This window comes from Streptococcus cristatus (assembly GCF_001578775.1).
Lineage (GTDB): Bacteria > Bacillota > Bacilli > Lactobacillales > Streptococcaceae > Streptococcus > Streptococcus cristatus_A.
The window spans coordinates 268653-320890 of the sequence record NZ_KQ969062.1 but is presented as its reverse complement, the minus strand read 5'-3'; the positions used below and the strand labels follow the sequence as shown (position 1 = coordinate 320890).

Sequence of the window (52238 nt, the reverse complement as noted above, 5' to 3'; positions counted from 1 at the left end):
ATTTTTGTCAATCAATCCTACTTCTTCTAGAATCTACTCTGTATCCTCCTCAGGTACAGCCAGCTTACCAAAACTCTTTCAATAGTGGACATATACCCCCATTCAGGTCTTTTCAATTGTTCGTAAGAAAAGAAGAGTTTTAAGCAAAGGAGAATCCTTATCGGTCATTGACGACCCACGTATAGACGACAGCCAGCACCTCACAAAGCTCCTTACCTTCTAAGAAGAACCTCAAGATGCTCACTGATAAAAACTATAGGCAGGACAATATAATGATCTGAATGTCCGGTTTTATACCGATGATGCTCCAGCACGTTAGGCTTTATCCAAGGAAGGCCAATGGCACTTTTATTCTGCCACATATTGGCGTGTTGATTTTCTGTCAAGCCTAAAATTGCTACAATCAATCAGCTATTGTCATAGTATGATCGATATACGGAGTTCTTATCTTTCCATTCTATTCTAACTCTCACTATTGTTGATACAAGATAGAAAGAGATCCCTTCTCATGTCAATCGATCTCAGTAGTCAAATACTTTTGAAAGTTATCTCTTTCGTTGCCTTCTATATGAATAATATGGCTCTATTCTTCCTCTGGATAAATCAAGCCCCAGTCTTTTCGTAGCTGCGTCATGAGTGCCATCACATCTCGACTATAGTTCAGGTAGAGCTGATCTTCTTGCCCAGAAATGGCCGCTTCCATATCTAAAACTTCATATTGAAGTGCTTTTGCAGTTTCTCCAACCTCGATGATCTCCTGTGACCCATCTTCTGCATAGGTAATCATGGCTTTCTGACCACGAGGATACTCATAAATCTCGATATAGCCCTTGTCAAAAGCAATCATGCCTCGCTTTGGCTGTTTGGCATGTAAGCTGAGAGTGACGGTCGCCATTTCTCCCTCTTCATTTGTCAAGAGAATACCTGCCTGCTCATCTACTCCTGTTGGAGCCAGCTTAACTTGTGACAGTATTTGAGTGGGCTGGGAAGTCATAAACCAGCGGACAAAGGAAAGTGCATATACACCGATATCCAGCAAGGCACCTCCAGCCAAGCTTCGATTGAAGAAACGATTGCTCATGTCATAGTCCTTATAGGAACCAAAATTCATCTGAATAACCTTTAGAGATCCCAGTTTGCCACTTGTCACTATCTCATTGAGCTTACGATAGAGAGGCATATGAAAAATGGTCATAGCTTCTGCCAATAGAACCTGATGCTCCTCCGCCAGTTTAACAGCCTCCTCTAACTCTTCACTATTGAGGGTAATGGACTTCTCACAAAGCACATGTTTACCCGCAGCCAGTGCTTGGCGTAGGTACTGAATGTGAGTATTGTGCGGAGTCGAAATGTAGATAATGTCTACTTCGGGATCCTCAAAAACATCATCGATTCTCTCATAGACCTTTTCAATGCCGTATTTTTCAGCAAATGCCACCCCCTTATCATAGGTTCGATTAGCAACCGAATAGAGCTTTCCTCCTAAGGCTTCCAAGGCCTGCGCCAGTTCATTAGCAATCACGCCAGTTCCTAGACTCGCCCATTTATACTTGATTGTTGTTGCCATTTTTTGCTCCTTTTTCCTAGTCTCTCCAGTATAACACAAGTTTTCTGTATGTCTTTCAATTTTCTATACTTGTCCTAAATCTAACTCAGCCGCCTTTGGTTGCTCTTTTTCTTGAATCTTGTCAAGTCTTTAGTTCCTGTTAGACTTTATATCCATCTGCTAAGAAATTCTCTATTAAAAATGGTGACTCACACAACCGATTTCTCCTGCTACAAATACCTTCATTTGATTTTCCCTTTCTAAACGATTTCCAGACTATTTTTCCTTAAACCATTCCATCCCCGGTGAATCAAGAATAATCTTCGTCAACTGTTGTGGAGTTTCCTGTGCACCATTGACAATCCAGTCCACGATAAGCCCTGTCAAGCCAGATACATACATAGTGACAGCATAACGTTCAGGCATATGATAGGCATCCACAATTATAGTACGCGACCGAGGCGTTGACTCAATCATACCTAAAAGAAAAGTACGGATATTGTCCGAAAAATGAAACATCGGATTCTGGGCAATCTCAGAAAAAAAAGAAATATTTTCCCTGAAGTAGAGTAAAACCTCTTCAAGTCTTTCCTGTTGGTTGAAGGTCTCTTTTCTCAAAATCGTGCGAACAATTCTTAAAGTTTCTTCCCTTAATTGCTCTAAAAAATCTTGTTTGTCTAAATAATGAAGATAGAAAGTCGAACGATTCACTCCCGCCTTTTTTGTTAATTGGCTGATAGAAATATCCTCTACACTTTTGGTTGCTAGGAGCTGAATAAAAGCTTCTTTTATATCTACTTTGGTTGTGGTTTGTCTTTGTTGCATAGCTACTCCTTATTTCAACATCTTGTTGTCGTTTTTTATTATAAGCCATTCTCTAAATATGTCAATAGGCTCCTGACTTGATTCAACAAAAAGGAAAAAATGGCGTTTTTTGAAATTCTTCCATTATTTCAACAGATTGTTGTTTTTTGTTGTAGCATCCACTTAACAATTTGTCTATAATAGACTCCGTTATCAAAAAACAACAGGTTGTCGATTAATACTCAATGAAAATCAAAGAGCAAACTAGGAAACTAGCCGCAGGCTGCTCAAAACACTGTTTTGAGGTTGTAGATAAGACTGACGAAGTCAGTCACATATATACGGCAAGGCGACGTTGACGTGGTTTGAAGAGATTTTCGAAGAGTATAAGAACAATCATAAGGAGAAAAAATCATGGCTTATATCGAAATGAAAAATTCATATAAACGCTACAAAACAGGAGATATCGAAATCATCGCCAATAACAATATCAACTTTGAAATTGAAAAAGGCGAACTGGTCATTATACTTGGTTCCTCTGGGGCAGGGAAATCAACTGTCCTGAACATCCTAGGTGGGATGGATACCAATGACGAAGGACAGGTCATCATTGATGGCAAAGATATTTCTAACTATAATAGCAAGGAATTAACAACTTACCGTCGTGATGATGTTGGTTTCGTCTTTCAATTCTATAATTTGGTTTCCAACCTCACTGCCAAGGAAAACGTGGAATTGGCTTCTGAAATCGTCAAAGATGCCAAGGATGCTGAACAAACCTTGATCGATGTCGGTCTTGGAGAACGGATTAACAACTTCCCAGCTCAGCTATCTGGAGGGGAGCAACAACGGGTTGCCATAGCGCGTGCTGTTGCTAAAAATCCTAAAATCCTTCTCTGTGATGAGCCTACTGGAGCCTTGGACTACAATACAGGAAAACAAGTCCTTAAAATTCTCCAAGATATGGCACGTGAACAAGGAGCAACGGTTATCATTGTTACCCACAACGGCGCACTAGCTCCAATTGCTGACCGTGTCATCCGTATGCACGACGCCCAAGTCAAAAGTATTGATCTCAACCCAACTCCTCAGAGAATCGAAGATTTGGAATACTAGAAAGAGGATATTGAATGAGTGAAAAAACCTATTGGAAAGATGTTAAGAAAGCCTTCTCCGAATCCAAAGGACGAACCGTTTCCATCGCCTCTCTTATGGCGCTAGGTTCCTTTGCCCTAGTCGGTCTCAAAGTCACCACCCCAAACATGCAGGAGACTGGTCAGCACTTTTTCGCCGAACATAAAACTGCTGATCTGGCTGTCATCAGTAACTACGGACTTGATTCATCAGACCAAGACCTACTCGCAAGTCTCCAAGATAAAGCGACTGTTGAATATGGATACTTTAAAGATGTGGTTATCAAAGACAGTCCCACTGCTTTCCGACTTTTCTCAAAACCAAAAGAATTGTCCACATATGATATTGCAGAAGGTCGACTTCCTGAGAAAAGTGATGAAATCGCCATCTCTGCTGCATATCAAGGACGGTACAAGATAGGGGATACCATTAACTTCACCGAAAAGGAAAATGCCAACGGCCAAACAGTCCTCAAGCGCAACCAATTTACCATCACAGGATTTGTCAACTCCTCCGAAATTCTCTCTCGTGTCAATATGGGACGTTCAACAGCTGGTTCCGGTGAATTGCAAGGCTATGCTGTCGTGACTGAGGACACATTTGACTCCTATGTCTATATGATTGCACGGATTGCTTACAAAAACTTGCGCGACCTCAATCCTTACAGCCAGACTTACACAGACAAGCTCTACGCAGCAAAAGAAGATGTTAAAAAACTCATAGTAAACGAGCCTGAAAAACGCTTGGCAGAGATCAAACGAACTGCTCAGGACAAGATTGATGATGGAAATAAGCAACTCCAAGATGCTGTCCAAGTGCTGACAGATGGGCAAAATCAGCTCCAAGAAGCTCAGAAAAAAATCACCGAGGGACAACAACAGCTGCAAGACGGACAAGAGCAACTGGCTGATGGTCAAGCTCAACTTGATCGTGCTCAAAGTCAACTAACCGATGGACAAGCCAAACTAGAAGATAGCCAATCACAATTGTCAATAGCACAAGGGCAACTGCAAGACGGACAAGCTCAGATTTTAGAAAAAGAAGCTCAACTCCAAGAAACAGCTAAACAACTGCAAACTGCCAAAGACCAACTAGAACAAGGGCAAACTCAATTCCAACAAGCCGGTGCAGAGATTGCTAGCAAAGAAACTGAACTTCAGGCAAGTAAAACACAATTAGATACTGTTGCTAGCGAACTAGATAGTACAAAAGATAAACTAGATAGCACGGCTACAACATTAGAAACACAAGCAAGCGAACTAGCTACTCTTCGTGCCCTTCTTTCTACTATTCAAGACGAAGAGCAACGAAAATCACAAGAAAAGGAACTCTCACAAAAAGAGACAGTTCTTAGTCAAGCCCAATCACAATACCAAGAAAAACTCCATCAATATACCGTTGGGAAAACAAGCTATCAGCAAAAATTAGAAGAATACAATCAAGCTAGCCAACAACTGGAAGTCGCTAAGGCAACTCTAGCTCAGAAGCAAGCTGAGCTCCGTGAAAAATCGGTCCAATACCAAGCTGGACTTTCACAATATGAAAATGGAACTGCAGCACTAGATACTGCCAAAAAAACCTTGGCTGAAAAAGAAGAACTTTATCAAAATGGTACTGCTAACTATCAAGAAGGTCTCGCTATATACCAGGAAAAATTAGCTGACTTCCAGGCTGGCCAAGTCCGTCTAACAGACGCTCGTACAACCTTAGCTCAAAAGGAAACTGAGTTAGCTGAAGCCCAAAAAATCTTTGCTCAAAAGGAAAAAGAGTACCAAGAAGCCAAGGAAAAAGCAGAGCCAGAAATCGAAAGTAAACGCAAAGAACTGAAAGATGCCCAAGAGCGTGTGGATCTCCTCTCAGCACCCACTTATCAAGTATTTACCCGTCGAGAAGTTCCAGGATCTGAAGGATACATTTCATACGAAAACAATGCATCCGTTATCCAAAACGTCAGCAATATCTTTCCTGTTGTTCTCTACTTCATCGCTGCCTTGGTGACCTTTGTAACCATGGGACGCTTCGTTGAAGAAGAACGCATCAAAGCAGGAACCTTCAAAGCACTGGGCTACCAAGACAAAGACATCATCCGTAAATTTGTCATCTATGGACTCGTGACGAGTATGGTAGGTACGCTAATCGGAATCATCGCAGGGCACACCCTCCTGCCAAATATCATCTACAATACCTACAAGTCAAAAATTGTACTAACACCGATGGAATTGTACTTCTACCCTGTCAAATCCTTCCTTGCTATCCTGCTTGGTCTCCTTTCTGCTGTATTGCCTGCTTACCTCGTGGCTAAGAAAGAGTTGGGAGAAAAACCCGCCCAACTCCTCCTTCCAAAACCACCGACTGCTGGCTCTAAAATCTTCCTTGAGCGCATAAGGCCTCTTTGGAAACGCATGAGTTTTACGCAGAAAGTCACTGCACGAAATATCTTCCGTTACAAACAACGAATGTTGATGACTATCTTTGGAGTCTGTGGCTCTATCGCTCTCCTCTTTGCAGGACTTGGTATTCGAAGCTCGATTGCAGACCTGAACAATCGTCAGTTCACAGACATTATCCGCTATGATATGATTGTCGCCCACAATACCAATACAACTCCAAAAGAGAGCGAGGAACTCGATAAACTTCTCAAGGATTCAAATGTCAGAGAGAGCCTCCAAGTACACTACGAAACGCTCCACAAAACAGCTGGTCGCAACAAGGATAATCAAGAAATCACAGCCCTAGTTATCCAAAATAAAGACCAAGCCAACTTTGGTGACTACATTCAACTAAAAGACCGCAAGACTGGTCAGGAACTGTCACTTGATCAAGACGGTATCATCCTCTCAGAAAAAATTGCTAATCTTACTGGTGTCAAGGTCGGTGATACCCTTACTGTTCAAGACAAGGATGGCAAGGACATTCAGTTGACCGTTTCAGGAATTGCTGAAATGTATATGAGCCATTTCATCTTTATGAATGAAGAAATTTATGAAAAAGCTTTTGGAAAAGTTGCCACTGACAATGCTCATCTAATCACATTGACCGACCACTCTAATCAGGCTGTTGCGGATATGGCAACTGAGTTTATGGATCTTGAAAGTGTTCAAGGGGTTGTTCAAAACACGACCCTTAAATCTCAAGTTGAAACCATTGTTAATTCCCTTAATCGGGTTATGGGAATCTTGATTGCTGTATCTGTTTTACTGGCCATTGTCGTTCTCTTTAACTTGACCAATATCAACGTTGCCGAACGTATCCGTGAACTCTCTACTATTAAGGTTCTTGGCTTTTACAATAAAGAGGTCACTCTTTACATCTATCGTGAAACCATCTACCTCTCCATTGTCGGTATTCTTGTCGGATTTGGTCTCGGATTTGCTTTCCATCATTACATGGCAAGTATAATCCCTCCAGATACTGTAATGTTCAACCCAGCAGTCAGCTGGAGCATCTATGCTGTTCCAGCAGCGATTGTGGTTGCAATCCTCACTACTCTAGGCTTTATTGTGAACCGTTGGCTCAAGAAGGTCAACATGCTTGAAGCCTTGAAATCTGTTGAATAAGAATCAAAGAACCGATCTCATCAGAGGTCGGTTCTTTGATTCTCAATGATGATGTCCAGACAGGAATTTGATATTTTTGAGATTTCGCTTATGTTGCGCATGATTGCTTTGACTGCTATCCACTTCAATAGTGATATTCTGCACACCTCTTTCTTCTAAACATTGACGCACCACTTCTTTGGTCTCCATCATCTGTTCCCAGTCCTTGATACAAATGTGAACAATAGCATTGTTCTCTAGACCATCCATGGACCAGATACTGAGTTGATTGACACTGACTACATTCTCCACAGACAGCAACTCTTGCTCTATCTTTTCCAACTCCACTCCTTCTGGCACAGCATCTAGGAAAATCTTGAGAGCGCTCCAAAAGCGAGGAATGGCTTTTGAAAGAATAAAGATAGAAATAACAAGAGATAAAAGCGGATCGGGGATATACCAATCTGTAAATCGGAGGATAATCGCCATTAGAATGACAGCTACCCACCCTAGAGTATCTTCCAGAAAATGCGTAACTTTTCAAAGTAAGTTCCGTTTGGATGTATACTATAAAAGTAGACAGAACTTTGTGTGGTAGAATCTATTTTAAAAGACACTAAAATCATACTAACATCAGTTCATTGAATAAATCTCTGATTAAGTCTTCCATTCCTTTGGCCACACGAAACCGATTAATGGTTCGATAACTCACCTCCAGTTGGCCAGTCAGATACTACATAGTCAGATTTTCTATCATTAATTTCACGATTTTGCGACCAGAGAAGACTCCTTGAGTATAAACGAACAAGAGAACAGCTAAACATTTTTGGGTGATAAGAAGGACAACCAAAGGTGTGGTAGAAGTCAGCGAAACAATCTTCTTCCAGTTCATTTACCACTTATTCAATGGTGAAAACAATGTGGTTTGATTTGTGTCATAGTGGATATGCATGATATAGCCTTTCTTATACTTTCTTGACAACTATATTTTATCAAGACTATCTCTCCAATGCAAAAAGCAACGGCATCAAAACCGTTGCCTTTTAACTTCAGTCAGGAAGGCTTTTGTCTCAAACTCACTTTATATCAATTAATTGCCGAATACTTTGAAGCGGTTTTCTGTTTGGATTTCTTTGTCAGCAGCTGGTGCCTTGATTGCTCCAAATGGGGCTTGAGCACGGAGTTTCCAGTTGGCTGGGATTTCATATTTTTCAGCCAATTGTGCATCTACTAAGGGATTATAGTGTTGCACGTTGAGACCAATATTTTGCTCAGCTAGAGCCACCCAGGTCGCATAAAGGGCAATTCCGTGACCTTGCTCTGACCAAAGTGGGAAATTCTCAGCGTAAAGTGGAAATTGCTCTTGAAGACCTTTGACAACGTCTTGATCTTCATAGAAAAGAATCGTTCCTTTGGCTTGAGCAAAACCTGCTAAGCGTTCCTTTGTTCCTTCAAAAGCTTCAGCTGGAGTCACTTTTTCAAGTTCTGAGTAGGCAATCTCATTCCAGAAAGCATCTGATTCTTCATCCAGCAAAATCACAACTCGTGATGTTTGCGAGTTGAAAGCTGATGGTGTTTGGAGAATTGCTCCTTGGATAGTATCAATCAATTCTTGGTTTGTAAGTTCTACATCTTTGCCCAAAGCATAGATGGAGCGGCGTTTTGCTTGTAAATCTGAAAAGTTTGTCATTATTTTTTCCTCTTTCTGTTTAAAAAGTTGCTTCATGATGTAATTGTTTATATTACACCATCCATTATACATCATTTCTGAGAAATGTCAATAATTAGTACTTATTTTTTAAAGTTCTTTTAGGAATTATACGCCTGTTTACACAACCACAAAGTTTAGTTGTAAATTTTATAAAAATTTTGTTTTGAAACTCTATATATTGTGATTGGTGTAAACTGTTATATAGTTCCTATTATTTTTATATCCCTAAATCTGCTCACATTACAAGGTCTTCCGTATCTGAAAAATAAGCCAACAGGATAATTCCTTCTTGTAGTAGCTGATAATAGGCATATACAGTTAGCGATAGCTATCCTTCCTTCTTTTCTTGTATGCTCAACACTTAAGAACTTAGTTGGATAAATTTACTTTATCCGTTTTTATATAAAACAAACAAAAAAACATTCAGAAGTTGACTGGAAATTGTTATAAAACAACTTACTGCTTGAAAAGACAGTGAGTTGTTTCCCATCTTCTTATGCACTCTTACTTGATGAAAAATCTCTCAATATAGTCCTCTTTCTTGAATTCATATAGGATAAATGATAAAATCAGCAAGATTAAAATTTTAAGGAGTAAAAAATTGTCTTATTTAAAACGTATTAGCAATGCGACCAATCTAAAATATCTTGCCATTGCGCTGATGTTTCTAGATCATATTCACGAGATGTTTATCGAGATGGGCGCCCCGATCTGGCTTACTATGTTAGGGCGACTCGTATTTCCAATCTTTCTCTTTTTAGCAGCAGACAGTTTTCATTATACACATGATCGAAAAGCCTATATGAAACGCCTGCTATTCATGAGTTGGTTCATGACGACTGGTAACATGATTGTCGGATCCCTATTTAAAAATGGCGATGTTGGCTTGATGAATAATGCCTTTTCAACCTTTTTCATGACCGGAATCTATATTTGTTCTTGGGACTTGTTTGTCAAAGGGCTACATGAAAAATCTATGAGAGAAATTCTAAAAGCCGTTGGGCTCTTTGTCTTGCCCATACTCTTGATGATTCCGACTCTCCTATTATCTTCACTTCTAACAAATCCAACTTTCCCACCAGTCATCATTCGATTGATTGCTTGGGTTACTCTGCTTATCCCTAATGTTTTATTGATAGAAGGTGGATTTTTACTCGTTGTTTTGGGACTGCTTTTCTACATTTTCCGACAAAATCGAATTCTACAAATCGTAAGTTTAGCTGTTATATCTCTAGCTTTCTATCTGATGAATCCTGCAGATATTCAGTGGATGATGGTTTTTTCTGCCATTCCTATCTACCTTTATAATGGGGAAAAAGGACAAGGGCATAAGAACTTCTTCTATATTTTCTACCCATTACATATCTATGCTCTCTATATTCTCGCAAGCTTACTTCGATAAGCAAAAAGGTAGTTTCTTGTTTTTTGGAATTTCTAAAAAACTATACCATTTAGCCGCTATGGAAAGCCATTCCACTCATTTTGATATTCCTTGGACTGATTGGGAATTTTTGTTTTAGTCAATCACAATCAACGACTTGATGGTCTTCCGCTCATCCATATCTTTATAGGCTTGATCAATCTCTTCTAGTTTATAGCTGGAAGTAAAGACACGACCTGGATTGATGTCGCCATCAAGGACCGATTTCAGTAAGAGCTGTTTGTCGTAGGTGGTAACAGAGGCTGCTCCACCCGCCACTGTGGTGTTTTGAGCAAAGGTGGAACCAAGGGCACGATTATTATAGTGGGGGACTCCAACAAAACCTAATCGGCCGCCATTGTGAAGGACACCAAGGGCTTGGTCGACAGCCCCATCACCGATAACGACTACCTTGTCGCCTGGTTTGACATCTGCCACACGCGCCGCATGGTAGCCTGTCGGCATGACATCAGCCAACGCCAAGAAGGACTTAAGCATCCCTTCTGAATAATCTGACGGCTGATCCGGAATTTTCACCAAAGCCCAGTTGGCATACTCGAAGCGCATATATTCCGCTTGCACCCCATCTGACCAGTTATTGCCAATATGACGGTCACAAGTCCCGTCATATCCTGCTCGGCAAGCATCGCAGCCACCACATCCATGGGTAAATGGAGCAATGACGAAATCGCCTGCTTTCACAGTCGTTACTGCATCACCGACTTCCTCGACAATACCGATCGCCTCGTGTCCACTGTTCATACGCCCAGGCTTCACCTGCTCATTTCGATAACTCCACAGATCAGAGCCACAGACACAGGTCCGAACAATACGGATAATGGCATCATCTGGATCTAGAATTTGCGGATGATCCATTTCTACTAGTCCAACTTGACCAGCCTTAAGATAAACTGCTGATTTCATTGCTTTTCTCCTTGTGTTTCGCTAACTATATTATATCACTTTTCAGATAGATAGACTAAAGAAGAGAAAAGAGTTGCGTGACAATTTTCTTTCCCAGCAAGCCCTACCCATCACTTTTTAAAGCCGCTTCCTTAGTCCTCACTAGCTGAGGCCATACTCCGGCAACAGCCGCTGAATCCATCAAAATGACCTCTAGCCTGACTCGACTAGAGGTCTGATTCACCTTGCTGATATGGGAGCAATCAGTTTATTCCATTCGGAACTGACTAACAATGATTGTTGATTGTTAAATTGTTAAATTGTTAAATTATTAAATTATTAAATTATTAAATTATTAAATTATTAAATTATTAATCCCTTTAAGCGCTAATGATTTTCTTTTATCCTAGCATTAGAAATATTGATCACAAAGCAACTATCGGTTAACATCTCGAAGACTGAAAACCATCTAAAAGCTTCTACTTTCTATCCCACTGTCATAATCAGATAGGCTAAGCAGGCCTACCCAATGATTTAACCAATAGTCCAGTAAAGCAACGACTCATATGTTACAAATAACTAGATATCAGCAAAGCAAATCGAATGCGAAATTAATTCTTTCCTTTCCCTATCTTTACTTATATTATACTCCTCTCCACGAAAGATTGCAAGCGTTTACAATCAAAAGTATAAAAGTTTTTTTGCATAATTTTATAACAAAAAAGAGCCGAAACTATCAGCTCTTCACTCTATTCAAACAAGCCATAATAGTCCGCTATGGTCATCTTGGCTTTTTCTTCTTGCTTGAGATCTTGAATGATTTGCCCTTCCTTCATGACAATCAGACGGTTGCCGTATTTGAGAGCATCCTCCATGTGATGGGTAATCATGAGGGCTGTCAGCTGGTCTCTGCGGACAAAGTCGTCAGTCAGCTCCATAAGAGCCACACTGGTCTTGGGATCCAGCGCTGCTGTATGCTCGTCCAAGAGAAGCAGTTCCGGACGTTTGAGCGTCGCCATGAGCAGACTCAAAGCCTGTCTCTGACCACCAGAGAGAAACTCAATCGGCGTATCCAAGTGTTTCTCCAAACCATTGCCAATCTTATCAATAGTCTCCTGAAACTCCTGCCGGTAGCTATTCAGCCGACGAGGGACTAAACCGCGCGATTCGCCACGAAACTTGGCGATCAGCAGGTTTTCCGCCACTGTCATCCGAGGAGCCGTTCCCATCTTGGGATCTTGAAAGACGCGCGATAGATATTTGGCTCTCTTTTCAGGTGAAAAGTTAGTTACATTTTCGCCCAAGATGTAAATGCTACCGCTGCTCAGAGAGAGCGTACCGGCAATTACATTAAAAAGAGTTGACTTCCCTGCTCCATTGCCGCCCAAAATCGTGATAAAATCGTGCTCATGAATCTCCAGCGACACATCATTTAGGATGATCTTTTCTTCATCAAAGCCGTTATTGACCCGCTTGCTGGCATTTTTTAATTCTACAATCGCTGTCATTTGCTTAACTTAGCTCCTTTAAAGAATGTATTTTTCAAGGTTGGAATCATGAGGCAGATCGCCAAGATAACCGCACTATAAAGACGGAGATAGCTCGTGTTGAAGCCAAGAGCAATGACGCCCCAAATCAGAAATTGATAGCCAATGGCGCCAACTACAATGGTAATCAGGCGTTCAGCCAAGGTCAGACCCCTAAAAAGCACTTCTCCGATAATCAGACTGGCCAAGCCGACGACAATAACCCCAATCCCGCGGGACACATCTGCATAGCCTTCCTGCTGGGCAATCAGGGCACCAGACAAGGCAATGACGCCATTAGACAAGATCATGCCCATCAATTCCATGCGGCCAGTATTGATACCGAAACTACGCGCCATATCAGGATTGTCCCCAGTTGCGATATAAGCCTGTCCCAGCTTGGTATCTAGGAAAAAGAGCAGAGCGACAATGACCAGACTGACAAAAATCAAGCCTGTCAGGAGATTATTGATTTCCCCAGAAAAGGGCAAAAAGTCCTGAATCTGCCGAGTTCCCAGCAAACCTAGGTTAGCCCGTCCCATGATCATGAGCATGATGGAATGACAAGAGGTCATGACCAAAATCCCTGACAGCAGGGTCGGAATCTTACCCTTGGTGTAGAGAAGCCCAGTCGCCAAACCTGCCAGACAGCCCGCCAACACCGCAGCTGCCGTTGCCAAGAAAGGGTTCACCCCTTTGGTGATTAAAGTGACGGCTACCGCTCCACCCAGAGGGAAGGAACCTTCCGTCGTCATATCTGGAAAATTCAAAATCCGAAAAGTCATGAAAATCCCCAGACCCAAAATGGCCCAGACCAGACCTTGTGAAATAATGGAAAGAATCATCTTATTGTCCTAACTAAATTAAAATCGTATTCTATTTTAACACAAAAAAGCAGCCAATTTCAATGCCGAAATACCGACAGATAAATTGGCTTTCCTAGGTAATTACTGAACGACGGTCATTCGCCCTGTAGCAACGTCATACACTGCTCCTGAGATCTCTACATCATCTGGGATTAGGGAGGATTGGCGGAGAAGCTCCACGTCTTCCCGCACACTTTCCTCCACATCTGTAAAGGGAAGGAAATCCTGACCGCTGACATCAACGCCCAGCTCTTGATTGAGAAAAGCAGTAAATTCTTCATTTTTAAAAGTCTGTGCCCCACAATCCGTATGGTGCAAGACTACAATTTCCCGCGTACCCATCTGCTGCTGAGAGATGACCAGCGAGCGAATCATGTCCTCTGTCACCCGCCCGCCAGCATTACGCAAGATATGAGCATCTCCCAGCGCCAAGCCCAGAGCCTGAGCCACATGGAGCCTAGAGTCCATACAGGTCACGATCGCTACCTTGGTCTTGGGCTTAATCGGCAGGTGGGAGGTTCCATGCAGGTCTACATAGGCTTGGTTGGCCTTCATAAAATTTTCAAAATAGGACATTCTTTCCCCTTACTAGAATTTATTTGATATTCAAATTATTTCCTACCACTTATCATCTTTTGGATATTTTGTCAGTTTTCAGATCTAGATGAAGCAAAAATATCCGTTTTTTATGAAAAAATGAAAAGAAAATGCAAAAAAGGTGCGGAAATTCATCCATACCTTTCTATGAACCTTTTGCGATATAGCGGCTGAGTGAGCCTGCAAAGCTTTGAAGATTGAGACTTTGAACATAGATTTCCCCGGTACCTCGGAAGGTGTTTACAACTCCCTCTCCCGTTCCGATCGACTGCCAGAAACCATTTTCGAGATGGATATTATAATCCAAGGACTGACTCCAAGCTACGACATGGGCATTGTCAATGGTTACTTCTTGGTTATTTAGCTCAATTTTCCTAATCGATCCATAGGCATTGGCCAAGAGAGTGCCCTGACCCTGAGTCGTCATGACGAAGAGGCCACCTTGACCGCCAAATATCGCCTTGCCAACAGACTGGCGCTCCATCGTATAGTAAGCTGTACCGTCCAGAGCTAGAAAGGCACCGTCATTGAGCCGGTACTGCTTTTCTCCCAGATAAAGAGGGATAACTTGGCCGGGAACTTCTGGTGCTAAAGCTAGAAAACCGTTATCGGACTGGGCGACAGCTTGGGTGATGAAGGTACTTTCACCCGACACCATGGAACGACCGACTGCCTTGACAAAGCGGCCCAAACCGGAACCGTTAGCATTGAGCTGAGTATTCAAGGTCACATTAGGTGTGTGATAGACCATACTGCCACGCTGGATAAAGACTGTCTCTCCTTGATTAAGGTAGAGATCAACGAGTGGAAATTGCATGTTGCTATCCATGGAAAATTGCATAAGAGTTCCCTCCTTGTTTTTAAGAAAATTATAGCAATAATAAAATATTTTTGCAATTTAAAACAAAGAAAATCATCCAGCAAATACTTTTTTCAAGACTTCCCCAATTGTTGTCACACCGATGACTTGGATATTGTCTGGAATTTTGAGGCCGTTCAGAGAGTTTTTGGGAGCATAAATCTTGGTGAAACCCAATTTCGCCGCTTCGTTGATGCGCTGCTCAATGCGGTTGACCCGGCGGATTTCGCCAGTCAGGCCAATTTCACCGATAAAGCACTCTTGAGGATTGGTCGGCAGGTCCTTGTAACTGGAAGCAATGGCTACCGCTACTGCCAAATCAATGGCTGGCTCATCTAGCTTGACACCACCAGCTGACTTGAGGTAGGCATCCTGATTTTGCAGGAGGAGTCCCGCCCTCTTTTCCAGAACCGCCATGATGAGGCTGGCTCGGTTAAAGTCCAGTCCTGTCGTGGTCCGCTTGGCATTGCCGAACATGGTCGGTGTCACCAAAGCCTGCACCTCAGCCAAAATCGGCCGCGTTCCTTCCATGGTCACGACAATAGACGAACCTGTCGCACCATCCAGCCGTTCTTCCAGAAATACTTGGCTTGGATTGAGCACCTCGACTAGCCCGCCAGATTGCATCTCAAAAATACCGATTTCATTGGTTGAACCAAAGCGATTTTTAACTGCCCGTAAAATACGGAAAGTGTGCTGACGTTCGCCCTCAAAATAAAGCACCGTGTCCACCATATGCTCCAGCGTTCGGGGACCAGCCAGAGTGCCTTCCTTGGTCATGTGGCCCACGATAAAGGTCGCGATGTTATTGGTCTTGGCCAGCTGCATGAGCTCAGCCGTCACCTCGCGGACCTGAGAGACAGAGCCTTGAACACTGGAAATTTCTGGTGACATCACCGTCTGTATAGAGTCGATAATCAGAAAATCTGGCTTGATTTTCTCAATTTCCGTGCGGATATTTTGCATATTGGTCTCGGCGTAGAGATAAAATTCACTGTCAATATCACCGAGGCGTTCCGCCCGCAACTTAATCTGCTCAGCTGATTCCTCCCCGCTGACATAAAGGACCGTGCCTTGATGAGAAAGCTGCGTCGATACCTGCAGAAGCAGGGTAGACTTGCCAATCCCGGGATCCCCGCCGATCAGGACCAGACTGCCCGGCACGACACCGCCGCCCAGCACCCGATTGAACTCGTCCATGTCGGTCTTGGTCCGATGAACATCAATCGAAGTGACCTCAGCCAGCTTCATGGGCCGCGTCTTTTCACCTGTCAGGGAAACGCGGGCATGCTTAACCTCAGGCGCTTCCACTTCCTCGACAAAAGAAGACCATGAGCCGCAGTTAGGGCAGCGGCCCAGATACTTGGGCGAATGGTATTCACAATTTTGGCAGACAAAGGTTGATTTTTTCTTAGCGATGATAAACCTCTTTCTATATCTCTATCTCACATTCAATCACTTGGCAAAAATCAATCTGCTTATCAGGCACAAACTGACGGATCAGCATGCGATGAGCTACAAGGACTACTGTCTGGTAATCTCGATACTTTGCCATACAGTCTACAAAACGAGCCTTCATCTCCTCAGCCGTCTCATACTGAATAGGACTACTGGGGAGCAAGGCACCATTATTTTCTAAAAACAGGCTTCGAGCTTTTTCAAAGTTCCCTCTTCCCGTTTGATAAACCTGCCATTCGTGTAGCAAAGGCTCCACAAAAAGCGGTAGTTGGCGGTCTCGAATCAGATAGGAGGCCGTCTCTAAAGCCCGCGTCATTGCAGAAGACACCAGCAAATCAGCTGAACGCAGTAAAGGATGCTGGCAAAGTTCCTGAGCCTGCCGTCTTCCCTGCTCAGATAAAGGCGCCAAATCCAGACCAAAGCCAGTATAAGAACGCTCCTCTAACTCATGGTAATCAGGCTCACCATAGCGCACAAAAATCACTTTCATCTCAATGCCCAGTAGAGCCAAATCCGCCTGTCCGCACACCGTCGGCTTCATCCCCATCCGCCATCAAAAATGGTGCAAAAACTGCCTGCACAATGCGGTCACCCACTTCCAGTACAACCTCTTGGTCCGTGATGTTCTGCATCTGAGCAAAGATATGACCTTCATTTCCAGGATTGCCATAGTAGTCGCCGTCGATGACCCCAACGGAGTTAATCAAAACCAGGCCTTTTTTACGAGGATTGGACGAGCGGTCATAAAGATAAAGCACCTCGCTTGGCTGCATATAGGCCTTAACACCCGTCGGAACCAGCTTAATCTCCCCCGGCGCAATGATGGTGCGCTCTGCCACTTTCAAGTCATAGCCCGCTGCGTGAGCCGTCTCTCTCTTGGGTAATAAATCTTCATTTGGAAAGCTGGAAACCAGCTCGAATCCACGAATTTTCATACAGTTCTCTTTTCTATTTTTGCTGTCCCTATTATACTAAATTCGCAAAAAACAAGCAAAAAAACCGCCGATTGGGCGGTTCTCCTTAGTATAAATCTTTGATGACCTCTCCATCCTCTAGATAGGTAAACTGTTCCGTCAAATCTGATGTGAAAACCTGATACATTTCCTGAAAGCTCACAGCCAGCGAGTAGCGGTCAAGGTCTTTGCGGTCAATCCAGAATACCTCGCCTTCTTCAGATGAGACCAGTTCTCCCTCAAAACGATTGGTCTTGTAAAGAAAAACGATGTAGCGCTCATCTTTTTCAGTATAAAACTGCTTGACACCACACAAGCGAGGCTCATAGATGGTTAGGCCTGTTTCTTCCTTGATTTCCCGTATCACTGATTTGACAAAGGACTCACGATGTTCAACATGACCGCCTGGAAAGCATAGTCCCGTCCAATCGTCATTTACTTTATTTTGCACTAAAATGCGGTCCCCATCGTAAACCATACACATATTTGTTAAAATAACTCGCTCCGCTCGTGACATCTCTGGTCCTCCATCTACCGACCGATTCGCTCGGCCTACTTGTGACTCATTATAACATAAAAGACCTGAATTTGATGAAAATCCAGATTTCTCAGCCCTTCCAGCAAAAAACCGCCGATTGGCGGTTCTTATAGGGAGATTATTATGAAAAAGAAAAGTTTTAGGATTTCATCAAATAAAGTTAGGAGGTCTTCATTTGATGGTTATATTATATAAAGCTTATCTTAAAATTAGCTAAAAATAATTTAAGAATTTATAATTCTTGCAAAAGATATTGGAAGAGCTCCAAATTGCCCTTTTCTTCGTTGATCAAAAACTCTGGATGCCACTGAAGGCCGATGATACGACTGCCGTCCACAGCCTCAATTGCTTCGATGGTATTGTCCCTTGGGTCAAAGGCAGTTGCTCGGAAATTAGGCGCTAAGTCCTTGATGCTTTGGCGATGGACAGAATTGATCTGGCTGGCTTGACCAAATAACCGCTCCACAACACTGCCTTTCTCTGTACGAATGGAGTGCGAAGTCCCAAACGGTTGCCCCTGCCAATGATTGTCAATTTGCTGATTAAGCGTGCCACCAAAAGCAACATTGACCAACTGCAGACCGCGGCAGATAGCCAAGACTGGCTTACCCTGACGAATAGCCTCCTTTAAGAGTGCTAGCTCAAACTCATCGCGAGCCAGATTGTAATCATCGCTATCGATGGCCTTTTCCTCTCCATAAAACTGCGGATGAACATTTTGACCGCCTGATAGGATCAGCTTATCAATGGTTTCTATATAGTCCTTGACCAGACTTTTATCCCCAACAGGAATCACCATAGGCAGACCACCGACTAGCTTGATGCTTTCGGCAAATTTGCAAGATACAGATGAATGAATGTTTTTGCCCGCCTGATCCACTGGACAAAGATTAGCCGACACTCCAACAATTGTTCTGCACATAGATGATCCCTCCTTAACTTGATATAGAATATCTTACCATTCCACCTCTCAGTCGTCCAATAGTATTTTTTAAAGCTGGCCATAAAAATTTTTTATGTCAAGAACAGCTTTCCACAAAAAGGAATCTAGTAGCGACAGACAAGAAAAAATCAGCAGAAGTCCGCTGATTTCATTTTTCTAATTCAAGCATAACGCTGACTGCGGTCAAGGCATAAAGCGGAGCGGTTTCAGCTCGCAGGATACGTGGACCTAGGCCAGCCGATACAGCCCCTGCTTGGCCAAAGGCTGCTATTTCATCTGGCGATAGACCGCCCTCCGGTCCGAAGATGAAGAGTAGTTTATCTCCCTTGCCCAAACCTCTCACCGCCTCTACTAGAGCTGCAGATTCTCCTTCTTTGGCCGATTCCTCATAGGCCACGATGATGCGGTCAAAGTCTGCCAAGACCGCCAGAAAGTCTGCCTTTGTATCAAAGAGCCGAACCTCAGGAATCAGATTGCGCTTGCTCTGCTCAGCTGCTCCCTGAGCAATTTTCTCTAGCTTTTCACTCTTTTTAGCCAGCTTTTTGCCATCCCACTTGGCCACCGACCAGTCCGCTGGAAAGCCCCAGATAGCACTGGCCCCCAGCTCCGTTACCTTCTGGGTGATAAGCTCTAACTTATCACCCTTGGGAAAGCCTGAAGCAATGGTCACTTGAATCGGCAACTCGGTATTGTCTGCTAGCTCTTCCAAGATTTCCAAACTCTGCTGGATAGGATCCAATACCCGAGCCAGTCGTTTCACGCCATCATCAAAAACCAGTGTGACTTGGTCGCCCTCTTTGAGCCGCATGACTGAAAACATATGTTTGGCCGTGTCCTTATCCGTAACCACCAGAGGGGACTGAGGATTTCCTTTTATAAAATACTGCTGCATCTATCCACCTATCACGCCTGAAATGTCCTGTGTTTTCTTAAAGACACAGGCATTCCATTCGCCCTGAATCATATGCGTTTCTAGGAAAAATCCTGCCGCTTCCGCTGACTCGCGCACCATTTCCCACTTCTCAGAAATAATCCCACTCATAATCAGATAGCCCTCATCCTTGACCAGACGGTAGGCATCCTCTGTCAGATGGATAAGAATATCGGCCAAAATATTGGCAACAATGACATCCGCCTCGATTTCTACGCCTCGGAGAAGATCCCCCGGCGCTACATGGATGTTCTCCATATCTGGATTGAGCTCAATATTTTCCTGAGCAACGCGCACCGCTACCTCATCTAAATCATAGGCGTAGATGTCCTTAGCGCCTAATAGAGAGCTGGCAATGGAGAGGACACCGCTACCTGTACCCACATCCAGCACCGTTTCTCCGCCTCGCAAGACCTGCTCCAGCGCAAAGAGGCTCATCTTGGTCGTCGGATGAGTGCCTGTACCAAAGGCCATACCGGGGTCCAGCTTGATAATCTTCTCACCAGCTGTTCCCTCATAGTCCGTCCAGGACGGGACAATAGTCAAGTCATGGGTGATCCGAGCCGGCTCAAAGTATTTCTTCCAGTTATCCGCCCAGTCTTCCTCAGCCAGGGCAGTCGTACCAATCTTGACCTCTCCCAAATCAATAAAATCGGTCAATTCTGCCAGACGATCCTGCAAGTCTGCCTCAACCCCTGCCACATCAACCGTTTCAGGGTAGTAGGCTGTGACCACGATTTCTTCCTGTTGCTCAACCTCTGGGAAAATTTCACCAAAACGATCCACATTCCCCACATAGTCCATGCTATCTTCGATCGCAACACCCTGGGCACCCAGCTCAATCAAGAGATTGGAAACCAATTCCTCCCCCTCACGCTTAACCGTAACTTTTAACTCTTGCCATGTTTCCATTTGTTTCTCCTTAACAATCTATCGTTTCTTCCAATTCTTTTAAGGTCTTACCGTTTTTATCTTTCCAGTCTATTCGTCCGTTGGTATTCATTCCTATAACAAAAGCTGCTGCATAAGAAGGGCTAGAAAAAAGTTGTTTCTCCTGTAAAATACCATCTTTGATTACATTTGTATCAATTAGTTCTTTACGAAGTTTTTGTAGACTAGCTGGGATTACGTTGGAATCTATCACCTCTATTTGACTGCCCTCCAAAACTACAAACCCTTCCGAAGTACGTTCACAACGAGCTTCTATTACTTTATTGGACTTCTTAGTTTTTCGTTTTAAATATAAATAAGTTGATTGATCATCAGGTAAGTCTTTCTCCGATGTCTTTGTCATAGGAACAAAAACACGATAACCCAAGGTACCAACAATCATTAAAGTATTTTCAACTATTTCATCTAATTCTGACTCTTTTTCCTCAGTTACATTCCCAGGGTTAGGGTCATTGCTATTTTTCACAATAAATCGACCAGATTCTTTAGCTAACTGAGTAAATTTATTTTCCAAATAGCTAATTTCTGTGGGACCAAATGAATTATTCTGCGTCGTCAAAATAATGACATCGTTAAAGTAATCTGCATGACTATCACGAGTATGCTCTTGAACGCGCAAAAGCACCCCTTCTCCATTTTTTCGAGTAGTTGCTTGTCCAATATAAGTAATATCTTTTTGCTTTTCCTCATCACGTCCAAACAAGAAATAGATACCACTTTGCTTCATTTCATCTCGGAGTTTTAAATCCGCCAATTGAATACGAGGAATTTTATAAATTACCCCTGTCCAATTTGATAAGGTACACTTGATTTTTCCAGTTACTTCACCATCCATAAGAAACATGTTGATATTTTTACTACGATTTGACATCTATCTTACTTCCTCCATATAATCTCTCACTCTATCCTGCAACTGAGGTACAACCTTATCTGAGCCAAGAAATTCGTCAATACTCATCAGTTTGTAGCCCTGCCCTTCGTCACCAAAGATAATCTGGTCAAACTGTTCCTGAGCCAACTTGCCAACTAGAAAGACCGACTCCTTCCCCTCAAAAAGCATACTTGGATAAATCTTATCCCAAAGCAGACAATCTTTAGTTAAATGAATTCCTAGCTCTTCAAAAACCTCTCGTTGGACGCATTCAAAAGGGGTCTCCTCTCCCTCGCGGCCACCGCCCGGCAGCTCCCACATATTGGGCCAAGGAATAGTTGAAATATCGTCTCGCAAGATAGTCAGTAGCTTATCATCACAGAGCAAGGCAATCTTGCAACCAGAAAACTCCATCTGTTTGTGCAGCAAATCTAGTCCTTCTGCATCCGCCATAAGCGCCTCCTAATATCTCGGATAAGGATAAAAGTCTGTCTCAGTCAACTCAGCTCTGCCATTTTCAAAGGCCTCAGCATTCCAAGCCATCTCAAACTCTGCCGCCTCTGAATCTGCTAAGAAGTCCATGAGCGCATCAAGACCAGACTCAGCTGTTTGGCTTAGGAAATCCACGAAATAAGCCAGAAACTCCCGCGACAGCCCCTTCTTCGGCTCATAGGGAAGAACCGCCAGATAGTCCTCTGCCTCAAAACGAGACTTAACCGGATTATAGAAAAGCACGGCTTCCTCAAAGTAAATATCCTCTGCCGAGGCATTGCCCTCAGCATCAACAGTCTCAATCGCGCCGGGATTTTGCACCTCAAGGAGAAAGGCCACTTCCACTGCGTGATTCTTCTTGTCCCAGTTTATCTCATAGTCAAAAGGAAAGCTCTTCCCCATTTCCTCGTCCAATATCTCCAAAAAACCGTACTTAGCCATGATTTCCTCTTTTCATTGTGATAAAATATTACTATCTATAATAGTAACACAAAACGCTAAGAAAAACACTTGCAGAAAGGAAATCTTATGCCAGAAAACCTCGCCCTACGCATGCGACCGACCAGCATTGATCAGATCATCGGCCAGCAGCATCTGGTCGGATCTGGAAAAATCATCCGCCGTATGGTTGAAGCCAACCGCCTGTCCTCGATGATTCTCTACGGGCCACCCGGCATCGGAAAAACCTCTATCGCCTCAGCTATTGCCGGCACAACTAAGTTCGCCTTTCGGACCTTTAACGCCACCGTAGATAGCAAGAAGCGCCTGCAGGAGATTGCTGAGGAAGCTAAATTTTCTGGCGGACTGGTGCTCCTGCTAGACGAGATTCACCGTCTGGACAAGACCAAGCAAGACTTCCTACTGCCGCTATTAGAAAGCGAACTAGTCATCATGATTGGGGCGACGACAGAAAATCCTTTCTTTTCTGTCACCCCTGCTATTCGAAGCCGAGTTCAGATATTTGAGCTTGAGCCCCTCAGCAACGACGACATTCGGAAAGCCATTCAGTTAGCCTTGACGGATAAGGAACGAGGATTTGATTTTCCAGTGGAGCTAGACGATGAGGCTCTGGATTTCATTGCCATCTCTACCAACGGAGACCTACGCTCCGCCTATAATTCGCTGGATCTAGCCGTGCTTTCTACACCAGAAGATAGCAAGGGCATCCGTCACATTACGCTCGATGTCATGGAAAACAGCCTGCAAAAGAGCTATATCACCATGGATAAGGACGGGGACGGCCATTACGATGTCCTCTCTGCCCTGCAGAAGTCCATCCGTGGCTCCGATGTCAATGCCAGTCTCCACTACGCAGCTCGCCTCATTGAGGCAGGAGACCTCCCTAGCCTAGCTCGACGCTTGACCGTTATCGCTTACGAGGACATTGGCTTGGCAAATCCAGACGCTCAAGTCCATACAGTTACAGCTCTGGAAGCAGCTCAGCGGATCGGTTTTCCTGAAGCTCGTATCCTTATTGCCAATATTGTTATTGATCTGGCTCTATCTCCCAAGTCCAACTCAGCCTATGTGGCCATGGACAAGGCCTTGGCTGACCTAAAAAAGAATGGAACTCTTCCCATTCCCCGCCACTTACGCGACGGCCACTATGCCGGCAGCAAGGAATTGGGCAATGCGCAGGACTATCTCTACCCTCACTCCTATCCTGGCAATTGGGTCAAACAAGACTATCTGCCCGACAAGATAAGGGATGCTAATTATTTCACTCCCAATGACAATGGTAAATACGAACGAGCTCTTGGGATGACCAAGAATAAGATTGATGACTTAAAAAAATGATGGCATCGTTTGCAAAAAATCACATTTTTCTCTTGAATTTTTCAAAATTTATGGTATTATAATTATAGAAACGCTGTGGTGTACGACTTCACACTTAAGTGTTGACCGACTATTTTTTGTATTATTAGGGAAACAAAAGACTTCTAACAGCGTGCAAGCCGTGTCACGCGGAAGCAGCTTCAGTTAGAGCGAGTTGCCCACCTGCTTAATTGTGCGGGTTCAATACAAATCGTGAAGGTCCGGCACCAATACAGCTTTTTCTCTTGCCTCCTTAGCTCAGTTGGTAGAGCAGTAGACTCTTAATCTATGGGTCGCAGGTTCGAGCCCTGCAGGGGGCATAGAAAGTATGACTAAAAAGCCTTGGATTCCAAGGCTTTTTCTCTTGTCTCATGAGCATTTGCCCCGTCACTTGCCCCACATTTTTTATGAGTAATCTATCCCGACTCCTCTGATGTGATTAAATTCTCCCTAATCTAATGAAACCTGCAAGTCGAACATCTGTTCCAATTCACTTATCATGGACTAGCGTTTGGCAAACCATAAAAGACCACCCTTGAGGTGGTCTTTTGTCCAAGAAAACTATTTCTCATCAAGGTAATTATAGCAGAATATGTGACTATAGAATAATCGTTTTTCAACAAGTCTTATTGGTGAAGTTACGTAATTCTGGATAATGCGTGAAGGAATGCAGAAAAGTCAAATACGATTTTTCTTAAAAAATTTACAACTTTAAGCTTGACATGGAACGCGTTCCAGAATTTATAATGGTTTCAGAAGAAAGAGAGGTACATTTTATGAATATCAAACGTATTTTTTGTGACATGGATGGTACATTATTAAATAGTGAAGGACGAGTGACTAACAACAATGCTGCCTTAATACGTGAAGCAGGGATTCCCATAACTTTAGTATCTGCTAGAGCACCAATGGAAATGAAGGATGCTATAGAGGCCCTTCAATTAAAAGGTACCCAAGTTACGTTTAACGGAGGATTAATTTATACAATAGGCGATCATAATCAAGTCCTACCTATTCGTTCACAAACCATTAAAAAAAGCACAGTAAAGCAGGTGCTGAGAGGAATACGGCTGCATTTCCCTCAAGTTAGTTTATCTTATTACGATCTTAATAACTGGTATTGTGATAAAATAGATGAAGGAATCCTATACGAACATAGTTTAACTCAACAAACACCAACGTTTATTCATAATGAAGATCAGTTTTTAGAAGGCCAAATAAATACTTTTAAGATTATGATGATTACTTTCGATGAAGCAAATATGCTAGAATTACAAAAATATCTTCAAAGTTTGGACTTACAAGAAATCACTATTCAACGTTCAGGTAAGGCATATCTTGAAATTACACATGTTTTAGCCAAAAAATCTAAAGGAATTGCTTACGTCCTTCGAAAAGAGCAGTTGGCTAAAGAAGAAACGGCTGCATTTGGAGACGGACATAATGATTTGCCGATGCTTGAAATGGTAGGTTACCCTATTGTGATGGATAATGCCTTTGATGACATCAAAGCGATAGCCTATAAAATAACGAAGTCTAATGATGAAGATGGCGTAGGATATGGGATTCAAAAATATTTAAAGTAGGACTCTTATAATGACGAGTATTAGTGATATAGCTAAAAAGGCAGGTGTTGCTAAATCGACAGTTTCCCGTGTGATCAATCATCATCCACATGTTTCTGATGAGACACGACAAAAAGTAATGGATCTTATCACTGAATTGGATTATATGCCAAACCAACTAGCGCGAGATCTCAGTCGAGGCAAAACACAAAAAATAGGTGTCGTCATTCCACACACGCGCCACCCGTATTTTACACAATTAATAAATGGTCTCCTAGATGCTGCTAAAGCTACCGACTATCAGCTTGTTATGATGCCTTCAGATTACAACCAAGAATTAGAACTATCCTACCTGAAGCAACTCAAAATGGAAGCTATTGACGCTTTAATCTTCACTTCAAGAGCCATTAGTCTTGATATGATTGAAACCTATGCAAAATATGGACGCATAGTGGTTTGTGAAAAACTGCAGGGATATCAGCTCCTATCCTCCGCTTACCTTGACCGCTACTCTTCATTTGTGGATGCTTTTTCTGCTATGAAAGCACGAGATTTAGAACACTTAGTTTTGTTATTTTCAAGAGATAATGAATCATCGGCTACCTATCAAACCGCATTATTAGCTTATCACGATGTTTATGGTCAACAATTGGCCCCACATATGGTAGTTGGAAACATCCACGATTTTAATGATGGCCTACATGTATCTCATCAATTGATAAAAGATGCTCACATCGATGGTGTATTAGCTACAAGTGATGAAGTTGCTGCTGGGCTCATAAAAGGATATGAAGAAAGTGGAAAAAAATGTCCCTATATTATTGGTCAGGAACGTCTATTAGTTGGGCAACTGTTGAAACTCCCGACGATAGACCACAAATCCTATTCATTAGGAAAATTAGCATTTAAACAAGCTTTATCTGAATCAATTAGTCAAGAAGTTTTGATCTCAGAATTTTTATCTCAAGGCGATTAGTCATTAAAAGTAATAAAAAAGTTTCCAACTATACGAAATTGGAAACTTTTTTAATGATTTATAGTTTTAAACAGTTATTACTTGCCCCATTTTAAAATAATCAGATTTAAAATCATTCCAAGCATCTTCTAAAAATCATTTATATTTCAACATTGTTGATTACTTTCAATATGAAAAGGCTTCAAACCATTGTTTTGGATCAATAGTTTGAAGTCTTTTTTACTTTATTGATTTCAAAAAAGTTGTACTTTTTTCGATGTGTCTTACATCATGCCGCCCATCATGCTTGGGTCCATAGCTGGTGCTACTGGCGCAGGTTCTGGCTTATTAGCCACAACAGCTTCTGTTGTCAAAATCAGGCTAGCAACTGAAGCGGCATTTTGCAGGGCTGAGCGCGTCACCTTAACTGGGTCAATGATTCCAGCTTCAATCATGTTCACCCATTCACCAGTCGCAGCATTAAAGCCTGTACCTGCTTCAGAGTTTTTCAGGCGGTCAATGATGATAGAGCCTTCAAATCCTGCATTCAAAGCGATTTGACGGACAGGCTCTTCCAAGGCACGGAGGACGATGTTACGACCAGTCGCTTCATCACCTGTTAATTCGAGGGCAGCTACTGCATCTAATACGCTAACAAAGGCTGTACCACCACCAGATACGATTCCTTCTTCTACTGCGGCACGAGTCGCATTAAGGGCATCTTCAATGCGGAGTTTCATTTCTTTAAGTTCAGTTTCGGTTGCAGCACCGACCTTAATCACTGCCACACCGCCGGATAATTTAGCCAGACGTTCTTGCAATTTTTCTTTATCAAACTCAGAAGTTGTACTTTCGATTTGCGATTTGATAACGGCCACACGATTGGCAATAGCTTCAGGATTACCAGAGCCTTCCACAATCACAGTACTGTCCTTATCAACAGTAACTTTAGAAGCTTGTCCAAGCGCTTCAATAGTTGCATCTTTGAGCTCCAGACCAAGGTCTTCTGTAATTACTGTACCACCAGTCAAGATGGCAATATCTTCCAACATAGCCTTGCGACGGTCACCGAAACCTGGTGCTTTAACAGCAACTACATTAAAGGTACCACGAATCTTGTTAAGAACCAGTGTTGGCAGAGCTTCACCATCTACATCATCCGCAATAATCAAGAGCGGACGGTTGGTTTTCAAAATACTTTCCAACAATGGCAAAATTTCTTGAATGTTAGAAATTTTCTTGTCTGTAATCAAGATATAAGGGTTGTCCAGATCAGCCACCATTTTTTCACTATCCGTCACCATGTATTGAGACAGGTAGCCACGATCAAACTGCATACCTTCTACGACATCCAGCTCTGTTTCCATCCCTTTGGACTCTTCGATAGTGATAACACCGTCGTTGCCAACTTTTTCCATAGCTTCAGAGATGTACTCTCCGACTTTCTCGCTACGAGAAGACACGGCAGCGACCTGAGCAATCGCTTCCTTGTTAGAAACCGGAATCGCAGTTTCTTTCAGAGCGCTGACAGCAGTCGCAACTGCTGCTTCAATTCCGCGACGGATACCAATTGGGTTAGCACCCGCAGTTACGTTTTTAATCCCTTCTCGGACGATAGCTTGGGTCAAGACAGTAGCAGTCGTTGTTCCGTCTCCAGCGATATCGTTGGTTTTTGAAGCCACTTCTGACACCAGCTTAGCGCCCATATTTTCAAAATGGTCTTCCAGTTCGATTTCCTTGGCAATGGTCACACCGTCATTGGTGATGAGGGGTGAACCAAAAGATTTTTCCAAAACAACATTGCGACCTTTAGGGCCCAAGGTTACCTTGACAGTATCTGCTAAAATATCCACACCACGAACCATTGCACTACGTGCATCTGATGAAAATTTAATATCTTTTGCCATTTTTAAACCTCTTTCTTAGATTTTTACTCCACAATTGCAAGAATGCTTGCTTCTCCAACAACCAAGAATTTCTCATCTTGATCTTTGACTTCAATGCCAGCATGACTTTCAACTAAAACCTTATCACCTGGCTTGACACTTGGTGCAACCAGCTCTCCGTTCAACGTACGGATTCCTTGGCCAACTGCGATGACTTTTGCTTCTTTTGTCGCGTCCTGTCCTGCACCAGCAATGACAAAGCCACCAACTTTCTGTTCTTTTTCTACTACTTTTAAGACCACACGGTCACCTAATGGTTTTAACATCTTTTTCCTCCAAAGATTGAATTTTAGCACTCTATGACATCGAGTGCTAATCTATAGTTATTATTTTATCACTTGGTCAGAAATAGTCAAGAAAAAACTTTGCCGAATGACAAAGTTTTTGGGGGAAATCAATTGGAAATATTATTGAGCTAACTTCAGTTTCTCTTCAAAATCATCAATAACCTTTTGCAAATTTAGTCTACCCTTGTAGATGCCATAGCCAAAGACCAGCATGACAAGAATTCCCAAAATAGCTAAGATGACTCCTACGATGAACAGAAGCAGATTGGTTCGATGAAAGAGATAGATCAGGACAAAACTGATTACTTCCTTTCAAAAAACGAAGGTAGCCTCATGAAATAGCTCCGTTTCTGTATATATTTATTCAAATACAAATTGATTGTGGTAGAGCTCAGAATAGAAGCCACCTAGATGCAGCAATTCATGATGATTACCTCTTTCAATGACTTCCCCGTCTTTTAAGACAATAATCTGGTCCGCATTCAATATGGTCTTTAAGCGGTGAGCGATGACAAAGCTGGTTCGGCCTGCCACAATGGCCTCCATCGCACTCTGGATCTTGCTCTCGGTTACCGTATCAACATTGGAGGTGGCCTCATCCAAGATCAGCACTTGAGGATCCGTCAAAAGGGTTCGAGCGATCGAAATCAATTGCTTTTGACCTGTTGAAAAGATGTTTTGATCATCATCTACGAGTGTGTCGTATTTATCAGGCAAGCTTTCAATATACTCGTGAATATGGGTAGCACGCGCAGCAATTTCAACCATCTCCTGACTGGCATCCGGCACTCCAAATCGGATATTGTCTCGAATGGTTCCACTGAACAAGACAGAATCTTGCAAAACAATACCCACATGACTGCGCAAGCTATCCAAGTCATAGTCTCGGATATCACGTCCGTCAAATTCGATACTGCCCTTATCCACATCATAAAAACGATTGATCAGGTTCATGATGGTCGTCTTTCCTGATCCTGTTGGCCCTACAACGGCAATCATCTTACCTTTTGGCGCTGAAATGGAAACATCTTTCAAAATCGGCTTGCCTTCTACATAAGAGAAATCCACATGCTTTATCTCGACGCCTTCTTTCAGCTCGGTAAAGGCTGGAGCATTCTGCGGGCGTACTTCCTCAGGCGCATCAAACATTTCCTGAATCCGATCCGCACCAGTGAAAGCCAGCTGCAGGCTTCCCCAGCTTGCCGCAACCTGAATGATAGGCTGATAGTATTGTTGAGAAAACTGTGTAAAGGTTGAAATCAGACCAATGGCTACTGAGGTCTTCACATTAGGATCATTGAGCATAATGGCTGAGCCCACAAAAATCACGATAGCCGTATTGATCAGACTCATTCCGTTCATGACAGGGAAGAGCAAACCAGCAAAAGCGCGTCCTTTAAAGGTTGCTGACCGAACCTTATCATTTTGCTGGACAAAGCCGTTGATGACTTCTTCTTGCATTCCCTGCACAATAACTGCCTTCTGGCCGGAAATCGTCTCGTCCATATAGGCATTGAGCTGACCAACTTCTTTTTGCTGCAAGTCTGTGTACTTGCGAGCAAGTTTGATGATAGACACCAAGACAATGATGGCTACTGGCGTACTGGCAATCGTCACCCAAGCCAAGGTCGCATGCCGCATAAACATGATGATAATCAGACCAATGTAAAGAGCGATATTGCTCATCACTTGGACTAGACTCTCATTGAAAGCCTGCAAGATATTATCCAAATCGCTGGTAAAACGCGACAAGATATCCCCATCTTGATGACGGTCAAAGAAGGAAACGGTCAAGCGAGCTAATTTTCCAAAGAGCCCCTTGCGCATTTCATTGGTTGAGTAGGAAATGATCCGACTCATCAGCAGCATGTAGATCAAGCTCGATAGCGAAAGGAAGATGAAAGCCAGCGCTAAATTCCACATGATTCCTTGAAAAGCGGCAAAGGCTGAAACATCACCTGAAGCAAGCTTGCCACTCGCAAAAGCACTGCCCAACTCCACCAGCTCACTGATGGCGAGACCAGTAAAAATCGGAAAGAGAACCTGTAAAACCGTCGAGATGATAATCATAATCATGACGACCAAAAAGGCCAGTTTATACTGCTTGAAATATTGCCAGAAAAATTTTGCTGTCTTCATCTTAGTCCTCCTTTCCTTTTTGAGTCTCATAAATTTCTCGGTAGACATCATTTGTAGCAACCAAGTCTGCGTGTCTACCTTGGCCAATCAAGCGCCCTTGATCTAGCACCAAAATCTTATCCGCATGGACAACAGAGCTAATCTTCTGGGCAATGATGATGGTTGTGGTTCCCTTCAAATCCTTGTTCAGTGCCTCCTGAACTAGCTTTTCGGACTTAGCATCTAGAGCTGAAGTTGAGTCATCTAGGATAAGGATATTGGGATTTCTGACAACACCACGCGCGATGGACATTCTTTGCTTTTGTCCACCGGAGAAATTATTTCCCCGTTCTTCGACTTGGCTGTTGTAAGTATCTTCCATGCGATTGATAAACTCACTCGCCTGAGCAATGCGCGCCGCCTGTTCTAATTCTGGCAGGCTAGCATTTTGCTTTCCTTGACGCAGATTGTCCGCAATCGTCCCCTTAAATAAAATAGCTTTTTGCAGAACGATGGAGACATTTTTTCTCAGCGAAGCTTCACTAATGTCTCGCAAGTCCTTGCCGCCAATTTTGATGGAGCCTTCCTGAGGATCAAAAAGACGTGGAATGAGCTGGGCCAGAGTTGATTTCCCTGCTCCCGTTGCCCCAACAACACCAACCATTTCTCCCGGTTTGACTTCAAAGCTAATATCCTTGAGCATGGGCTCTGTATCTGTCGGATAGGTAAAGGTCACGTGGTCAAAGACCAGACTACCTTCTAAATCTTCTTCAGCTTCATTCTTGAAGGTCATCGCTGGCTCCGTATCCAAAACCTCCTTGATCCGCCGAATTGACACCATGGCACGTGTAACAGTATTGCCCAGAAAGCCAACCATGATGATGGTAAACATGATTTGATTCAAATAAGAAATGAAAGAGACAATCGAGCTAACCAAGCCTGGATCCATCTGTATCATGCTAGACAAGAGCCACATGGTCAGATAAACAGCCCCGTAGCCGACGATCATCATCATCGGTTGAACGATCGAAAAGGCATAACCAATAAAAAGATTTTGCTCCAAAAGTTCATCTGAAACTTGCGTAAATTTCTGATACTGCTCTCTCTCTTGCACGAAAGATTTGACGACACGGACGCCACGCAGGTTTTCTTTGGCAATCGCATTGATCTTTTCTAAGAGAACTTGGAATTTGGCAAAGCGTGGACCCATCAAGCCCATCATCACTCCTGTCAAAAAGAAGACCAAAAAGACCATCAGGACAATGACCCACCACAGGGAAGGAATGGTCACCACCGCCAAAATAAAGGAACCTAAAAATAAAATAGGCAGGCGGAATAAAATCTGGAACATCATCATGACCAAATTTTGTACTTGGTTGATATCGTTGGTCATTCGAACCACCAGATTCCCCGCATTGAACTGTTCAATATTGGCATAAGAGAAAGTCTGGATTTTCCGAAAGGTTTTTTCCCGTAAATCTGACGACACACCTTGTGCAATATAGGCTGCCAGGGTCACATTTGCCCCGCCAGCAAGCAGGCCAACCAGACCAAAACCCAGCAACCAAGCCCCTAAACGATAGATTTCTTCCCGATTTCCCGACAAAAGAGCATTCAAAACATCTTTGAGATACAGGGGTTGCAACAGCGAGCTAGCTAGCATCAGCGATGTCATAAGAAGAGATAGAAAGATAAATAATTTATAGGCTGATAAAGCTTTTCTGAACATGATTCCTCCTCGTAGATTTTTAACTTTGTTTAGCTTCCTTACTATATCATAGATAAAAACAATGTCAAGTAAGAAATTTCAGTTATTATATGGTACAATATAATAAATAACTCTAAAATTGATTGAGTCCTTTTGTAGGTCTCGTACAAGGAGAAAAGATGGATAAACAACGAATTGCTGTGATTGGTCCTGGCTCTTGGGGAACGGCTCTGTCGCAAGTCCTCAATGATAATGGCCATGAAGTCCGGATTTGGGGCAATATTGCAGAGCAGATTGACGAGATCAATCACCAGCATACAAACAAACGCTATTTCAAAGATGTGGTTCTAAGCGAAGAAATCAAGGCTTATCACGACTTGAAAGATGCTCTAGCAAACGTAGATGCTGTGCTTTTTGTCGTGCCGACCAAGGTGACCCGTCTGGTAGCCAAACAAGTTGCGCAAACCTTGGATCACAAGGTAAAAATCATGCACGCATCCAAGGGATTAGAGCCTAACAGCCACAAACGAATTTCGACTATTCTGGAAGAAGAAATCCCTACAGACTTGCGTAGCGAGATTGTCGTTGTTTCAGGTCCTAGCCACGCTGAGGAAACCATCGTCCGCGACATTACCCTGATTACCGCAGCATCTAAGGACCTCGAAACCGCTAAATATGTGCAGGAGCTCTTCAGCAACCACTATTTCCGCCTCTACACCAATACCGATGTCGTCGGCGTAGAGACAGCAGGTGCTCTGAAAAATATCATCGCAGTTGGAGCTGGTGCTCTCCACGGACTGGGCTATGGTGACAATGCCAAAGCTGCCATCATCACACGCGGTCTGGCTGAAATTACCCGGCTTGGTGTCAAGCTTGGTGCCAGCCCTCTGACTTACAGCGGTCTTTCTGGTGTCGGCGACTTAATCGTCACAGGAACCTCTATCCACTCTCGCAACTGGCGGGCCGGCGATGCACTGGGTCGCGGCGAAAAACTGGCTGATATTGAAGCTAATATGGGCATGGTTATCGAAGGAATCTCTACGACCAAGGCAGCCTACGAACTAGCGCAAGAGCTCGGTGTCTATATGCCAATTACCCAAGCCATTTACAAGGTTATCTATGACGGCCATGATATCAAAGATGCCATTCATGATATGATGAGCAATGAATTCAAAGCTGAAAATGAGTGGTCTTAAGTTGCAGTATTTTTTAAAAAGGAGAAATTTATGTCAAAAGTCAGAAAAGCAGTCATCCCTGCAGCCGGTCTCGGAACCCGCTTCTTGCCAGCCACTAAGGCACTGGCCAAGGAAATGCTGCCGATCGTTGACAAACCAACTATTCAGTTTATCGTCGAAGAAGCTCTCAAATCTGGAATCAAAGACATTCTGGTTGTCACAGGGAAGTCAAAACGCTCCATTGAGGACCACTTTGACTCCAACTTTGAGCTAGAATACAACCTCAAAGAAAAGGGCAAGAACGACTTGCTCAAGCTGGTGGATGAGACCACTGGTATTGGCTTGCATTTCATCCGTCAGAGTCATCCACGTGGACTAGGGGATGCTGTTTTACAAGCTAAAGCCTTTGTCGGAAATGAACCTTTTGTGGTCATGCTGGGGGATGACTTGATGGACATTACCAATGACAAGGCAGTGCCACTCACCAAACAACTCATGGATGACTACGCAGCAACCCACGCGTCTACAATTGCAGTTATGCAAGTTCCTCACGAAGAAGTCTCTGCTTATGGCGTTATTGCACCGCAAGGCGAAGGCGTCAATGGCCTCTACAGCGTTGAAAAATTTGTTGAAAAACCAGCACCAGAAGATGCACCAAGTGATTTGGCCATTATCGGTCGCTATCTGCTCACGCCAGAAATTTTTGAAATCTTGGAAAAACAAACTCCTGGCGCTGGTAATGAAATTCAACTGACTGATGCCATTGATACCCTCAATAAGACTCAGCGCGTTTTTGCCCGCGAATTCAAAGGTGATCGCTATGATGTCGGCGACAAGTTTGGCTTCATGAAAACTTCTATCGATTATGCCCTCAAGCACCCTCAAGTCAAAGACGATTTGAAACAGTACATTATCGATTTAGGTAAAAAATTAGATAAGAAAACGAAAAAATAATAGAAGTGCATAAGCAATAGATTAGCTGATGCATCAGCTTTTAACACTATACAAAAAAACACCTAGATTTACTAGGTGTTAGATTGAAGAAAAAGTCCATTTTGGACAATTTCTTCAATCTTTTTCTTTTGCTGGATAAAGTAAAAAAACTCTTAAAAATGATGTCATATCAGCATCTCTAAGAGTTTTCATTATATGGTAATCAACCTCTATCAGCAATTTTTCTATTGCTGACAGAGGTTGGCCACATTTTGGAATACCGCTTTTTAAGGCGGTATTTGAATTCATTTCTTAAAAAATTGGTCGTTGAAAAGTCAAAAAATTAGAATAGATGCTAATCCAAGGTAGGCTGTCAGTGCTAAAAACCGTTGGGTCTTGCTAAAAGCGTAGCGCTCTCCCGAAACCGGTAAGATCACAGCTCCTAAAGCTCCACCGACTAGACCACCCAAGTGGCCTGCAAGGCTAATCCCCGGTAAAAAACTCATGATCAGATTGACAGCTAGTAGACTCATATAAGATTGGCCCAGCTGCTGTAGATAGTAGTTCCGCGTAGCATAACGAAGCAAAACAACAGAAGCAAAAAGGCCGAAAAGAGCAGTAGATGCCCCAGCTGCCAAGCTATTGGGTGAAAAATAGACAACAAATAAATTCCCCATCACGCCTGACATCAGGTAGAGTATCAAGAATTTCCAAGAGCCGAAGATGGCTTCAATCTGTCGGCCAAGGAAGTAGAGGGGCAGCATATTGACCACAAAGTGCTCCAAACCAATGTGGATGAAAATAGCAGCAAAAACCCGCCAAAACTGCTCCGGCAGCGCTTGAATCGTGTAACCGTGCACAGCTCCAAAGTGATACAAGGCTTCGGAACTGCTGTATTGAAAACCGTAAGAAAGAAACATCAAGACAAAAACAAGGCTCGTCAGGATAAGCAGGATGCTTGTCACAGGATAGTCTCTATCAAAGATTGGCTTCATAAATAAGTAACTCCTTTACTGCGACATCATGTTGAGCTGGTGTAAATTCTGCCTGTTGGACTGCATAAATAGTGCTGATGGATGCTCCTTCATAATCAGCCAGATAGCGGTCATAGTAGCCGCCTCCGTAACCGATCCGAAAGCCTTGAGAACTGAAGATCACACCCGGCACATGAATCAGATCAATTTCTGTCTTATCCACAGCCTCTTCACTTATCGGCTCCATAAGACCAAAAGAGCTTTTTTGCAGGCGACTTTCATCATAGTCCACAAATATCATCCGACCCTGGCCATAGGTTTTAGGCACCAAAACCCGCTTGCCATCCAACTGAGCCTGCTTGATAAAAGCCGCAGTTGAGACTTCATGCGGCATAGAAAGATAAGTAGCGATGACCTTAGCTTCTTGATAAGCTCCTGAACTGAGCAAGTGCTGGGTCAGCCAGCTATCTGCCTGCTCTTTTTCTTTTCCCGAAAGTTTCTTCATCTGGTTCAGTACAGTTTGTCTCAGCTCTTTTTTCATGCAGCTCGTCCCCTCTTTTCTTATCTTTCGTTTATTTTATAATCTAGGAATTTCCCAATCTTTTCAATAGCAAAGGGCAGTGCTGCCTCGTCCGGTGTCATCTTGGGATGATGGAGGGCATAGGGGCTGTCCACTCCCAGCCAGAACATGACGCCCTTGACCTTGCTGAGCAGATAGCCAAAGTCCTCGCCTGTCATAGCCGGCGCAATATCAATCAGCTCTACTCCTTCTTCCTTCTGGAAAAAGTCCATCAATTCGTCTGCCAGGCCAGGATGATTTTCTACAGGTAGGTAGCCACCTTGTTTAAGCTCCAAGTCCAATTCCAGATCGAAACTTTGGGCTATGCCCTCTGCTATTTCCCGTAAGCGTTTCTGAGTCAAGAGGTTCATCTCCTGAGTCAGAGTCCGAATGGTGCCATGCAAAAAGGCCGTTTCTGCGATGACATTGTTGGTCGTGCCAGCATGGAGCGAACCAAAGGTCACAACCGCTCCCTCGATCGGATCAACATTGCGGCTGACAATGGTCTGCACCTGGGTGATAAAATAGCTAGCCGCTACCAAGGCATCATTGGCTTCATGAGGAAAAGCTGCATGGCCTCCTTTCCCCTTAAAGGTCAGCTTGACTTCACAGGTGCCAGCAAATAGCGTTCCTCTGTTAGTGGCAATATCACCGACCTTGAGGTCAGGCCGCACATGGAGACCATAAAACTCATCTGGCAGCCAGTCGCCAAACGCACCGTCTTCATACATGAGCATACCGCCAGCTTCGTTTTCCTCAGCAGGCTGAAAGAGAAAGAGCAGATTGTGGGTAGGCTGAGCGCTCACCGCTTGCTCCAGCAGGCCTAGAGCGACCGTCATGTGCATATCGTGTCCGCAGGCATGCATGCGACCTTCATGGGTACTAGCAAAGTCCAGACCTGTCTCCTCGACAATCGGAAGACCATCGATATCCGTCCGCCAACCAATCGTCTTATCCGGCGAACTTCCCTTGATAAAGACCAAAATACCAGTCCGCCAAGTTCGGATTTCCACAAAGTCTAGACCTGCTGTCAGTCCATCAATGACCTGCATCAAATAAGCATGGGTCTTGTATTCTTCCAGACCGATTTCTGGTATCTGGTGTAAATCACGGCGAATGTTCAGATAATCAAGCATTGTTTCTTTCCTTTAAAATCCTGTCAGAGCAAACAAAGAGCTAGACCGCCCCTGATGCAATTCAAGGGCGGCAGTATCCTGTTAACCAATATTAAAGCGTACGCAGAGCGTCTTCCAGAGCTGTCTTCTGCTGGGTCTTCTCGTCAATGGTCTTGATAACTCGTGCCGGAACACCAGCAACCACTACATTTTCAGGAACATCCTGGGTCACAATCGCACCAGCTGCAACAACGGAACCACTGCCAATTTGTACACCTTCAATCACAACTGCATTGGCACCAATCAGCACATTGTCTCCAACCCGAACTGGCTCTGCGCTAGCTGGCTCAATGACTCCTGCCAGAACCGCACCAGCACCGACATGGCTATTTTTGCCAACAATCGCTCGGCCGCCCAGAATAGCACCCATATCAATCATGGTCCCAGCACCAATTTCTGCACCGATATTGATGACTGCCCCCATCATGATGACAGCATTGTCACCAATCTCAACTTGATCTCGGATAATAGCGCCCGGCTCAATACGGGCATTGATGTCGCGCTTGTCCAGAAGCGGCACCGCTGAATTGCGGGCATCCTGCTCTACGACATAGGTCTTGTTTTCCTCTAAGTTCACTAGGAGGGGCTTGATTTCTTCCCAGTCTCCAAAAAGAACATTGCCTAACTTCACAACAGACCAAGGAATCGAACCGTGTAATTCTCCATCAAAGGTTACCTTGACAGGAGTCTTTTTCTTGGCATCAGCGATAAATTTGATAATTTCTTGAGCGTTCATTTTCGTAGCAGACATGACGTCACCTCTTTGTTCTTTCTATTCTTTGTTGGAGGCTGAGACAAAAGTCCTAGCCTCTCAATTGTCTTTGGATTGTCGAGCAAGACGCAGTGGTTGAGTGGGCTATACTACGCTGACTTCATCAGCTTTTACAGCCCTACTCAACTGTGCGGAGGCGGGACGACGAAATCGAATTCTAATGAATTACCGATTTCTGTCCCACTCTCTATCTCTTTTATTTCTCTATTATAACACAATTCGGCTATGCAGTTGTGACTTTATTAGCAGCTAGTAGCTATTTAGACTCTTGAACTTTATTCAGATGAAATTGTCCGTCCTTGCCCTTTACAAAGTTTAAATGGAAGAAGGTTTTATCTTCTGCCCTATAGCCCATAGACATACTGTAATATCCTTTCACCACTGCTTTGTAGTAGTTGTTGGGAAGTCCCAAATGTTCTATCACTTCTAGATCAGTAATGCCATTTTCTTCATCTGATGTCATTCCCTTAAGGAAGGAAAGCCGTTCCCCTGTCAAATCCTCATTTTGATAAATATTATAAGCTATGCTAGTAAGATGTAGACCTGAACCAAAATCCCAGAATTGAAGGACGGCAAAGCCTCCTCCCTTCAAATCATAGATCAGTGATAATAATTTATCCTTCTTGCCAATCACCGTTTCATCGCTGCTTTTAGCTAAACCATGTTGACGAACAAAATTGGATACTGTTATATTTTTATCCTCGTCCTCTTCAATCTTATACTTTATAAAATCCCTTGGTTCCCAATCCAAAACTTCGGCATTTGAAGAAGAATATTTTGCTTCTGTTCTTACAAACGGATTCTTTCTGTAAGAATTGGTCCAATTCCCGATTAAGACAAGTAGGCCGATAACAAGGCCTATCCGGGCTAGAGCACTCACTAGCTTGAAAAATGGTGATTTGTGTTTAAACTTTGCGGTTCTCTTAAAAGTTGACTTTGGTACCTGCCTTGTGCCTTCCTTGAGATTTGTTTCAGCTAGCAAACCAGACCCTTCCTTAGACTCTCGTTTTAAGGGTGCCCTAGTTCTACTAAATTTTCCCTTATGTTCCCTTCGTAATTTTTCTAAATCTCTTTTTCCCATCCTTCTATCCTTGTCTATTTAAGAAAAAATCCGTGCTCTCAGTCTAGGCTCTCAGACCGTACTTGTCATCATACTGGTGAGGCGGTAAGTCCCATTCACTTCGTCAAAATACAAAGAAACAGACATCTTTTCCTTAGTTGGATAGCTAATACTAAAAAAATCAACTTGCTTTTTAAACGTTTTATGAGCATAAATACTCTTTGGCATCCCCAGTTCTGCAATAGCTTGCTTGATTTCCATCCCTTCTCGCTTACTTTGAGGAATAAGCGACCGATAATCATCAACTGTCTTCGTAATCGATTCCCCAGCATTCTGGAAGAAAGTGGCTGATACTGTAGAAAGCTCCATTCCCCCTCCAGCATTCCTAAGGTGCATATCAACAACTCCTTTTCTTCCTACCAAATTGTAGGAAAGTGTCATCAATTTACTGCCCTTCACGCTATTATCCTCACTCCCAGAACTGGCTTTTCCATACTTCTTAACGATATCCTCTGGAGACACATTAGGTTCGTTCATGGTTTTAATCAATTCTAAAATCTCTTCGAATTGAAAATCGACCTCTCGATTCTTTTCAATAAAAGCTGAATTTCCCTTCGTCAGTAGCCCTATCTTATTTTCTGATTCTGTCGGAACAGTATTAACGGCCGATACAACCGATCGACTTCCTGCTAGCCTAAAAATCGGTTGCTTATACACCATCAAGAAGCTAATCAGTCCCACTAGACCTGCAGCAATCACTAGAAGATAGGCATAACGAGATAGCCAAGACTTTGCTAAAAACTGGCCATTAGGATTGACTGCTGACTCTGTTCTCTGCGTGTCTTTCCTTGCTTCTTCCTTTGTCTGTTCGAGGGCAGCCCCTCCCCGTTCCCGCTGATTCCTGACTGACGAAGTATTTCTGGCTTTAAACTTGGATTTGTGTTCCCGCCTCAATGCTTCTAAATTTCTATCTTTCACCTTTTCACCCATCAACTAAATACTTGATTGCTCATTCCCTTTCTACAAACGGCTGATTCTCCTGCTAGGCAAGCGCTAGTGAGCACCTGCATCTCCCGTTTCATTTCCCAAACCTGAACTCTCTGTCAATTGATAGCTCTGAGACTTATTATTTTCAAAAGAAAAACCGACTTCCTGCCCATCCTCTAAGCGGTAATAAATCGATAAAGTAGCATTGCCCAAGATTCCCCCATTCCAATCAAGGCGCTCTGGAAGTCCCAACTGACTGACAATCTCCTGATAGGCCTTCCTTTTCTCTATACCAGCAAGTTCTTGACGAGTAAGTTGAGCATTTCGGTTTGGTAGATGTGCACTACTGAGATGCGCACATTTTAGGGATTGCAACTTAGGAGTTTCAGAAGAACCAAAATAGCTCTTAAAAGAGAGGCTCACTTTCGCTTCCGTCCCTGCTTGTGAGTAGTCTAAAGCTATCGTCTTGATTGGGTCATCTTGGTCTATTTCTTTACCAGACTCAGCTTTCCCTAACTTTGCAACTACCTCGTCGACCGTGGTCAGATTTGGAACCGACGAAGTGAAGTCTAAGAACAAAGAAGTGATATCATCATAGCTAATATGAAACTGATACTCCTCTTTTTTAGCAATCCATTCTGGACGATTAGCAGATTTTAAATCTTGATCCTTTCTATATGAGTCTAACATAAGAGAAATATCTGCAGCTTTTTCTTTATCTTTTACCTTTTCCATCTCTAGCCACGTTTTTCCAGTCTCAGCCAAAAAAGCCATAATACCCAAACTAGAAAGTACCATCACCCATATCTTAGAAAAGAATCCTAGTTTTTTCTTCTTAAACTCTACTTTATCTATCTCTCTAGCAAGCTCATTAGAGGATATTCGCGGAGAAAGCTTTGTCTGCTTTGGTTCTGTTACAAGGTCAGACACCGGCTGGCTAGCTTGATTTCCACCAAGGACTTGGTTTTGTTTGTTAGCTTTCAGTGATTCTAAGCTAGAAATGAGACGCTTCAGCTCTCTCTGCTTTAATTCCAACAAATTCTGCGACAGAAGCGACAGAGGCTCCTTTACCTGCTGAGCTCCTCCTAACTGCTCAGAAAACACTGGCTGGTCTTGAGGACTTGGTTTAGCCCCATAGCCGGTTTTGTCCTCTATTGAAGAGACGGCAGACAACTCATTGCTTGAGCTCTCTATTGGAAATGCCACTTTTGATGGAGAGGAAACGGAGGGACGAGCTTGATTTTCTTCGGGTCTTCCCTGCACTTCTTTCAATCCAGCAGATGGTTTGATATGTTTGTCTTCCTTGGTTTTCCATTTGGATAGAAAGGATGGTTGATTATCTGCTGGCTTTTTCGTTTGAGCCTTCTTGAATTTTGATTGATGTTTCTGCCTCAAAGCTTCCAGATTTCTCTTTCCCATAGCTCCTCCTCATCTATTGGCTCTTCTATCATTGAAAAGACGACTCTATTAACTTCACACTGCCTCTTCACTGAATGCTGCTATTCTCTTTTCTATAACCATACCAGTCAAATAGCTACGCAAACTATCAGAATTTCTACCTTGTGTACCTACTGTTTAAAGACAATAGCCTAGCGTGAAACTTGTCATGCTAATATAACTTTATTCCAGTATATCATATTTTGAACTGGCTTAGCTTGAAAGTACACAAGCAAAAAGGCACGAACTCTCGTCCGTGCCCACAAAACCAACTATATATGACTATTTTTGTTTCACTTTTTCAGCCAATAATAACTTCATCAGGACTCCTTTCCAATCCTGGTCCTCTGCTTTTCTAGAGCCATCAAAATAGCAGCAAGTTCAACTTTCTAGATAAAAGTCTATCACATTGCTACTGCATCTTCTCTGAATCAGGGAAAGGAAAACCATCGCTGAGTCGACAAATAAGAAGAAAGCCAGATAGCGGGCTGACTAACAAAGCAGGCTAGCAGTTGATTTTTAAAAGAGCAAAAAACCTCCCCGAAGGGAGGCTGCGTTTTATATTACAAACGTGCGTTGAGTTCTTTGCTCAATTCTTCAAATCCTGGTTTTCCAAGAAGGGCAAACATGTTGCGTTTGTATGCTTCAACACCTGGTTGGTCAAATGGGTTAATGGCATTCAAGTAACCTGAAAGGGCGATGGCCAATTCGAAGAAGTAGATAGTGTAGCCAAGAGTGAAAGCATCTTGCTCTGGAAGAGTCACATACATATTTGGTACGTCACCATCTGTGTGGGCAAGAAGAACGCCGTCGGTCGCTTTTTTGTTTACAAAGTCAACATCTTTTTCTTGAAGGTAACCAAGTCCGTCAAGGTCTTCTTCCAAGCTAGGGATAATCACGTTCTTGCGTGGTTTGTCAACACGAACAACTGTTTCAAACATGATACGAGTTCCTTCTTGGATAAATTGACCCAATGAGTGCAAGTCAGTTGAGAAGTTAGCTGAAGTTGGGTAAATACCTTTTTGGTCTTTCCCTTCTGACTCACCAGCCAATTGTTTCCACCATTCTGAGAAATACTGAAGTGATGGCTCGTAGTTTACCAAGATTTCAGTTGCATAGCCTTTGCGGTAAAGGATGTTACGAACCGCTGCGTATTGGTAAGCTTCATTTTCAGCAATCTTATCTGAAGTGTAGTCTTTACGTGCTGCATTTGCACCTTCCATAAGGGCTTTGATGTCCGCACCTGATGCTGCGATTGGAAGCAATCCAACTGCGGTCAAGACTGAGAAACGTCCACCGATATCATCTGGAACCACAAATGTTTCCCAACCATTCGCATCTGCTTCAACTTTAACGGCACCTTTTTGGCGGTCAGTTGTCGCGTAGATACGTTTGTTGGCTTCTTCTTGACCATATTTCTTCACCAAAAGTTCTTTGAAGACGCGGAAAGCGATAGCTGGTTCTGTTGTTGTACCTGATTTAGAAATTACGTTTACTGAAAAGTCTTTGTCAGCTACGTATTCTACCAAGTCAGCAAGGTAAGTAGATGAGATTGAGTTTCCTGCATAAAGGATTTGTGGAGCTTTGCGTTCTTCTTTTGTTTGCAAGTTTGCAAAGTGGTGGTTCAAGAAGTCGATGGCCGCTTTAGCACCAAGGTAAGATCCACCGATACCGATTACAACCAAGACATCGCTGTCTGACTTGATTTGCTCAGCGGCTTTCAAGATGCGGTCGAATTCTTCGCGGTCGTAGTTTTCAGGAAGGTCCAACCAACCCAAAAAGTCGCTACCAGCACCAGTTCCTTTACGGATCAATTCATCCGCAGCTGTTACTTGTGCTTGCATGTATTCCACTTCATGTGGGGCAACAAATTTATCTAAAACTTTTGAATAATCAAATTTAATATGTGACATGATATTCCTCCATTTTTTCTTCCACTCTATCATATCGCTTTCATACTTTTTTATCAAGCAATTCCTGTAATAAAAACGCTTTCATTTTGTAATTTATTAGATTTTTAACAAATTTGCTCATCCTTTGCCAGAAGCCAACGCAATCGTTTGCGAAAAATATTTTTTTGTTATCTAAAACGCTTGCTCAATTTTTGACAATTCGATCCTTTTCTCCCCCTTGCTTATAAGAAATAAAATAAAACCCTTTGAAACCTTGATTTCAAAGGGTTTTTGATTGTACAAAAAAAGAGCACACAGCTTACATCGCTTAGGGCTGCTGGATTCCTCCCCTGACCCGCTTCACGCAAAACTGTTGCTCCAATGAATAGTATAACACAAACTTTCTCTTTTGGCTAAATTTTTCTACTTTTTTCTTCGATTTCTGAAAAAATTCTGCATAATGGCTGCGCATTCTTCTGCCAAAATCCCGCTTTCCACCTCGACCCGATGATTGAGGCGCTCATCAGTCAGGATATCGTAGAGACTGCCGGCAGCACCAAATTTTTGGTTTTTAGCCCCATAGATCACCTTGGGAATGCGGGCCAGTCCGATGGCGCCGCTACACATGACACAAGGCTCGATGGTGACAAAGAGCGTAGTATCCAAGAGACGCCAGCTCTCTTCTCGCTGATTGGCCTCCTCTATAGCCATTATCTCTGCATGCATAACCGCCCGCTGCAGCTCCTCACGAGCATTGTGACCGCGGCCGATAATTTCGCCATCCTTGACCAAGACACAGCCGATGGGAATCTCATCATTGGCCAAGGCCAGCTCCGCCTCCTTCAAGGCCCCCCGCATAAAAAATTCTTTTTCTTCTATAGTATAGTCCATTTTCTTCCTTGTCCGTATAGAGTTTTTGTTTCATTATATCACAGCCTGTCTTCTATTCACAAAAAAGCCGCCGATTGGGCGACTCTTATAGGAGATTATTATGAAAAAGTTTAGGATTTTAAACAAAGTTAGGAGGTCTTTGTTTATGATGATAGTATAACCTGCCTAGCTTAAATGAAACTTAATACTCTTTGAAAAAATCATATCTTGTTAGCTCCAACAGTCCAACGGATTATTGGCCGTTTTCACAGACTTAAGGCTGCCTTCTTTATCAAAATCCCTCAATCCTTCCTTAACTCTACAATTTGGTCGTAACGCTCTTCTTCATCAATATGATGGGCTATTTCTAGTACGGTAATAGGCAGAGAAAGAATCAAGTCTCTGACTATCCGACCATTTTTTTCATCTAAAGCCGCCGTTACTTCATCCGCTAATAAAATATCCTTCTCACGTAAGAGAAAACGAGCTAATTCTAGTCTGACACGTTGGCCTCCTGAAATATTTTCACCGTTATTATGAATCTCTATATTTAAAATATCCTGAAATTCATCTGTCAAACCAACTTGATCCAATACAGCCAATAGTTCATGATCCTGAAATGGCTGACCAAAAGTTAGATTATAGCGAATAGTTTCGTTAAATAGAAAAGGATGCTGGCTAATTAAACCGATATTGCCCTGAAAATGACCCGTTGTCTGATTGCCATTATATTGAACGAAAATCTCACCCTTATCGCATGCCTCTTCTCCTAAAATCAAACGAAAAAGAGTCGTCTTACCAGACCCACTCGGACCTTTGATCAAAACCTTCTGCCCTGCTGGAATCGTCGCAGTCAAGTCAGAAAAAAGCTGACGTCCGGCAAAGCTTTTAGAAACATGATCCAAGCGCAAAATTTCAAGATTTTCTACGAATTGATCATTTGTCTCTTCAAAATCAGGCTCCTCTTCGATAATTTTAAACAAGCGATTAGCAGTCGGAAGAGAGCCTTGGAGATTGGCTGCACTGTACATCAGAGTTTGGATAGGTTCGACCAACATACCAGCAGCAACATACATTGAAATCAGGCTTGTGATGGAGATAAAATTCCCCTGTAAACTCAAATAAAAGCCAAAAGCAAGCGGTACAACTTGACTAAAAAAGACCATAAAACCATTAAAGAAAAAGATGACATTATGAGTAAAGCAAAATCGCTGGATTGCTTTTTGATACTCTCCATTCAGATCATTCACTCGCTCTTCATTCAGCTTCATGGCCTGATTAATCCGTAAGGTCTGACTCCCCTGCATGCTGTCTGAAACAAGTCCATGTAATTTTGTCCTAAGTTTAGACCAGTTGTCCCCAGAATCTTGTAAACGACGATTCATCATGAACTGAGGAATGGGCCTCATAATAGTAAAAACAACAAAAATAAAGCCTAAGAGAAAATTTTGTGAAACAATATAAATAGCTGTAACAAGAGCTACAAAGCCCCAGCTCATCATCACATTTATATTTTCTAAATAATTATCGCCTACATACTCCATATCTTGGGTTAGAATACTAACTTTTTCATTATTTGAAAATCTAGGATTCAGTATGACCTTCTTAAACAAAAGAGCGCGGACATTTTTATTGATTTCCCTTCGAAATACATTGTGCGAATGATTTGCAAAGAGCATCAGACTGTAGATAACAAGATAGACAGACAAGCCAAATAAAGCAAAATTGAGAATTTTTTCATATGAAAGGCCATCCTGATCTAACTTCAAGGCCTTTGATAAAATCAGCGGCTGGGCTAATACCAAACCACCATTTACAACACGCCCTAGTAAAATGGGAAAAAGATACTTTTTATCAATGTACTTGTAAATGTTTCTCATAACAATCACCTACCAAAATAGAGGGCTAGTACAACCCTCTTTTCTAATTTAAAATCATAATTACTTACAGTCACAATTATTGTTAAATATTCTAGGTTTAGCATTCGCTTTGTCATCGAATTTTTTATTCACTTTAACCTTCATAATATCCTCCTTTCTAGTCCACATCTAAAATATCATTATAAGATTTTGATAAAGCGAAAAGTGCTAAATTTTTACGAATTCTTTCCTTCATGCTTTTACATAGATAGCGTGAGCTTGTCTTCGTAATTCGCTTAGCCATCGGACAATAGCCAGACTTACAGATTAGAACAAATGGGCACTCCTTGCAACTTTCGTCGATCTGAAAAACCCAATCATTCAGCTTACTGTAATTCACAAAACCTTTATTAATGTTACCGAAAATATTCTGAGGTTCATATAAAGCAACTGTACATGATTGAACAATCCCTCTTACATTAAACATGAAACTCTTTCCTAATCACATCATTGCTATCAACTACTCTATTCAATTCATGTGTAATTAAAAATGAATGATTAGTTTTGGTATTAAAATACAACGTGCCATCATCAGTAACGTATTCTAATATATATCGTGATAAATTCATATTATCACCTCTTTAATCTGTGTGACTTAAGCTGCGATAATTATACGCCTATTGAAATATTAAATCAAGTAATATTCAGAACATTAGAAAAGTTCCAACTTTTATTATTTCAAAAATTATTAGCCTATAAATGCTGCAATATGGCCAACTTCCGGAGCGATATAGGTTGCTCCCGCTGTCTCTAGCTCCTCTCGGCTGCCAAAGCCATAAAGCACTCCGATAGAATCAATCTTTTGCGTCTGGGCTCCGATGACATCATGCTCTCGGTCCCCAATCATCAGTGTTTCAGCCAAATTCGTAATTCCCATAGATTCCAAAGCATGCTGGATAATATCACTTTTCTTGCGCCGACTGCCATCCATGGTTGCTCCAGATACAAAGTCAAAATAGTCATATAGCCCAAAATGTTTGAGAATCTGAACCGAGAAGCCTTCTGGCTTTGATGTAGCCACGATTAGCTTCTTGCCAGCTCGTTTCAGCTCACTCAGCAATTCAGGAATGCCTGGATAGACTTCATTTTCATAGAGACCCTTTTCAGAGAAATACTCTCGATAAGCTTCCACCGCCTTAAGACTTTCTTCTTTTGAAAATCCATAAAAGATTTCAAAAGAATCCTGCAAGGGCGGACCGATGAAAACCCTCAATGCCTTCTTGTCTGGCACTTCGATCCCATATTTTCCTAAGGCATAGGCCACTGAGTTGGTAATCCCTAGTTCTGAATTGGTCAAGGTACCGTCTAGGTCAAATAAAATCGTTTGATACATTTTTTCCTCTTTCTACTTTCAAAAAGAGGCTGGGACAAAAGTCCTAACCTCTCAATTGTCTTTGGATTGTCGAGCAAGACGCAGTGGTTGAGTGGGCTCTACTACGCTGATTTCATCAGCTTTTACAGCCCTACTCAACTGTGCGGAGGTGGGACGACGAAATCGAATTCTAACGAATTACCGATTTCTGTCCCACTCTCTTGTCTTCACTTGCTTATAAACTTGACCAAACACTTTCCAAGATATTGGTTTGCTCGCGGCCTGGTCCGACTGAGAAGGTCGAAATGCGGACACCAACCAGCTCGCTGACACGGCGGACATAATTGCGGGCATTTTCCGGCAAATCCTCTAGACTGCGAACACCAGTAATGTCTTCTGACCAGCCTGGCAATTCTTCATAGATTGGCTTGCAGCGCTTGAGCTGCTCGAGACTAGCTGGATAATGGTCAATACGCTCTCCATCCAAGTCGTAAGCCACACAGATTTTCACAGTGTCCAGGCCACTCAAAACGTCAATGGAGTTGAGGGAAAGGTTAGTAATGCCTGATACGCGGCGGCTGTGGCGCATCACAACGGAGTCAAACCAGCCCACACGACGCGGACGGCCCGTCGTTGTACCGTATTCATGGCCCACTTCGCGGATACGTTCGCCCACTTCATCAAACAATTCAGTTGGGAATGGTCCATCACCGACACGGCTCGTATAGGCCTTGCAGACACCAACTACCTTGTCAATCTTGCTTGGACCAACACCTGAACCAATCGTCACCCCACCAGCAACTGGGTTAGACGAAGTTACAAATGGATAGGTACCTTGGTCAATATCCAGCATGACACCTTGTGCCCCTTCAAAGAGGACACGCTTGCCTTGATCCAGAGCGTCATGAGGATGACAGATGTGTCAGTCACATACTGCTTGATTTGCTGACCATATTCATAATATTCTTCAAAAATATCGTCAACGCTCATCGCTTGGCTATCGTACAATTTCTCAAAGAGGCGGTTTTTCTCAGCTAAATTCCGCTCCAAGCGCTCTCTGAAAATGTCTTTATCCAAAAGGTCAGCGATACGGATACCAACACGCGCAGCCTTGTCCATGTAGGCAGGGCCGATTCCCTTGATCGTGGTACCAATTTTATTGTCACCTTTAGCTTCCTCTTGCAGGCGGTCCAGCTCGATATGATAAGGCAAGATGACATGGGCACGGTCTGAAATGCGCAAATTATCTGTGGTAACACCTTCTTGGTGCAGATAAGCCAACTCCTTGACCAGAGATTTAGGATTGACCACCATCCCATTTCCGATCACTGAGATCTTTTCTGGGAAGAAAATCCCTGATGGAATCAGGTGCAGCTTGTACTTCTTGCCGTCAATCACAATCGTATGTCCAGCATTGTCACCGCCTTGGTAGCGGGCAATCACTTCAGCATTAGCCGAAAGGAAATCCGTAATTTTCCCTTTTCCTTCATCTCCCCATTGGGTTCCTACAACAACAACTGATGTCATAATTTCGTCTGAGCTGCGAGAGCTCTTCCTTTCTTAATCTACAAGGCAGGAGTTTCACCTGCAAACGTATCTTACACCCTATTATAAGAAAATTTTGAATTTTTTTCAAGATTGAGAGGTTTGTAAATTTGGATTCTGTCTTTTGAAAACGAATTAAAATTTTCAAAATTCCTATTTTTCCGAAAAAAATCAAACAAATTAAAAGAAAGGTTCGGAATTTTCCTCAAAACGTAGTAAATAGTTGTTTTCTGGCCTTTTTTATAATAGACTGAAAGTACTATACTAAGGACGGAAAAACATGATGACTATTGATCGTTTACTTGAAAAGCTAGACCCTGCCAGCCCGATCTTACAGGCGACTTTTGGACTGGAAAGAGAATCCCTGCGCGTGACAGAGGCAGGTACACTGGCTTCAACTCCCCATCCCAGCTCTCTGGGTTCTCGGAGTTTTCATCCCTATATCCAGACGGATTTTAGCGAGCAACAGCTCGAATTAATTACGCCCATCGCCTCTTCAACTCAGGAAGCCCGTCGCCTGCTGGGTGCCATTACCGATGTAGCTGGACGCTCCATTCCCCAAGATGAACTCATGTGGCCCTTATCCATGCCACCCCAGCTACGAGAAGACGAGATTGAAATTGCCCACCTCGAAAATACCTACGAACTCCATTATCGGCAAGGTTTAGCAGAAAAATACGGCAAACGGCTCCAGACTATTTCCGGCATTCATTACAATATCGAGTTAGGAAAAGATTTGATGACGGCTCTCTTTGAGGCTAGCGACTTTTCTTCCTTCAAGGATTTTAAAAATGCTCTCTATCTCAAATTAGCTCGCAATTTCCTGCGTTTCCGCTGGTTCTTGACCTATCTTTATGGTGCGGCTCCACTGGCAGAAGCTGGCTTTTACGATGAGTCAGTTGAGTCTCCTGTTCGTTCACTCCGAAATAGCCATCACGGCTACGTCAATGAGGAGCATGTTCATGTGTCATTTCGCTCGCTGGAAAGCTATGTCTCGGACATCGAAGCCTATGTCGAGTCTGGCGACCTAAGTGCAGAAAAGGAATTTTACTCGCCTGTGCGCTTTCGTGGGCAAAAACGAAATCGAGATTATCTGGAACAAGGCATTACTTACTTGGAACTGCGCTGTTTCGACCTCAATCCTTTCGACGCTTTGGGCATCAGTCAGGAAACCTTGGACACGGTCCATCTCTTTCTCTTGGCCCTGTTGTGGCTGGATGATGTGACAGATAGCGATACACAGCTACAAGCGGCTCATGCTCTCAACGATGCCGTTGCTCTGGCTCACCCCTTGACGCCTCTACCTGCAAAGGCCGACAGCTCTGCTCTTCTCCAAGCTATGGAAAATGTGATTCAGCATTTCAACCTCCCTGCCTCCTACCATCAATTGCTAACGCAAGTCAAAGCTACGCTGGCTGAGCCCAAGCTGACTCTGGCAGGGCAATTATTGCCTCAAATTGAGAAGAATTCCCTATCAGCTTTTGGACTGGCAAAGGCTATGAAATATCGAGATTACGCCTGGACCGCGCCCTACGCTCTCAAGGGGTATGAAAGTATGGAACTTTCCACTCAAATGCTCATGTTTGACGCTCTCCAGAAAGGCCTCCATCTCGAAATCTTAGATGAAAATGACCAATTTCTCAAGCTCTGGCATGATCACCATGTGGAGTATGTCAAGAACGGCAATATGACCTCTAAGGATAACTATGTCATCCCTCTGGCTATGGCCAATAAAACTGCCACCAAAAAGATTTTAGCTGCAGCTGACTTTCCTGTTCCGGCTGGAGCAGAATTTTCTTCCCTAGAGGATGGACTAGCCTATTACCCTTTGATTAAGGACCGACAAATTGTCGTCAAACCCAAGTCAACCAACTTCGGACTGGGCATCTCTATCTTCCAAGAACCAGCTAGCATAGAAGCTTATCGCAAGGCTTTGGAGATCGCTTTTTCAGAAGACGCTGCCGTCTTGGTGGAGGAATTCATCGCTGGAACGGAGTACCGCTTCTTTGTCTTAGACGGTCAATGTGAGGCAGTCCTCTTGCGAGTAGCAGCCAATGTCGTTGGAGACGGTCAACACACCGTGAGAGAATTGGTTGCCATCAAAAATGACAATCCGCTGCGGGGCCGAGACCATCGTTCACCACTCGAAATCATTGAACTGGGCGATATTGAGTTGCTCATGCTAGACCAGCAAGGCTACGGACCAGATGATATCCTGCCTGATAGAGTCAAGGTGTACTTGCGGCGTAATTCCAATATTTCTACTGGCGGAGACTCGATTGACGTCACAGACAGCATGCACCCGTCTTATAAGGAACTCGCTGCGGACATGGCAAAGGCTATGGGAGCCTGGGCTTGTGGCGTTGACCTGATCATCCCTGACAGCTCTGCTATTTCTACCAAGGAAAATCCCAACTGTACCTGCATTGAGCTTAACTTCAATCCCTCTATGTATATGCACACCTATTGTGCTGAGGGGCCGGGACAAAGTATCACCCCTAAAATACTGGCCAAACTTTTCCCAGAAATAGACTGATAAAACAAGAGGCTGAGACAAAAGTCCTTGAAGTAAATTAAAAAAGCAACGGTTAGTGCCGTTGCTTTTTGCTTTAAAGAGATAGTCTTGCTAAAATATAGTTGATAAAAAAATATGAGAAAGGCTATCCCATGCATATCCACTATAACACAAATCAAACGACTTTACCACTGGAAATTGCTTCTTGCTTACCACCAGACCATATTGTGTTTACTATTGAGAAGGTGGTTGATGAACTGGAAGAGGAGTGTTTTGCTGCCTTCTACCACGATTTTGGTCGGCCCTCCTATCATCCTAAAATGCTCTTATCTGCGCTGCTATTTGCTTACTCGCAAGGAATTTTCTCTAGTCGTAAAATCGAAAAGCTCATGGCTGAAAATCTTGCTATGAGCTATTTGACAGGCCACCATGTTGTCAGCTATCGGACAATCAATCGTTTTCGTGTGGCGGACTGCATGGAAGAGTTCATCAAAAATCTCTTCATTGAACTCAATCTTCGCCTCAAGATGGAAGACTTGATTAGTCTGGACTGCCTTTTCATTGACGGGACGAAAATTGAAGCCAATGCCAACAAGTACAGCTTCGTCTGGAAGAAAGCAACGGATAAATTTCAAACCAAACTGCAAGAGACCTTGAAGTCGTATTTTCAAGCCGAAGTG

General features: G+C 43.1%; 46 protein-coding genes, 1 tRNA gene, 1 other RNA gene and 4 pseudogenes. 11 read left to right on the top strand and 41 right to left on the bottom strand.

The window, feature by feature from the left end; genetic code table 11:
• Positions 1 to 212: 212 nt before the first annotated feature.
• The 3 genes from SCRDD08_RS11280 to SCRDD08_RS01555 all read right to left on the bottom strand — a co-directional run bounded on the left by SCRDD08_RS11280 (position 213) and on the right by SCRDD08_RS01555 (position 2371).
• The gene (locus tag SCRDD08_RS11280; RefSeq protein WP_231089316.1) at positions 213 to 407 is read right to left on the bottom strand and encodes a ferrochelatase; all 195 of its coding nucleotides are present in this window, start codon (positions 405 to 407) and stop codon (positions 213 to 215) included.
• A 176-nt stretch (positions 408 to 583) separates the two neighbouring features.
• Positions 584 to 1567: a Gfo/Idh/MocA family protein gene (locus SCRDD08_RS01560; RefSeq protein WP_061422122.1), complete on the bottom strand. Its 984-nt coding sequence runs from the start codon at positions 1565 to 1567 to the stop codon at positions 584 to 586.
• A 255-nt stretch (positions 1568 to 1822) separates the two neighbouring features.
• Positions 1823 to 2371 carry a TetR/AcrR family transcriptional regulator gene (locus SCRDD08_RS01555; RefSeq protein WP_061422121.1) on the bottom strand — a complete coding sequence of 183 codons (549 nt, stop codon included), beginning with the start codon at positions 2369 to 2371 and terminating at the stop codon, positions 1823 to 1825.
• A gap of 393 nt (positions 2372 to 2764) precedes the next feature.
• Between SCRDD08_RS01555 and SCRDD08_RS01550 the strand changes: the two genes are divergently transcribed.
• Positions 2765 to 3466: an ABC transporter ATP-binding protein gene (locus SCRDD08_RS01550; RefSeq protein ID WP_061422120.1), complete on the top strand. Its 702-nt coding sequence runs from the start codon at positions 2765 to 2767 to the stop codon at positions 3464 to 3466.
• Positions 3467 to 3480: 14 nt separating this feature from the next.
• A complete protein-coding gene (locus SCRDD08_RS01545) occupies positions 3481 to 7041 on the top strand; it encodes an FtsX-like permease family protein (protein WP_061422119.1) in 3561 nt (1186 codons plus the stop codon).
• Positions 7042 to 7083: 42 nt separating this feature from the next.
• On the opposite strand, the pseudogene SCRDD08_RS01540 reads toward SCRDD08_RS01545, so the two are convergent.
• The 3 genes and pseudogenes from SCRDD08_RS01540 to SCRDD08_RS01535 form a co-directional block, all read right to left on the bottom strand.
• Positions 7084 to 7551 (bottom strand): annotated as a pseudogene (locus tag SCRDD08_RS01540) (cation transporter); the annotation flags it as partial.
• A 97-nt stretch (positions 7552 to 7648) separates the two neighbouring features.
• Positions 7649 to 7972 (bottom strand): annotated as a pseudogene (locus SCRDD08_RS12225) (transposase); the annotation flags it as partial.
• A gap of 138 nt (positions 7973 to 8110) precedes the next feature.
• Positions 8111 to 8710: a nitroreductase family protein gene (locus SCRDD08_RS01535; RefSeq protein ID WP_061422118.1), complete on the bottom strand. Its 600-nt coding sequence runs from the start codon at positions 8708 to 8710 to the stop codon at positions 8111 to 8113.
• A 682-nt stretch (positions 8711 to 9392) separates the two neighbouring features.
• Here SCRDD08_RS01535 and SCRDD08_RS01530 point away from each other — a divergent pair.
• Positions 9393 to 10133, top strand: coding sequence for a TraX family protein (locus tag SCRDD08_RS01530; RefSeq protein ID WP_414162612.1), 741 nt, complete (start codon positions 9393 to 9395; stop codon positions 10131 to 10133).
• A 114-nt stretch (positions 10134 to 10247) separates the two neighbouring features.
• On the opposite strand, the gene SCRDD08_RS01525 is transcribed toward SCRDD08_RS01530, so the two are convergent.
• From SCRDD08_RS01525 to SCRDD08_RS01455, 15 genes are all read right to left on the bottom strand, one after another.
• A complete protein-coding gene (locus tag SCRDD08_RS01525) occupies positions 10248 to 11075 on the bottom strand; it encodes an alcohol dehydrogenase catalytic domain-containing protein (RefSeq protein WP_061422116.1) in 828 nt (275 codons plus the stop codon).
• Between the two features lie 728 nt (positions 11076 to 11803).
• Entirely contained in the window at positions 11804 to 12562 is a 759-nt protein-coding gene (locus SCRDD08_RS01520) for an ABC transporter ATP-binding protein (RefSeq protein WP_061422115.1), read from the bottom strand.
• A complete protein-coding gene (locus tag SCRDD08_RS01515) occupies positions 12559 to 13425 on the bottom strand; it encodes an ABC transporter permease (protein WP_061422114.1) in 867 nt (288 codons plus the stop codon). The genes SCRDD08_RS01520 and SCRDD08_RS01515 overlap by 4 nt, the downstream gene beginning before the upstream one ends.
• 102 nt (positions 13426 to 13527) lie before the next feature.
• Entirely contained in the window at positions 13528 to 14022 is a 495-nt protein-coding gene (locus SCRDD08_RS01510; protein ID WP_061422113.1) for a beta-class carbonic anhydrase, read from the bottom strand.
• Between the two features lie 166 nt (positions 14023 to 14188).
• Entirely contained in the window at positions 14189 to 14884 is a 696-nt protein-coding gene (locus SCRDD08_RS01505; protein WP_005591607.1) for a TIGR00266 family protein, read from the bottom strand.
• 72 nt (positions 14885 to 14956) lie between these two features.
• Positions 14957 to 16324, bottom strand: coding sequence for a DNA repair protein RadA (gene radA / locus SCRDD08_RS01500; protein WP_081104242.1), 1368 nt, complete (start codon positions 16322 to 16324; stop codon positions 14957 to 14959).
• Between the two features lie 10 nt (positions 16325 to 16334).
• Entirely contained in the window at positions 16335 to 16850 is a 516-nt protein-coding gene (locus SCRDD08_RS01495; protein WP_196756185.1) for a histidine phosphatase family protein, read from the bottom strand.
• A 1-nt stretch (position 16851) separates the two neighbouring features.
• The gene (locus SCRDD08_RS01490) at positions 16852 to 17295 is read right to left on the bottom strand and encodes a dUTP diphosphatase (protein ID WP_061422111.1); all 444 of its coding nucleotides are present in this window, start codon (positions 17293 to 17295) and stop codon (positions 16852 to 16854) included.
• A gap of 85 nt (positions 17296 to 17380) precedes the next feature.
• Entirely contained in the window at positions 17381 to 17830 is a 450-nt protein-coding gene (locus tag SCRDD08_RS01485) for an 8-oxo-dGTP diphosphatase (protein WP_061422110.1), read from the bottom strand.
• A gap of 253 nt (positions 17831 to 18083) precedes the next feature.
• On the bottom strand, positions 18084 to 18773 hold the full coding sequence (locus SCRDD08_RS01480) for a gamma-glutamyl-gamma-aminobutyrate hydrolase family protein (RefSeq protein WP_005591601.1): 690 nt from the start codon (positions 18771 to 18773) through the stop codon (positions 18084 to 18086).
• A gap of 169 nt (positions 18774 to 18942) precedes the next feature.
• A complete protein-coding gene (locus SCRDD08_RS01475) occupies positions 18943 to 19686 on the bottom strand; it encodes a 16S rRNA (uracil(1498)-N(3))-methyltransferase (protein WP_061422109.1) in 744 nt (247 codons plus the stop codon).
• Positions 19687 to 20637, bottom strand: coding sequence for a 50S ribosomal protein L11 methyltransferase (gene prmA / locus SCRDD08_RS01470; RefSeq protein WP_061422108.1), 951 nt, complete (start codon positions 20635 to 20637; stop codon positions 19687 to 19689).
• A 10-nt stretch (positions 20638 to 20647) separates the two neighbouring features.
• A complete protein-coding gene (locus SCRDD08_RS01465; protein WP_061422107.1) occupies positions 20648 to 21547 on the bottom strand; it encodes a GIY-YIG nuclease family protein in 900 nt (299 codons plus the stop codon).
• Entirely contained in the window at positions 21548 to 22000 is a 453-nt protein-coding gene (locus tag SCRDD08_RS01460) for an NUDIX hydrolase (RefSeq protein ID WP_231089315.1), read from the bottom strand. It lies immediately after the preceding gene.
• Between the two features lie 9 nt (positions 22001 to 22009).
• Positions 22010 to 22480 carry a DUF3013 family protein gene (locus SCRDD08_RS01455; RefSeq protein WP_061422106.1) on the bottom strand — a complete coding sequence of 157 codons (471 nt, stop codon included), beginning with the start codon at positions 22478 to 22480 and terminating at the stop codon, positions 22010 to 22012.
• An 87-nt stretch (positions 22481 to 22567) separates the two neighbouring features.
• Between SCRDD08_RS01455 and SCRDD08_RS01450 the strand changes: the two genes are divergently transcribed.
• The 4 genes from SCRDD08_RS01450 (at position 22568) to SCRDD08_RS01430 (ending at position 26395) form a co-directional block, all read left to right on the top strand.
• On the top strand, positions 22568 to 23836 hold the full coding sequence (locus SCRDD08_RS01450; protein WP_061422105.1) for a replication-associated recombination protein A: 1269 nt from the start codon (positions 22568 to 22570) through the stop codon (positions 23834 to 23836).
• Between the two features lie 265 nt (positions 23837 to 24101).
• A tRNA-Lys gene (locus SCRDD08_RS01440) sits at positions 24102 to 24174 on the top strand.
• 456 nt (positions 24175 to 24630) lie between these two features.
• Positions 24631 to 25440: a Cof-type HAD-IIB family hydrolase gene (locus tag SCRDD08_RS01435; RefSeq protein ID WP_061422104.1), complete on the top strand. Its 810-nt coding sequence runs from the start codon at positions 24631 to 24633 to the stop codon at positions 25438 to 25440.
• Between the two features lie 10 nt (positions 25441 to 25450).
• Entirely contained in the window at positions 25451 to 26395 is a 945-nt protein-coding gene (locus tag SCRDD08_RS01430) for a LacI family DNA-binding transcriptional regulator (RefSeq protein WP_061422103.1), read from the top strand.
• 263 nt (positions 26396 to 26658) lie between these two features.
• On the opposite strand, the gene groL is transcribed toward SCRDD08_RS01430, so the two are convergent.
• The 5 genes and pseudogenes from groL to SCRDD08_RS01405 form a co-directional block, all read right to left on the bottom strand.
• Entirely contained in the window at positions 26659 to 28281 is a 1623-nt protein-coding gene (gene groL / locus SCRDD08_RS01425; RefSeq protein WP_061422102.1) for a chaperonin GroEL, read from the bottom strand.
• A gap of 23 nt (positions 28282 to 28304) precedes the next feature.
• A complete protein-coding gene (gene groES / locus SCRDD08_RS01420) occupies positions 28305 to 28586 on the bottom strand; it encodes a co-chaperone GroES (RefSeq protein WP_061422101.1) in 282 nt (93 codons plus the stop codon).
• Positions 28587 to 28727: 141 nt separating this feature from the next.
• Positions 28728 to 28910, bottom strand: a pseudogene (locus tag SCRDD08_RS01415) (DUF202 domain-containing protein); the annotation flags it as partial.
• 57 nt (positions 28911 to 28967) lie between these two features.
• Positions 28968 to 30746 (bottom strand): ABC transporter ATP-binding protein, encoded by a 1779-nt coding sequence (locus SCRDD08_RS01410; RefSeq protein ID WP_061422100.1) that lies wholly within the window; start codon positions 30744 to 30746, stop codon positions 28968 to 28970.
• Between the two features lies 1 nt (position 30747).
• Positions 30748 to 32454 (bottom strand): ABC transporter ATP-binding protein, encoded by a 1707-nt coding sequence (locus SCRDD08_RS01405; protein WP_061422099.1) that lies wholly within the window; start codon positions 32452 to 32454, stop codon positions 30748 to 30750.
• A gap of 158 nt (positions 32455 to 32612) precedes the next feature.
• Here SCRDD08_RS01405 and SCRDD08_RS01400 point away from each other — a divergent pair, with 158 nt between their 5' ends.
• Positions 32613 to 33629 (top strand): NAD(P)H-dependent glycerol-3-phosphate dehydrogenase, encoded by a 1017-nt coding sequence (locus tag SCRDD08_RS01400; protein ID WP_061422098.1) that lies wholly within the window; start codon positions 32613 to 32615, stop codon positions 33627 to 33629.
• Between the two features lie 30 nt (positions 33630 to 33659).
• Positions 33660 to 34562: a UTP--glucose-1-phosphate uridylyltransferase GalU gene (gene galU, locus SCRDD08_RS01395; RefSeq protein ID WP_015605882.1), complete on the top strand. Its 903-nt coding sequence runs from the start codon at positions 33660 to 33662 to the stop codon at positions 34560 to 34562.
• 114 nt (positions 34563 to 34676) lie between these two features.
• Here galU and SCRDD08_RS11780 read toward each other — a convergent pair whose 3' ends face one another.
• The 15 genes and pseudogenes from SCRDD08_RS11780 to SCRDD08_RS01325 form a co-directional block, all read right to left on the bottom strand.
• Positions 34677 to 34850 (bottom strand): hypothetical protein, encoded by a 174-nt coding sequence (locus SCRDD08_RS11780; protein WP_231089314.1) that lies wholly within the window; start codon positions 34848 to 34850, stop codon positions 34677 to 34679.
• A gap of 26 nt (positions 34851 to 34876) precedes the next feature.
• The gene (locus SCRDD08_RS01390) at positions 34877 to 35536 is read right to left on the bottom strand and encodes a rhomboid family intramembrane serine protease (protein WP_155719748.1); all 660 of its coding nucleotides are present in this window, start codon (positions 35534 to 35536) and stop codon (positions 34877 to 34879) included.
• On the bottom strand, positions 35520 to 36056 hold the full coding sequence (locus tag SCRDD08_RS01385; protein ID WP_061422097.1) for a 5-formyltetrahydrofolate cyclo-ligase: 537 nt from the start codon (positions 36054 to 36056) through the stop codon (positions 35520 to 35522). Before SCRDD08_RS01385 ends, SCRDD08_RS01390 begins: the two co-directional genes overlap by 17 nt.
• Before the next feature lie 20 nt (positions 36057 to 36076).
• A complete protein-coding gene (locus SCRDD08_RS01380; protein WP_061422096.1) occupies positions 36077 to 37210 on the bottom strand; it encodes an N-acetyldiaminopimelate deacetylase in 1134 nt (377 codons plus the stop codon).
• 91 nt (positions 37211 to 37301) lie between these two features.
• Positions 37302 to 38000, bottom strand: a complete 699-nt coding sequence (gene dapD / locus SCRDD08_RS01375; protein WP_002917803.1) for a 2,3,4,5-tetrahydropyridine-2,6-dicarboxylate N-acetyltransferase — start codon at positions 37998 to 38000, stop codon at positions 37302 to 37304.
• A gap of 277 nt (positions 38001 to 38277) precedes the next feature.
• Positions 38278 to 39102: a hypothetical protein gene (locus SCRDD08_RS01370; protein ID WP_061422095.1), complete on the bottom strand. Its 825-nt coding sequence runs from the start codon at positions 39100 to 39102 to the stop codon at positions 38278 to 38280.
• A 51-nt stretch (positions 39103 to 39153) separates the two neighbouring features.
• On the bottom strand, positions 39154 to 40059 hold the full coding sequence (locus SCRDD08_RS01365) for a hypothetical protein (RefSeq protein WP_231089313.1): 906 nt from the start codon (positions 40057 to 40059) through the stop codon (positions 39154 to 39156).
• Between the two features lie 75 nt (positions 40060 to 40134).
• On the bottom strand, positions 40135 to 41487 hold the full coding sequence (locus SCRDD08_RS01360) for a hypothetical protein (RefSeq protein ID WP_061422094.1): 1353 nt from the start codon (positions 41485 to 41487) through the stop codon (positions 40135 to 40137).
• 581 nt (positions 41488 to 42068) lie between these two features.
• Positions 42069 to 43418, bottom strand: a complete 1350-nt coding sequence (locus SCRDD08_RS01355) for a glucose-6-phosphate isomerase (protein ID WP_061422093.1) — start codon at positions 43416 to 43418, stop codon at positions 42069 to 42071.
• A 281-nt stretch (positions 43419 to 43699) separates the two neighbouring features.
• Positions 43700 to 43780, bottom strand: an RNA gene (ffs, locus tag SCRDD08_RS01350) — signal recognition particle sRNA small type.
• A gap of 40 nt (positions 43781 to 43820) precedes the next feature.
• Positions 43821 to 44288: a tRNA adenosine(34) deaminase TadA gene (gene tadA, locus SCRDD08_RS01345; RefSeq protein WP_061422092.1), complete on the bottom strand. Its 468-nt coding sequence runs from the start codon at positions 44286 to 44288 to the stop codon at positions 43821 to 43823.
• 281 nt (positions 44289 to 44569) lie between these two features.
• Complete coding sequence (locus SCRDD08_RS01340) at positions 44570 to 46147, bottom strand: ATP-binding cassette domain-containing protein (protein WP_061422091.1); 1578 nt, start codon at positions 46145 to 46147, stop codon at positions 44570 to 44572.
• A gap of 157 nt (positions 46148 to 46304) precedes the next feature.
• Entirely contained in the window at positions 46305 to 46613 is a 309-nt protein-coding gene (locus SCRDD08_RS01335) for an SPASM domain-containing protein (protein WP_061422090.1), read from the bottom strand.
• A gap of 261 nt (positions 46614 to 46874) precedes the next feature.
• Positions 46875 to 47519 carry an HAD family hydrolase gene (locus SCRDD08_RS01330; protein ID WP_061422089.1) on the bottom strand — a complete coding sequence of 215 codons (645 nt, stop codon included), beginning with the start codon at positions 47517 to 47519 and terminating at the stop codon, positions 46875 to 46877.
• Positions 47520 to 47733: 214 nt separating this feature from the next.
• Positions 47734 to 49025, bottom strand: a pseudogene (locus SCRDD08_RS01325) (adenylosuccinate synthase).
• 301 nt (positions 49026 to 49326) lie between these two features.
• On the opposite strand from SCRDD08_RS01325, the gene gshAB reads away from it, so the two are divergent.
• Together gshAB and SCRDD08_RS01315 are read left to right on the top strand one after the other, a co-directional pair.
• The gene (gene gshAB, locus SCRDD08_RS01320) at positions 49327 to 51579 is read left to right on the top strand and encodes a bifunctional glutamate--cysteine ligase GshA/glutathione synthetase GshB (protein ID WP_061423239.1); all 2253 of its coding nucleotides are present in this window, start codon (positions 49327 to 49329) and stop codon (positions 51577 to 51579) included.
• A 131-nt stretch (positions 51580 to 51710) separates the two neighbouring features.
• Positions 51711 to 52238, top strand: a 528-nt coding sequence (locus SCRDD08_RS01315; protein WP_196756158.1) for a transposase, incomplete at its 3' end; no start/stop codon positions are given.

Bases quoted from the DNA above. Each gene is read 5' to 3' on its own strand.
- SCRDD08_RS01560 (WP_061422122.1), bottom strand. From the start codon at position 1,567: ATGGCAACAACAATCAAGTATAAATGGGCGAGTCTAGGAACTGGCGTG.
- SCRDD08_RS01555 (WP_061422121.1), bottom strand. From the start codon at position 2,371: ATGCAACAAAGACAAACCACAACCAAAGTAGATATAAAAGAAGCTTTT.
- SCRDD08_RS01550 (WP_061422120.1), top strand. From the start codon at position 2,765: ATGGCTTATATCGAAATGAAAAATTCATATAAACGCTACAAAACAGGA.
- SCRDD08_RS01545 (WP_061422119.1), top strand. From the start codon at position 3,481: ATGAGTGAAAAAACCTATTGGAAAGATGTTAAGAAAGCCTTCTCCGAA.
- SCRDD08_RS01535 (WP_061422118.1), bottom strand. From the start codon at position 8,710: ATGACAAACTTTTCAGATTTACAAGCAAAACGCCGCTCCATCTATGCT.
- SCRDD08_RS01530 (WP_414162612.1), top strand. From the start codon at position 9,393: ATGTTTCTAGATCATATTCACGAGATGTTTATCGAGATGGGCGCCCCG.
- SCRDD08_RS01525 (WP_061422116.1), bottom strand. From the start codon at position 11,075: ATGAAATCAGCAGTTTATCTTAAGGCTGGTCAAGTTGGACTAGTAGAA.
- SCRDD08_RS01520 (WP_061422115.1), bottom strand. From the start codon at position 12,562: ATGACAGCGATTGTAGAATTAAAAAATGCCAGCAAGCGGGTCAATAAC.
- SCRDD08_RS01515 (WP_061422114.1), bottom strand. From the start codon at position 13,425: ATGATTCTTTCCATTATTTCACAAGGTCTGGTCTGGGCCATTTTGGGT.
- SCRDD08_RS01510 (WP_061422113.1), bottom strand. From the start codon at position 14,022: ATGTCCTATTTTGAAAATTTTATGAAGGCCAACCAAGCCTATGTAGAC.
- SCRDD08_RS01505 (WP_005591607.1), bottom strand. From the start codon at position 14,884: ATGCAATTTTCCATGGATAGCAACATGCAATTTCCACTCGTTGATCTC.
- SCRDD08_RS01495 (WP_196756185.1), bottom strand. From the start codon at position 16,850: ATGAAAGTGATTTTTGTGCGCTATGGTGAGCCTGATTACCATGAGTTA.
- SCRDD08_RS01490 (WP_061422111.1), bottom strand. From the start codon at position 17,295: ATGAAAATTCGTGGATTCGAGCTGGTTTCCAGCTTTCCAAATGAAGAT.
- SCRDD08_RS01485 (WP_061422110.1), bottom strand. From the start codon at position 17,830: ATGTCACGAGCGGAGCGAGTTATTTTAACAAATATGTGTATGGTTTAC.
- SCRDD08_RS01480 (WP_005591601.1), bottom strand. From the start codon at position 18,773: ATGTGCAGAACAATTGTTGGAGTGTCGGCTAATCTTTGTCCAGTGGAT.
- SCRDD08_RS01475 (WP_061422109.1), bottom strand. From the start codon at position 19,686: ATGCAGCAGTATTTTATAAAAGGAAATCCTCAGTCCCCTCTGGTGGTT.
- prmA (WP_061422108.1), bottom strand. From the start codon at position 20,637: ATGGAAACATGGCAAGAGTTAAAAGTTACGGTTAAGCGTGAGGGGGAG.
- SCRDD08_RS01465 (WP_061422107.1), bottom strand. From the start codon at position 21,547: ATGTCAAATCGTAGTAAAAATATCAACATGTTTCTTATGGATGGTGAA.
- SCRDD08_RS01460 (WP_231089315.1), bottom strand. From the start codon at position 22,000: ATGGCGGATGCAGAAGGACTAGATTTGCTGCACAAACAGATGGAGTTT.
- SCRDD08_RS01455 (WP_061422106.1), bottom strand. From the start codon at position 22,480: ATGGCTAAGTACGGTTTTTTGGAGATATTGGACGAGGAAATGGGGAAG.
- SCRDD08_RS01450 (WP_061422105.1), top strand. From the start codon at position 22,568: ATGCCAGAAAACCTCGCCCTACGCATGCGACCGACCAGCATTGATCAG.
- SCRDD08_RS01435 (WP_061422104.1), top strand. From the start codon at position 24,631: ATGAATATCAAACGTATTTTTTGTGACATGGATGGTACATTATTAAAT.
- SCRDD08_RS01430 (WP_061422103.1), top strand. From the start codon at position 25,451: ATGACGAGTATTAGTGATATAGCTAAAAAGGCAGGTGTTGCTAAATCG.
- groL (WP_061422102.1), bottom strand. From the start codon at position 28,281: ATGGCAAAAGATATTAAATTTTCATCAGATGCACGTAGTGCAATGGTT.
- groES (WP_061422101.1), bottom strand. From the start codon at position 28,586: ATGTTAAAACCATTAGGTGACCGTGTGGTCTTAAAAGTAGTAGAAAAA.
- SCRDD08_RS01410 (WP_061422100.1), bottom strand. From the start codon at position 30,746: ATGAAGACAGCAAAATTTTTCTGGCAATATTTCAAGCAGTATAAACTG.
- SCRDD08_RS01405 (WP_061422099.1), bottom strand. From the start codon at position 32,454: ATGTTCAGAAAAGCTTTATCAGCCTATAAATTATTTATCTTTCTATCT.
- SCRDD08_RS01400 (WP_061422098.1), top strand. From the start codon at position 32,613: ATGGATAAACAACGAATTGCTGTGATTGGTCCTGGCTCTTGGGGAACG.
- galU (WP_015605882.1), top strand. From the start codon at position 33,660: ATGTCAAAAGTCAGAAAAGCAGTCATCCCTGCAGCCGGTCTCGGAACC.
- SCRDD08_RS11780 (WP_231089314.1), bottom strand. From the start codon at position 34,850: ATGAATTCAAATACCGCCTTAAAAAGCGGTATTCCAAAATGTGGCCAA.
- SCRDD08_RS01390 (WP_155719748.1), bottom strand. From the start codon at position 35,536: ATGAAGCCAATCTTTGATAGAGACTATCCTGTGACAAGCATCCTGCTT.
- SCRDD08_RS01385 (WP_061422097.1), bottom strand. From the start codon at position 36,056: ATGAAAAAAGAGCTGAGACAAACTGTACTGAACCAGATGAAGAAACTT.
- SCRDD08_RS01380 (WP_061422096.1), bottom strand. From the start codon at position 37,210: ATGCTTGATTATCTGAACATTCGCCGTGATTTACACCAGATACCAGAA.
- dapD (WP_002917803.1), bottom strand. From the start codon at position 38,000: ATGTCTGCTACGAAAATGAACGCTCAAGAAATTATCAAATTTATCGCT.
- SCRDD08_RS01370 (WP_061422095.1), bottom strand. From the start codon at position 39,102: ATGGGAAAAAGAGATTTAGAAAAATTACGAAGGGAACATAAGGGAAAA.
- SCRDD08_RS01360 (WP_061422094.1), bottom strand. From the start codon at position 41,487: ATGGGAAAGAGAAATCTGGAAGCTTTGAGGCAGAAACATCAATCAAAA.
- SCRDD08_RS01355 (WP_061422093.1), bottom strand. From the start codon at position 43,418: ATGTCACATATTAAATTTGATTATTCAAAAGTTTTAGATAAATTTGTT.
- tadA (WP_061422092.1), bottom strand. From the start codon at position 44,288: ATGGACTATACTATAGAAGAAAAAGAATTTTTTATGCGGGGGGCCTTG.
- SCRDD08_RS01340 (WP_061422091.1), bottom strand. From the start codon at position 46,147: ATGAGAAACATTTACAAGTACATTGATAAAAAGTATCTTTTTCCCATT.
- SCRDD08_RS01335 (WP_061422090.1), bottom strand. From the start codon at position 46,613: ATGTTTAATGTAAGAGGGATTGTTCAATCATGTACAGTTGCTTTATAT.
- SCRDD08_RS01330 (WP_061422089.1), bottom strand. From the start codon at position 47,519: ATGTATCAAACGATTTTATTTGACCTAGACGGTACCTTGACCAATTCA.
- gshAB (WP_061423239.1), top strand. From the start codon at position 49,327: ATGACTATTGATCGTTTACTTGAAAAGCTAGACCCTGCCAGCCCGATC.